This is a genomic window from Flagellimonas eckloniae, from assembly GCF_001413955.1.
In the GTDB taxonomy this organism is placed as follows: Bacteria; Bacteroidota; Bacteroidia; order Flavobacteriales; family Flavobacteriaceae; genus Flagellimonas; species Flagellimonas eckloniae.
In genome coordinates this window covers 979,026-1,036,696 of sequence record NZ_LCTZ01000002.1, presented here as the reverse complement: position 1 = coordinate 1,036,696, position 57,671 = coordinate 979,026, and the positions used below count along the sequence as shown (strand labels likewise).

At 37.0% G+C, this 57,671-nt stretch carries 49 protein-coding genes (2 of these 49 cut by a window edge); 20 read left to right on the top strand and 29 right to left on the bottom strand.

The genetic code is table 11. The features are described 5' to 3' along the window. A protein-coding gene (locus AAY42_RS04595; RefSeq protein WP_055392839.1) for a hypothetical protein crosses the window boundary here: on the top strand, positions 1-365 show its final stretch. The gene continues 523 nt to the left of window position 1, outside the view; only the last 365 of its 888 coding nucleotides appear in the window; its start codon lies beyond the left edge, outside the window; the stop codon is at positions 363-365. Between the two features lie 74 nt (positions 366-439). On the opposite strand, the gene fumC is transcribed toward AAY42_RS04595, so the two are convergent. Then, entirely contained in the window at positions 440-1,837 is a 1,398-nt protein-coding gene (fumC, locus tag AAY42_RS04590) for a class II fumarate hydratase (protein WP_055392837.1), read from the bottom strand. Positions 1,838-2,219: 382 nt separating this feature from the next. Here fumC and AAY42_RS04585 point away from each other — a divergent pair, with 382 nt between their 5' ends. From AAY42_RS04585 to AAY42_RS18240, 4 genes are all read left to right on the top strand, one after another. Then, a complete protein-coding gene (locus tag AAY42_RS04585) occupies positions 2,220-2,909 on the top strand; it encodes a hypothetical protein (RefSeq protein WP_055392836.1) in 690 nt (229 codons plus the stop codon). A 160-nt stretch (positions 2,910-3,069) separates the two neighbouring features. Continuing rightward, entirely contained in the window at positions 3,070-3,726 is a 657-nt protein-coding gene (locus tag AAY42_RS04580; protein WP_055392834.1) for a hypothetical protein, read from the top strand. Between the two features lie 4 nt (positions 3,727-3,730). After that, positions 3,731-4,786, top strand: a complete 1,056-nt coding sequence (locus AAY42_RS04575) for a phosphoadenosine phosphosulfate reductase domain-containing protein (protein WP_055392832.1) — start codon at positions 3,731-3,733, stop codon at positions 4,784-4,786. A gap of 137 nt (positions 4,787-4,923) precedes the next feature. Then, entirely contained in the window at positions 4,924-5,097 is a 174-nt protein-coding gene (locus AAY42_RS18240) for a hypothetical protein (protein WP_175288725.1), read from the top strand. A 28-nt stretch (positions 5,098-5,125) separates the two neighbouring features. On the opposite strand, the gene AAY42_RS04570 is transcribed toward AAY42_RS18240, so the two are convergent. The 7 genes from AAY42_RS04570 to AAY42_RS04540 form a co-directional block, all read right to left on the bottom strand. Next, positions 5,126-7,648, bottom strand: a complete 2,523-nt coding sequence (locus tag AAY42_RS04570) for a TonB-dependent receptor (RefSeq protein WP_055392830.1) — start codon at positions 7,646-7,648, stop codon at positions 5,126-5,128. A gap of 132 nt (positions 7,649-7,780) precedes the next feature. After that, complete coding sequence (locus tag AAY42_RS04565) at positions 7,781-8,257, bottom strand: hypothetical protein (protein WP_055392828.1); 477 nt, start codon at positions 8,255-8,257, stop codon at positions 7,781-7,783. 116 nt (positions 8,258-8,373) lie between these two features. Continuing rightward, a complete protein-coding gene (gene arsC, locus AAY42_RS04560) occupies positions 8,374-8,718 on the bottom strand; it encodes an arsenate reductase (glutaredoxin) (protein ID WP_055392826.1) in 345 nt (114 codons plus the stop codon). Positions 8,719-8,741: 23 nt separating this feature from the next. Further along, positions 8,742-9,837 (bottom strand): peptide chain release factor 2 gene (gene prfB / locus AAY42_RS04555; RefSeq protein ID WP_139063647.1). Its coding sequence is split into 2 segments (ribosomal slippage): positions 8,742-9,773 and positions 9,775-9,837, totalling 1,095 coding nucleotides; the frame shifts between segments, so codons are not numbered across the junction. Positions 9,838-9,892: 55 nt separating this feature from the next. Next, complete coding sequence (locus AAY42_RS04550; protein ID WP_055392822.1) at positions 9,893-10,747, bottom strand: transglutaminase-like domain-containing protein; 855 nt, start codon at positions 10,745-10,747, stop codon at positions 9,893-9,895. Between the two features lie 33 nt (positions 10,748-10,780). Beyond that, positions 10,781-11,728, bottom strand: coding sequence for an alpha-E domain-containing protein (locus tag AAY42_RS04545; protein WP_055392820.1), 948 nt, complete (start codon positions 11,726-11,728; stop codon positions 10,781-10,783). A gap of 9 nt (positions 11,729-11,737) precedes the next feature. After that, positions 11,738-13,204: a circularly permuted type 2 ATP-grasp protein gene (locus AAY42_RS04540; protein WP_055392818.1), complete on the bottom strand. Its 1,467-nt coding sequence runs from the start codon at positions 13,202-13,204 to the stop codon at positions 11,738-11,740. Between the two features lie 189 nt (positions 13,205-13,393). On the opposite strand from AAY42_RS04540, the gene AAY42_RS04535 reads away from it, so the two are divergent. The 3 genes from AAY42_RS04535 (at position 13,394) to AAY42_RS04525 (ending at position 18,102) form a co-directional block, all read left to right on the top strand. Next, a complete protein-coding gene (locus tag AAY42_RS04535; RefSeq protein ID WP_055392816.1) occupies positions 13,394-15,796 on the top strand; it encodes a zinc-dependent metalloprotease in 2,403 nt (800 codons plus the stop codon). A gap of 12 nt (positions 15,797-15,808) precedes the next feature. Continuing rightward, positions 15,809-16,834 (top strand): threonine aldolase family protein, encoded by a 1,026-nt coding sequence (locus tag AAY42_RS04530; protein WP_055392814.1) that lies wholly within the window; start codon positions 15,809-15,811, stop codon positions 16,832-16,834. 167 nt (positions 16,835-17,001) lie between these two features. Next, entirely contained in the window at positions 17,002-18,102 is a 1,101-nt protein-coding gene (locus AAY42_RS04525; RefSeq protein ID WP_055392812.1) for an OmpA family protein, read from the top strand. Between the two features lie 46 nt (positions 18,103-18,148). Here the strand turns inward: AAY42_RS04525 and AAY42_RS04520 are convergent, their stop codons facing one another. Further along, positions 18,149-18,595, bottom strand: a complete 447-nt coding sequence (locus AAY42_RS04520) for a thioredoxin family protein (RefSeq protein ID WP_055392810.1) — start codon at positions 18,593-18,595, stop codon at positions 18,149-18,151. A gap of 10 nt (positions 18,596-18,605) precedes the next feature. Beyond that, complete coding sequence (locus tag AAY42_RS04515; protein ID WP_055392808.1) at positions 18,606-18,932, bottom strand: YbaB/EbfC family nucleoid-associated protein; 327 nt, start codon at positions 18,930-18,932, stop codon at positions 18,606-18,608. 60 nt (positions 18,933-18,992) lie between these two features. On the opposite strand from AAY42_RS04515, the gene AAY42_RS04510 reads away from it, so the two are divergent. From AAY42_RS04510 to AAY42_RS04500, 3 genes are all read left to right on the top strand, one after another. Then, the gene (locus AAY42_RS04510; protein WP_055392807.1) at positions 18,993-21,131 is read left to right on the top strand and encodes a S9 family peptidase; all 2,139 of its coding nucleotides are present in this window, start codon (positions 18,993-18,995) and stop codon (positions 21,129-21,131) included. Between the two features lie 71 nt (positions 21,132-21,202). After that, positions 21,203-22,243: a cysteate synthase gene (locus AAY42_RS04505; RefSeq protein WP_055397722.1), complete on the top strand. Its 1,041-nt coding sequence runs from the start codon at positions 21,203-21,205 to the stop codon at positions 22,241-22,243. Positions 22,244-22,369: 126 nt separating this feature from the next. Further along, positions 22,370-23,629: a cysteate-C-fatty acyltransferase gene (locus AAY42_RS04500; RefSeq protein WP_055392805.1), complete on the top strand. Its 1,260-nt coding sequence runs from the start codon at positions 22,370-22,372 to the stop codon at positions 23,627-23,629. A gap of 24 nt (positions 23,630-23,653) precedes the next feature. Here the strand turns inward: AAY42_RS04500 and AAY42_RS04495 are convergent, their stop codons facing one another. From AAY42_RS04495 to AAY42_RS04480, 4 genes are all read right to left on the bottom strand, one after another. Further along, positions 23,654-24,742, bottom strand: coding sequence for a hypothetical protein (locus AAY42_RS04495; RefSeq protein WP_055392802.1), 1,089 nt, complete (start codon positions 24,740-24,742; stop codon positions 23,654-23,656). 56 nt (positions 24,743-24,798) lie between these two features. Then, positions 24,799-25,590: a helix-turn-helix domain-containing protein gene (locus AAY42_RS04490; protein ID WP_055392800.1), complete on the bottom strand. Its 792-nt coding sequence runs from the start codon at positions 25,588-25,590 to the stop codon at positions 24,799-24,801. 89 nt (positions 25,591-25,679) lie between these two features. After that, a complete protein-coding gene (locus AAY42_RS04485) occupies positions 25,680-26,804 on the bottom strand; it encodes a hypothetical protein (RefSeq protein ID WP_055392799.1) in 1,125 nt (374 codons plus the stop codon). Positions 26,805-26,870: 66 nt separating this feature from the next. Next, on the bottom strand, positions 26,871-27,854 hold the full coding sequence (locus tag AAY42_RS04480) for a transporter (RefSeq protein ID WP_055392798.1): 984 nt from the start codon (positions 27,852-27,854) through the stop codon (positions 26,871-26,873). An 85-nt stretch (positions 27,855-27,939) separates the two neighbouring features. Here AAY42_RS04480 and AAY42_RS04475 point away from each other — a divergent pair, with 85 nt between their 5' ends. The 4 genes from AAY42_RS04475 to AAY42_RS04460 are packed head-to-tail and all read left to right on the top strand — an operon-like array spanning position 27,940 to position 33,397. Continuing rightward, positions 27,940-28,200 carry a DUF4834 family protein gene (locus AAY42_RS04475; RefSeq protein ID WP_055392796.1) on the top strand — a complete coding sequence of 87 codons (261 nt, stop codon included), beginning with the start codon at positions 27,940-27,942 and terminating at the stop codon, positions 28,198-28,200. Positions 28,201-28,224: 24 nt separating this feature from the next. Then, positions 28,225-30,669, top strand: coding sequence for a YfhO family protein (locus tag AAY42_RS04470; protein WP_055392793.1), 2,445 nt, complete (start codon positions 28,225-28,227; stop codon positions 30,667-30,669). Then, positions 30,669-31,952 carry a glycosyltransferase family 4 protein gene (locus AAY42_RS04465; RefSeq protein ID WP_055392791.1) on the top strand — a complete coding sequence of 428 codons (1,284 nt, stop codon included), beginning with the start codon at positions 30,669-30,671 and terminating at the stop codon, positions 31,950-31,952. The genes AAY42_RS04470 and AAY42_RS04465 overlap by 1 nt, the downstream gene beginning before the upstream one ends. Then, entirely contained in the window at positions 31,937-33,397 is a 1,461-nt protein-coding gene (locus AAY42_RS04460) for a lipopolysaccharide biosynthesis protein (protein ID WP_055392790.1), read from the top strand. The genes AAY42_RS04465 and AAY42_RS04460 overlap by 16 nt, the downstream gene beginning before the upstream one ends. Positions 33,398-33,467: 70 nt before the next feature. Here AAY42_RS04460 and AAY42_RS04455 read toward each other — a convergent pair whose 3' ends face one another. From AAY42_RS04455 to uvrA, 5 genes are all read right to left on the bottom strand, one after another. Further along, entirely contained in the window at positions 33,468-34,640 is a 1,173-nt protein-coding gene (locus tag AAY42_RS04455) for a hypothetical protein (protein WP_055392789.1), read from the bottom strand. Positions 34,641-34,753: 113 nt separating this feature from the next. Beyond that, positions 34,754-36,694: an OmpA family protein gene (locus AAY42_RS04450; protein ID WP_055392788.1), complete on the bottom strand. Its 1,941-nt coding sequence runs from the start codon at positions 36,692-36,694 to the stop codon at positions 34,754-34,756. Positions 36,695-36,709: 15 nt separating this feature from the next. Further along, positions 36,710-37,690, bottom strand: coding sequence for a PorP/SprF family type IX secretion system membrane protein (locus AAY42_RS04445; RefSeq protein ID WP_055392787.1), 981 nt, complete (start codon positions 37,688-37,690; stop codon positions 36,710-36,712). A gap of 17 nt (positions 37,691-37,707) precedes the next feature. Further along, positions 37,708-42,540, bottom strand: coding sequence for a gliding motility-associated C-terminal domain-containing protein (locus AAY42_RS04440; RefSeq protein WP_055392786.1), 4,833 nt, complete (start codon positions 42,538-42,540; stop codon positions 37,708-37,710). A 301-nt stretch (positions 42,541-42,841) separates the two neighbouring features. Further along, positions 42,842-45,619 (bottom strand): excinuclease ABC subunit UvrA, encoded by a 2,778-nt coding sequence (uvrA, locus tag AAY42_RS04435; RefSeq protein WP_055392785.1) that lies wholly within the window; start codon positions 45,617-45,619, stop codon positions 42,842-42,844. A gap of 249 nt (positions 45,620-45,868) precedes the next feature. On the opposite strand from uvrA, the gene AAY42_RS04430 reads away from it, so the two are divergent. Then, positions 45,869-46,450 carry an RNA polymerase sigma factor gene (locus AAY42_RS04430; RefSeq protein WP_055392784.1) on the top strand — a complete coding sequence of 194 codons (582 nt, stop codon included), beginning with the start codon at positions 45,869-45,871 and terminating at the stop codon, positions 46,448-46,450. 72 nt (positions 46,451-46,522) lie between these two features. Continuing rightward, on the top strand, positions 46,523-46,666 hold the full coding sequence (locus AAY42_RS18235) for a hypothetical protein (protein ID WP_175288724.1): 144 nt from the start codon (positions 46,523-46,525) through the stop codon (positions 46,664-46,666). 29 nt (positions 46,667-46,695) lie between these two features. Here AAY42_RS18235 and AAY42_RS04425 read toward each other — a convergent pair whose 3' ends face one another. Continuing rightward, positions 46,696-47,358: an endonuclease III domain-containing protein gene (locus AAY42_RS04425; RefSeq protein WP_055392783.1), complete on the bottom strand. Its 663-nt coding sequence runs from the start codon at positions 47,356-47,358 to the stop codon at positions 46,696-46,698. A 57-nt stretch (positions 47,359-47,415) separates the two neighbouring features. On the opposite strand from AAY42_RS04425, the gene bcp reads away from it, so the two are divergent. Then, complete coding sequence (bcp, locus tag AAY42_RS04420; protein ID WP_055392782.1) at positions 47,416-47,868, top strand: thioredoxin-dependent thiol peroxidase; 453 nt, start codon at positions 47,416-47,418, stop codon at positions 47,866-47,868. 63 nt (positions 47,869-47,931) lie between these two features. On the opposite strand, the gene AAY42_RS04415 is transcribed toward bcp, so the two are convergent. Further along, entirely contained in the window at positions 47,932-49,392 is a 1,461-nt protein-coding gene (locus tag AAY42_RS04415; RefSeq protein ID WP_055392781.1) for a hypothetical protein, read from the bottom strand. An 88-nt stretch (positions 49,393-49,480) separates the two neighbouring features. Between AAY42_RS04415 and AAY42_RS04410 the strand changes: the two genes are divergently transcribed. Together AAY42_RS04410 and AAY42_RS04405 are read left to right on the top strand one after the other, a co-directional pair. Continuing rightward, entirely contained in the window at positions 49,481-50,245 is a 765-nt protein-coding gene (locus AAY42_RS04410) for an MBL fold metallo-hydrolase (RefSeq protein WP_055397721.1), read from the top strand. Between the two features lie 5 nt (positions 50,246-50,250). After that, a complete protein-coding gene (locus AAY42_RS04405; protein ID WP_055392780.1) occupies positions 50,251-50,745 on the top strand; it encodes a hypothetical protein in 495 nt (164 codons plus the stop codon). Here AAY42_RS04405 and AAY42_RS04400 read toward each other — a convergent pair. From AAY42_RS04400 to AAY42_RS04365, 8 genes are all read right to left on the bottom strand, one after another. Further along, entirely contained in the window at positions 50,742-51,398 is a 657-nt protein-coding gene (locus AAY42_RS04400) for an alpha/beta hydrolase (RefSeq protein ID WP_055392779.1), read from the bottom strand. The two genes, AAY42_RS04405 and AAY42_RS04400, sit on opposite strands and share 4 nt — an antisense overlap. 9 nt (positions 51,399-51,407) lie before the next feature. After that, a complete protein-coding gene (locus tag AAY42_RS04395; protein ID WP_055392778.1) occupies positions 51,408-51,731 on the bottom strand; it encodes a magnetosome magnetite crystal formation protein family in 324 nt (107 codons plus the stop codon). Between the two features lie 4 nt (positions 51,732-51,735). After that, a complete protein-coding gene (locus AAY42_RS04390; RefSeq protein ID WP_055392777.1) occupies positions 51,736-52,989 on the bottom strand; it encodes a dihydroorotase in 1,254 nt (417 codons plus the stop codon). Continuing rightward, complete coding sequence (locus tag AAY42_RS04385; protein WP_245625588.1) at positions 52,986-54,908, bottom strand: BatA domain-containing protein; 1,923 nt, start codon at positions 54,906-54,908, stop codon at positions 52,986-52,988. The genes AAY42_RS04390 and AAY42_RS04385 overlap by 4 nt, the downstream gene beginning before the upstream one ends. Before the next feature lie 105 nt (positions 54,909-55,013). Then, positions 55,014-56,021, bottom strand: a complete 1,008-nt coding sequence (locus AAY42_RS04380) for a glycosyltransferase family 2 protein (RefSeq protein ID WP_055392775.1) — start codon at positions 56,019-56,021, stop codon at positions 55,014-55,016. A gap of 40 nt (positions 56,022-56,061) precedes the next feature. Then, positions 56,062-56,514, bottom strand: a complete 453-nt coding sequence (locus AAY42_RS04375; RefSeq protein ID WP_055392774.1) for a hypothetical protein — start codon at positions 56,512-56,514, stop codon at positions 56,062-56,064. A gap of 3 nt (positions 56,515-56,517) precedes the next feature. After that, complete coding sequence (locus AAY42_RS04370; protein WP_082433322.1) at positions 56,518-57,450, bottom strand: M43 family zinc metalloprotease; 933 nt, start codon at positions 57,448-57,450, stop codon at positions 56,518-56,520. A 15-nt stretch (positions 57,451-57,465) separates the two neighbouring features. After that, positions 57,466-57,671 carry the 3' end of a sterol desaturase family protein gene (locus AAY42_RS04365; protein WP_055392772.1) on the bottom strand. The gene runs 568 nt beyond the window's last position, so the window shows 206 of its 774 coding nt (coding positions 569-774); the start codon falls outside the window, past its right edge; the stop codon is at positions 57,466-57,468.

Sequence of the window (57,671 nt, the reverse complement as noted above, 5' to 3'; positions counted from 1 at the left end):
ATGCTGTTAAAGAAAGAAGCAGCGGAAAATTGGTTTCTACTTCAAGAGCTAAGTCTACAGATAAATTTAAAGTTTGCTTTACAATTGCTGATAACGTAATTGCTGAAGCTGGTGACAGAGAATTTTTTGTTGAAGTATTAGATCCTCAAGGTAACGTATTGGGAGACAGTTTTTCTAAGTCAAATGACGAAGGAGCCTCTATTACGTATAGCAAAGGAACTAACTTTTACTATGAGAACAGTTCTTTGGATGTTTGTGATTACATCAATAAGCCAGCATCTGATTTCCAAAAAGGAAATTATATGGTAAACGTATATGACAATGGATTAAAATTATTGGGAACTTCCAAGTTCGCATTAAAATAATATACACTATCCACTTTATAAAAAAGCCCGGTTCTATTTGAATCGGGTTTTTTTTATCTCTATTTGATAGAACTCTATTTTAAGCTTCCCACCATATCTTCGGGTTTTACCCACTCATCATATTCTTCAGGGGTAACATAACCCAAATTAACGGCTTCTTCTTTTAACGTAGTTCCATTTTTGTGTGCCGTATTGGCAATCTCGGCCGCTTTGTAATAGCCAATCTTGGTGTTTAAGGCGGTGACCAGCATTAGAGAGTTGTTCAGTAATGTCTTGATGACCTCATGATTGGGTTCAATACCAACAGCACAGTTTACGTCAAAACTTACACAGGCATCACCAATTAATTGCGCTGATTGTAAAATATTGGCGGCCATCATGGGTTTAAAAACATTCAGTTCATAATGTCCCTGGGTTCCACCAACGCTTATGGCAACATCATTACCAATAACCTGGGCACATACCATGGTCAATGCTTCGCATTGGGTTGGATTTACCTTTCCGGGCATAATGGAACTGCCGGGTTCATTGGCAGGAATGATGATTTCCCCAATTCCAGAACGCGGCCCAGAAGCCATCATTCGAATATCATTTGCAATTTTATTCAGGGATACCGCAAGTTGTTTCAAAGCCCCATGACTTTCAACTATGGCATCATGGGATGCGAGAGCCTCAAACTTGTTTTCAGCAGTAATAAAAGGAAGCCCCGTAAATTGTGCAATGTATTTGGCCACAAGCACATCGTACCCTTTTGGAGTGTTTAATCCTGTACCTACAGCGGTTCCACCCAGCGCAAGCTCACTTAGATGCCCTAAAGTATTTTTTAGCGCCTTGAGTCCATGGTTCAGCTGTGCGACATAACCGGAAAACTCTTGCCCCAAGGTTAGGGGAGTGGCATCCATCAAATGCGTACGTCCTATTTTTACAACTTTTTCAAATTCCTTGGATTTTTTATCCAGAGTATCCCGCAATTGTTCAACACCTGGAATAGTAACCTCTACAATCTTTTTATAAGCAGCAATATGCATTCCCGTAGGGAAGGTATCGTTAGAGGATTGACTTTTATTCACATCATCATTGGGTTGAATGGTTTTTTCGCCCTCCCCAATTTTTTTACCGGCAATTTCATGGGCCCGGTTTGCAATGACCTCATTTACGTTCATATTGCTTTGGGTACCTGAACCCGTTTGCCAGATGACCAAGGGAAATTGGTCGTCATGCTTTCCTGTTAGGATTTCATCACAAACCTGGGCGATCAAATCCCGTTTTTCAGGAGCAAGAACACCAAGCTCATGATTGGTATAGGCGGCGGCCTTTTTTAAATAGGCAAACCCGTAAACCACATCCAGTGGCATGGATGCCGGAGCACCAATTTTAAAGTTGTTTCGGGAACGCTCGGTTTGTGCGCCCCAATATTTTTCCGATGGCACTTGTACCTCGCCCATCGTGTCCTTTTCTATTCTAAAGCTCATGTTCTAAGTTTTATCACTACAAAGGTAAGCCTTAGGCGTTTTATCCCCCAACCAATTTTTGGTGGATACCTAACAGTGCCATGGGCACCATGGTATTAGTTGCGGTACTTGTTGATTGATTTTACCCAAAAGGCCAAATAGAACAAAAGCCCCAAAAAAACTAAGGTTTTTCTGTAATGGGTTTTGTTGGAAAAATTATAATTTCACGGTTCTCCCCAAAACTACTTACGAATCTGTTTTTGATGGACCCAATGGCCCTACACTAAGTATGTGTAATTGGTGTGTCAAAAACAACTAGGATTGGAATGGATATATCTTTTGCCTGTATGGGCATTTTGTATACTACCTACTTATTTATGAGTTGTGCATAATTTTAAAAATAATGAATTCTTGGATTGGTAAATACACTCTTAACTGGAAACAAATTTCCGTATTGGGGCAGAATAAGATAGTAAATAGCTCTTACATATATCTATTTATTGTCCCAGTAATTGCCAAATTATTCTCAAGCATTAATTCTCCTGTTGATCTCATACTAGGTGGTTACGAATTCCAATTTGTTCTCACTTTACCCTTCAATTGGAAACTATTCTTTTTTGCTGCACTATTATTTACTATTGGATCATTAGTCTATAACCTAAGGGCTCCCAACATCATAAAAGAAAACGACTCTTACTCCAATTTCACTACCAACAAAAAAAACTTTGGTCATCTAATCGAGTACAAAAATGAACTTGGTATTACTCACAGTTTAATGAATAAAATTGGTTTTATCGAGAATCTTTTTGAAGGTGAAAAACGGATAGGATATCTACAAAAAATCGAAATAAGGGAGCTTGAAGAAAAGTATGTTGAAAAAGCAATGGTTTACACCTTTGTAGAAAACTCATTGGAAAGTTATTATGAATCTGGGAGTAAAAATGAGTCAAAAGTGTTTTGGAGGATATACAAATATGCACTTGCTTGTAGAAAAACTGAATTAGTATTGACTAACATCGCATTTTTATCCGGTTTGATATTAATAGCGATTATAATAATTCAAGGGACAATGAATGTTATAGGAGCAATTTAATTAAAACTATGCACAACATTGGCTAAAATTCATTGCTGCATTTTCGTTAACTTCAAACCTAATAACAATTAACAAGGCTAGATTGCATACGGACAATTTCCGTTGGAAATGTCCGCAACGAAATCTTAGCCGAACCGTTGTAAGGCATTTGAATTAAACTATGGAACAAAATACATTAAAGAAATTACGATTGTTAATACCAGGTATAATAGCAGTTATAATTGGTACTTATTACTACTTCATAATAACAGATAAATCATTTGCAGAAATAGAATTTGAAGAATATTCAATCCCACTTCTTATTGCAATTGCTTTTGGTACGTTATTTTACTTAACAGATATTAGGTTTCTAATTACCAATTTTTCTCATAAAAAAATAGACTTGAATATTAAAAATCATATGATTAAACTACACACTAAAAGTTTAACAGATGAGCAGAAACAATTTTTATATAAAAACAACAGACTGAAAAGTGGTGTATTTTATAATATTATTGATAATGATGAATCTTTAAAGAAAAAACAAATCAATGTTTTTTTCAATGGACTTATCTGGACATCAACTGCTGATTTAGTTTTAATTAGTTTTTTCTTCTCAATCGTATTTTTGGTTTCAATTATGATTTTTAAAGAAGCAGCCAACTCATTATTAATGGGTAGTTTTATTTTAATTTTAATATCTCTTATTTCATTAGTCTCCCACATTTTAGCTTTTCTAAAGCATATTAAATTATCTAACGAACAAATCGAATATATAGAAACACACCACATCAACAGAGTAGATGAGATAATTGATGGTATGGTAAATAATATTTGATTTGATGACCAAAGGAGATAAAAATGCTATGGAAATGATAATTCAGGAATATCAAAAAAATGATATTCCTTGGTTTATTGGCTATAGTGGAGGCAAAGATTCTTCCTCTATGCTATCATTAGTTTTCAATGCTCTAATGAAAATTGATAAATTTCACAAAGATGTTACTGTAATGTATTGTGATACAGGAGTCGAGAACCCGATAGTAACTGATTATGTTTTTGAGACATTTGAGAAATTAAAGAAAGAATGCACCCTACATAATATACCGCTAAAGTTTAAAATACTTAAACCTAAATTAAACGATAGATTTTTTGTTAAAGTAATAGGTCGTGGATATCCTACACCAACTAATATTTTTAGATGGTGTACTGATAAACTGAGAATAAATCCAGTAAAACAATTAATTGAAAAAGATGACAAGGCTATTATTTTACTTGGAATTAGAAATACAGAAAGTGAGCAAAGGGATAGAACTATTAAAAAACACAAAACAGTAAACGAGTATTATCTGAAACAAAATGGTTCATCAAACAAAATTATTTTTAGCCCAATTATTAATCATACATTAGAAGATGTATGGTTGACTTTGAGATATTCCGATTTTCCAAAAAGTATTGATTTCTCTAAAATTAGAGATATTTACCAAGATGCTGAATCCGAATGTCCGGCGTATAAAGAAACAAAAGGTTCATCTTGTGGTAACTCAAGGTTTGGATGTTGGACTTGCACAGTGGTCAGAAAAGACAAATCAATGGGAAATCTAATTGAAAATGGCTATTCGGAATTAAAAGAATTATATGAATTTCGTAACTGGATTTCAGAATTTAGGAATAATGAAAAATATCGCTGTGATTTCAGAAGAAATGGTGTGAAAGGATTAGGTCCAATAACATTGGAAGGTAGAGAGATAATTTTAAATAGGTTATTGGAGACCGAAAAAGAAAGCGGATTAAATTTGATAAGTGATGAAGAAATCGAAAGGATATATGAACTTTGGGAAATTGATAAATCTAATAAAAAATATATAGAAAAAAACGCCTTACAAAATTGGCTATAGGTAATTGCTTGTTCCCATCAATCTCAGAAAAATCAATTACTTAAAGGAGAAAACGTACGGGAAGTAGACATTTTTTAACCAGAGATTTGTTTTTTTATAGCAATTCAAAGTATCTTTGTACAACAAAAGGATAAATCATGTTTGACTTTGACCAATATTTAGGTTTTATAGCTTTTTTAACCATTTTAACCATAGGTTTTTGGTTAATGATTTTCTTATTGACTTTTGTAGTACCCTATTGGTTATTTGGAAACCTGATGGAGATGTATAAAGAAAGACGCGAGGCCAAAAAAGCCCAGCGAAACGAATAAAAAAAGGAGCTTTTAAGCTCCTTTTTTGTTACCCTTCAAAATCAAAATCTTCATCACCACCACCATTTCTGTCGTTGCCTCTTCCGTTTCTTTCATTCTGGGGTTGGTTAAACCGGTATAAAAATGATACCGTGAGCTGTCGTTCCCGTCGCTGAAACTCACTTTCCGTAAAAACAGTTTCCGTTCTCGTTTCTGTTATTCTTTTTCTTGAATTGAACAAATCACTAACACTTAGCGATAACGTGGCTACATCTTTTATAACATCTCGGCTGAACGCGAGGTTAGCATAAAGAATGCCCTTGTTCACATTTTGTGCATCTACTTGTTTGCCACTATAAAAAATATTGGCTTGCGACTCTATTCCCGCAGGAAAAGGTATTTTGGAGCTTAATCGGGTAAACCAAGTAAAATTGTCCGCATCAAAATTTTGTGTTATTTCCTCATTTTGAAAGTTGATGTATGAGAAATCACCTCTCAAGTTTTGTTGAAAAAGATTTAGGTTCCAAGTAAGTCGCCAGTTCTTTTTTGGGGTGTAGGTTGTGGTCAACTCTGCCCCATATCTGGTATCTGTGGCTAAATTTATGGGTGTCCGTACCTGAATGGGCACTAAAATTGGGTCTGCAGGATTGTCAGGATCTTCTATTTCCACAAAACCTCCCGTTTCTTGGGTTATAAATTGAAATACTCCAGTGGAATGATTGTAATAGGCCGAAGTGGTGAAGGTCACTTTTTCACCCCGAACCAAATACCCCAAGTCGAAAGCATTGGTGTAAGTCGGGTCCAAATCAGGATTTCCTTGAAACAGATTGGTGTTACTAGATCTTGAAGGAAATGGATTGATATACCTAGACCTTGGTCTTCTTAATCTTCGGCTATAACTGATTGTGAATTGTTCATACTCGGAAAACTCATATCCAAGAAAAATGGATGGGAACCAGTCCACGTATTTCTTTGTGCTAAGGTCGTTGGTATTGACCAATTCCACGCCAATATCCGATGCTTCCATACGGATACCGCCCAATATGCTGAACTTGTTCATTTTGGTTCCCAATTGGGTATAGGCAGCATTTACATTTTCAGTGTAAATAAGTTCATTGCTAAAATCTGGATCAGGAGTTAAAACTCCTTGGTCCACTATCCCAAATACAAAATCGGTATTGAATGTGTTAAAAGTACCGCGATATCCTACTTCAAACTGGGACTGGTTATCCTTTCCAAAGGGCAAGACATAATCAAATTGCAACAGTTGGTTTGTTTGACTTTCATCATTAATGGTCTGTTCGGTGGGCAAGGTGGTATTTTCACCCAAAACAACTTCTTCAATCAAGGAATCCTCTATTTCAGTCCCCTTTGAATATTGATAGTCTGCCGTTAGGACATGTCCGTCTTTTTTAAACTTTTTTTGATAATTCAATGCGTATTGTACGTCTTCATCCGCCTCATCTTCCATTGTAAACCGATTTCTCTGAATGGTTGGGTCCCTTACTTCATCAAAATTAAAAAAGTCCACGTTTACCGTATTTTCTCCAGATGACTTTCTATAAACAAGGGAATTGGTAATGCTACTTGTTGCATCTTCATCCAAAAACAGCTCAAAACCAATATTGGTGTTGAATCCGTCATCTTCCCGTTGGTAATTCCTGAACTCATCCTGGAAACTTACCGTGTTGCCATCATCGTCAAAGTTTTCCTGTATAAACTGGGCATTTCCCGGGGCGTTTCTATAGCGATAGGAGGTATTTGTGAAAATATTGAATCTATCCCGTCTCAAGTTTAAACTTAAGGCCCCTCCCAAAACATCTGGATTTCCTGCAAAAAGATTTACGGAACCATTTAATCCTGCTGTTTTACTCTGTTTAAGGATGATGTTTAGGATTCCTGCAGTTCCTTCGGCGTCATAACGGGCGGATGGGTTGGTGATGACTTCAACTTTTTCAATTGCTTCTGCCGGAAGTTGTTGCAACGCATCTGGGCTTAAACCTGAAAGGGCAGATGGCTTTCCATTGATAAGGATACGGACACTTTCATTTCCACGAAGGCTTATATTTCCTTCAACATCCACGGTAACCGAGGGTACATTGTCCAGGACGTCGGTCACCGAGCCTCCTTTTACGGTTAGGTCGCTTCCAACATTGTATACCTTTTTATCCAACCGAAGTTCAACCGTAGTGCGTTCTCCAACTACTTCTACTGCCTCAAGTTGTTCAACATCAATGGCCAATTGTATAACGCCCAAGTCCTTTGAGGTTCGTAACTGCTGTTCTTTTAGTTCATAAGTGGAGTAGGAGATGTATTCAACACGTATATTGTAAAGCCCAGGTGTTGTTTCTACTTCAAATTTTCCTGTTTCATCTGAAATTCCGCCTGTTACATTATCAGGTTCTTTGGCCTTCTGTAATACCAAAGTAGCGTATTCCAGAGGTTCTCCAGTGTCCTTATCCACTACTGTTCCGCTTATTTTAATTGGCTGGCCCTGTTGCCCCCTTGGTCTTTTTTGTCCAACGGCGTTGATTGCTAAAAACAACAATACCAGTATAATAAGCTTTTGCATTTTATCGCAGTTTTTTGATTGATTCTACTGCGAAATTTAGAATAGAATTGGAGGTTAAAAAAAATAAACCACAAACAACAAAATTTAACCTGTCATCGACAGAGTTAGGTTGATTGAGAAAAGAAGTTGATGCTAGGACTTGTCCTTATCTTTTTTGGATTTCTTCTTTTTTTTCTTTTTGGTCTTAAACTTGTTCTTTAACAGCTCCAAATAGGCATCGTATTTTTCTTCGGGAAGGCCTGCTTTCATTTCCTCGTTCTGCTCCTTTTCCAATCGTTCCATTTCCTCACGCATTTTTGTAGGCTCGAGTTCCAGGATTCTAAGTTCTTTACGCTGTTGGACATATTTTATTAATGTGGTTCGTACAACGGCTTCTTCAAAAGGATTCAGTTCCAATGTTTCAGTGATAGCGGGCATTTCCTTGTCCACTATTTCTTCTACAGTAAGTGGTTCTTCTTTTTTTGGAGTGTCTTGAACTTGTGGCAATGTACTTCCCCTACCGTTTCTACCTCCATATTGACTTCCATAGCCATATTGGGCAATTAGTGAGTTAAAGGAGAGTAAACCGAATAAGGCAGTGAGTAAAATGTTGGTCTGTATACGTTTCATGACTTTAGTATGTTGTGTGATCTCAAATTTAATTAGGGTTTAATCCAACCAAGTTAAATCCTTATTTAGGCAATTTAACGTTATACTGTTACAATCAAAAGTCTTGCCACTATTATTTAGTTGATTAGCTCATTGATTTTTTCCGAGGGTCTTCCAATTACAGCCTTTTTTCCCTTCACAATTATTGGGCGTTCTATTAGTTTTGGATTTGTAATCATTGCATCAATAATTGCATTTTCACTTAGATCTTTACCCTTGTATTGTTCTTTCCAAACGGTTTCGTTTTTTCGAACCAACTCCATTGGGGGGATTCCAAGTTTTTGAATTAGGGTCTCTAACTCTTCTTTGGAAGGAACCTCATCCAAATAGAGAACAACCTCAAATTCCTTTCCTGATTGTTCCAAAAGTTCCAACCCTTCTCTGGATTTTCTACATCTTGGATTGTGATATATTTTTATCATTTTTTAAATTTTGAGGTATTGACTTATTCTTCTTTTTGTCCCATCATCATCAGAAAGGCTTTTAGAAACTGATTCAGTTCTCCATCCATCACTGCATCAACGTTACCCGTTTCTTCTCCCGTTCTAACATCTTTAACCAATTTGTATGGGTGCATTACATAATTTCGAATTTGCGAGCCCCACTCTATTTTCATTTTGGTAGATTCAATTTCTGCCCTGGCTTCTTGTTTTTTCCGCAGCTCAATTTCATACAACTGGGATTTCAGCATTTTCATGGCTGTGGCCCGATTGTCATGTTGTGAGCGGGAATCGGAACAGGAAATTTGGATTCCGGTAGGTTTGTGCACCAATTGCACTTTGGTTTCAACCTTGTTTACATTTTGTCCACCCGCACCACTAGACCGTGCTGTTGTAATTTCAATATCTGAAGGATTCACATCTATTTCTATGGAATCATCCACAAGCGGATATACATAAACGGAAGCAAAAGAGGTATGCCGTTTTGCATTGCTATCAAACGGAGAAATTCGTACCAATCTATGCACTCCATTCTCTCCTTTCAGCCAACCAAAAGCAAATTCTCCCTCAATTTCTAGGGTAACTGTCTTTATTCCAGCAACATCACCTTCTTGATAATTGAGCTCTTTGACCTTGTAACCACTCTTTTCACTCCACATTAAATACATGCGCATAAGCATTGCGGCCCAGTCACAGCTTTCCGTACCTCCGGCACCAGCCGTTATTTGAAGTACTGCGGTAAGCTCGTCACCTTCATCGGACAACATGTTTTTAAATTCCAAGTCTTCAATTAGAATACGGGACTTATCAAATTGTTGCGTTACTTCGTCTTCAGAAACCTCACCTAATTGTTGGAATTCCATCAATACCTCAAGATCGCCCACCAATGATTTGGCAGAATTGAAATCCTCAACCCATCTTTTCTTGGACTTAAGCGATTTCATTTGAATTTGAGCTTGTTGGGAATTATCCCAAAACCCTGGAGCTAGGGTCTTTTCTTCCTCATTTTCTATTTCAATGAGTTTGGCATCAATGTCAAAGATACCTCCTCAACGCACCAAGGCGCTCAATAAGATCCTTCTGTTGATCTGTGGTAACCATATTTGTAGAAATTTTGGGCAAAAGTACACTTCTTTATTGAAATAATGGATGCTTATTATTGTTGGGATGCCTGCACTTCCACAACATATTTTGTAGTGTTCCGTCCTTTGGAATATACCACCCCTTTTATTGGGGGACAATCATGATAGTCCTTTCCGTGGGCAACTTTTAGATGGTTGTGCTCCACTAAAATATTATTGGTTGGGTCAAATCCCACCCACCCAACATTTGGAACAAATGCTTCTACCCAAGCATGCATTTGGGAATCTCCAAAATAGCCATTGCCTTGATGTAAATACCCGGACACATACCTGACCGGAACATTATTTTCCCTTGCAATGGCGCAGTATAAGTGTACAAAATCCTGACAGACCCCATGTCTTTTTTCAATAATCTCATCCAAGCTTGTATGCACATCCGTAACGCCCACTTTAAAATATAAATGCTCAAAAACCCAGCTGTTCAATTCCAATAAGTTATCGAAAATCAATTTTGTTGAATCAAATAGAAATAGTGATTTGTACTTTTCAGCAAGTTTTGTAAAACGTGTTTTTCTCAAGAAGGGTTCATGATCGGCAATGAACACAATACTGTTAATAGTAGCGTAATCTTCTGAAACTTCATGGTTCAGAATAAAATCATAGGGGTTTATTTCTTTTTTGATGAGCTTAAAACTGGCTTTAAAGGTTATTTTTTTAAAAAGTTGTTTAGGATGGATTCGAACCACTTGAAAACCAAATCCATTTATGGAAACTTCGTTCAACGCTTTTAAACTGTTATCAAAATCCCAGGAAATAAGATCTTGGGTGGTGTTGTTTTCTGGAATAATACAGAACTGCCAAAAGGCTTCGGAAACATCATTCTCATAAGAGTTTTCAGTACAGTAGGTTACTGTATATTCAAGCGACATAGGGGTATAATTGATTAAATATGGAAGGGGAATTTAGTAATTAAAAAACTCTTGCTCCATTCTTTCACTAATTTTAAAAAGATCATCCAAAATCTGGTCTATAAAGCCTTTGATGTCTTTTTCAATCTCTTCGACCTGCATAAAGCTAAATTTAGACCTTAGTTTTCCAACTAAACAGGAGGTAGAATTTTTTACGGGATATTTTGATTGGTCCAAGACCTGGACATGACTGCAAATTTGATTTAGGCTGTTCATTACCGACCGCGGACAATCTGCGTTAAGCACAAGGAACTCAAGGGTAGTCACACTTGCGGGTGTCTTTTTATATAGGCGTCGCATCATGTCATAGGCCTCTGCACATTTCAGAAGCGTAGACCATTCGGAACTGTGGGCAATTTTATTGCCATAGCTTCCTTGAGCGTTTAAGGCATCATTGTATTTGGTATTGATTATTCGTATTATTTGTGTTGCCCTTTCAATGTTTATTCCAAGCATAATGATTGCATAAACCTGATCATGTAACAATGTTCCCCTTATTTTATTTCTTAGAATGGAAGAACTTTCGGTAACGTTTACAGTGAAATCATAAAGACCTCGTTTTACCAAAACATCAGATTCATAATTTAATATGAAATGATAAAACTTATTTATGGCCTCATATAGTTCGGTAGAAATTAAATCCCTAGCGCTATTGGCATTTTCTCGAATTGCTTTAATATTATTTAATATGGAATACGGTTTGTCCGAATTTAGACCCAAATCATATATTACTTGTTCCTCGTTTAGAATCAGTTCATCATTGCTTACCGGTCGCCCAACCATAAAAAGCATGGATTTCAATACAAACTGTCTAGACTGGGATAATGTATTGGGAGCATCCAAGGATGAAAAGTAATTTACGTTCATAAATCTGGCAATGTGCTCGGAACGTTCTATGTAACGACCCATCCAAAAAAGATTATTTGCAACTCTTGCAAGCATATAGGCTGTTTATTTTTTTAGAACCCAAGTATCTTTGGAACCACCACCTTGGGATGAATTAACGATTAAGTTTCCTTCCTGTAATGCAACTCGGGTTAATCCTCCTTTCAATACAAATTCTTTATCCTTTCCCAATAAGGTGAATGTTCTCAAATCAATATGTCGTTGTTCAAAGGAATTTTTGTCCTCAATATATGTGGGGTGTACGGATAATGATAAAATTGGCTGGGCAACATATTTTCTTGGATCTTTGAGTATTCGTTTTTTCACCTCTTCAATTTCATTTTTGGTTAGTTTATTTCCTATTGAAATTCCATAACCTCCGGCTTCATCAACAGGTTTGACCACAAGTTTGTCTACATTTTCCAAAACATACTTTAACTCATTCTGTCTGCTGCAATGGTAGGTTTTTACGTTACTGAGTATGGGTTCTTCATCCAAGTAATATTTTATGATTTCGGGCATATACGTATAGATTGCCTTGTCATCAGCAACTCCTGTTCCAGGTGCATTTGCCAAACAAACATTACCTTTTCTATAGGCTGAAAATAGACCTGGAAGCCCTAGTGTAGAATCTGGGTTGAATTCTAAAGGGTCTATAAAAAGATCATCTATGCGTCTATAAATTACATCTACTTTCTTTGGTCCATTGATGGTTTTCATGTAGACAAAGTCATTCTCCACAAACAAATCCCTGCCTTCAACAAGCTCAACCCCCATAGCTTTGGCCAGATACGAATGTTCGTAATACGCAGAATTATACATACCGGGTGTAATGACCACACAGGTAGGTATATCTACACCTTGTGGTTTGACACTTTCAAGAATCTCCATGAGGTTTTCGGCATAATTGGTAACGGTATGCGCTTGATAATGATTAAAAACCCCAAAAAGTGCTCTTTTAAGTGCTGTACGATTACATATTACGTAGCTTACCCCAGATGGACATCGAATATTATCTTCCAACACATAATAATTTCCATCAGCATGCTTAATAATATCAATTCCGGAAACATGATTGTATATGCCATTGGGAGGATCTACACCAATCATTTGATGGAGATAGTTTGATGATGAGCTCAAAAGCTCTAGAGGTACTATTTTATCCTTGATTATTTTTTTGTCATGGTAAACATCCCATAAAAAAAGATTTAAAGCCCTACTACGTTGAATGGATCCGGCTTCAATGGTGTTCCACTCATCAGCGTCTATTATTCTGGGAAAGAGGTCAAAGGGAAAAATCTTTTCCTTTGCTTCCTTTTCACCATAAACTTGAAATGTGATCCCTTGATTAAAGAATGAAGCCTTTGCCTTGTTGTTCAATTGGACATACTCAGCAACAGAGTGGTCTCCGTATAGGTCAAACAGTTTTTTATAAATGGATTTGGCATCTCCATTGCTGTTAAAAACTTCATCAAAAAAGCCATCTTTTTTATTGTAAGATGAAAATATTTGGTGTTCGGTGTTTGGCTTCATAAATCTTCATAAAAATTATAACATTAAATTCACAATATTGATGGGATTATTGTAAAAATGAACCTTTAAAATGATGAATTTGATAAAAATTATGCCATAATATTACAGAATCATGACTCATAAAAAGCTAAGTGTTATACGTATACTTTAGGTCTTTTTTAACTATTTTTAGATAGAACTAACTCAGACATGAAAAAATATATTTTTTACATTTTGCAAATAGTATTTGCAACAGGATTTCTAAATGCCCAAAGTTTTGATAAGACCAAAAATTACCAAAAATTCAATGGGTACTTTAACTTTTATTACGATGACGCAACGGACAAGATTTTTTTGGAGGTAAATGAACTTGAAAAAGAATTTTTGTATGTGTATTCCCTGAGTAGCGGAATTGGCAGTAATGATATTGGCTTGGATAGAGGTCAATTGGGCAATGAGCAGGTTGTTTTCTTTAGAAAAGCAGGGAACAAGTTATTATTAATACAGCCCAATTTGAAGTTTAGGGCGCTTACCCAAAATGAATTGGAAAAAAAGTCGGTGGAACAAGCGTTTGCCAAATCTGTTCTTCACGGGTTTAAAATTGAAGAAGAGTCCAAAGGAAACTATTTGGTTGATATAACTGATTTCTTAATGCGGGATGCCCATGGTGTCTCCAATAGGTTAAAACAAAGCAAACAAGGCTCCTACAGTCTGGATAAATCCAAGAGTGCGTTGGCTTTTGAGCGAACCAAGGCTTTTCCAAAAAATGTGGAGTTTGATGTAACCCTTACTTTTACCGGTAGTGCAGAGGGTGGTTTTATTCGTTCCGTAACTCCAAACCCTGGTTTGGTAACGGTAGCGCAACACCATTCCCTAATTGAATTGCCAGATGATACGTATGAAAAAAGGGTTTTTGACCCACGCTGTGGTTCTTATCCTTTTTCCTATTATGATTATGCAACTCCCGTACAGGAACCGATTCTTAAGCGTTTTGTTACCCGGCATCGACTTAAAAAAAAGAATCCTGCAGCTGATGTTAGCGAGGCAGAAGAACCCATAATCTATTATTTGGATAATGGAACTCCAGAACCTGTGCGTTCTGCATTATTGGAAGGAGGTAGATGGTGGAATCAAGCTTTTGAAACCATAGGATATAAAGATGCTTTTCAATTAAAAATTCTACCTGATGATGCTGATCCTTTGGATGCCCGGTATAATGTTATCCAATGGGTACATCGTTCAACAAGAGGTTGGAGCTATGGAAGCAGCATTACAGACCCACGCACAGGTGAAATTATAAAAGGACATGTAAGTCTGGGAAGTTTACGAATACGTCAAGATTTTTTGATTGCACAAGCTTTGATGAACCAACCTTTTGCCGAACGTGATGATAACTACGAACCTATGCTAGAAATGGCTTTGGCCAGGATTAGGCAATTATCCGCACATGAAATTGGTCATACGCTTGGCTTTGCACACAATTTTGCTGCAAGTACAAACGGCAGGGCTTCCGTTATGGATTACCCACACCCGCAGTTTGAAGTGGAAGGCAATACAATCAGTTTTTCAAATGCTTATGATATTGGAATAGGGGAATGGGATAAAGTTACCGTGGCTTATTCCTACTCTGATTTCCCAAACAACACTAACGAAAAAGATGGATTGGATGCAATATTGAAACAAGCGCAGGCCGATGGCCTTCGGTATATTTCAGATCAAGATGCACGTCCACAAGGAGGTGCACATGCACTTGCGCATCTGTGGGATAATGGAAAAGATGCTGCCCAGGAATTGGATAAGGTGCTAAACATCAGAAAAACTGCAATCGCTAACTTTTCAATGGATAATATACGTACTGGAGAACCAAACTCTATGTTGGAGGATGTTTTTGCACCACTCTATTTTTTTCACAGATACCAAACGGAAGCTGTTTCTAAACTTGTGGGAGGATTGGATTACAATTATACTATCAAAGGAGATGGACAACGTACGGTTCATATCATAAATTCAACTACACAGGAAAATGCCTTAAAGTCAATTTTAAAAACTCTAAATGCGGAAGAAATTGCTATTCCAAAGGATAAATTGAATCTATTTCCTCCAAGAGCTATTGGCTATGGACGCAGTCGCGAGTCTTTTAAAGGAAGAATGGGGGTTTCTTTTGATGCCCTTTCAGCAGCTGAAACTTCCGCAGATATGACCTTAAGACTTTTATTGCATCCAGAAAGAGCGTCGCGTTTAATTCAGCAGAAAAGTTTGGACAAAAACCAAGTTGGGTTGGCTGACGTTTTAAATACTTTGGTCAAAAGTACTTTGGAAAAATCCCGCAAAGAACCTTATTTGGATGAAGTACAACAGACCATAAATTTTAGGGTACTCAATCATATTATAAATTTAGCCGCGGCAGATGCAGTGCACCCGCAGGTAAATGCAATTTCAATTGAGGCATTAAAAACAATTAGAACTTCACTCCTAAATAATGGGAAGAGCGCAATTTCTGCGGAAATGGTCAGACTCATAGATAGTTTTCTTAAAAACCCTTCAAGTTTTAAAGTAGTTCCATCCCCTAAGATTCCTGATGGTTCGCCCATTGGGATGAATTGTATGGACTAAATCAAATACTTTATGAAAATCAATCTGATTAGTGATACGGTCACCAAACCAACTGTGGGAATGCTGGAAGCCATGATGACCGCTGAGGTGGGTGATGATGTTTTTAAAGCTGATCCAAGTGTGAATGCTTTGGAAGAAAAAGTGGCAAAACTTTTTGGTATGGAAGCCGCACTTTTTTTTCCTAGTGGCACGATGACTAATCAAACAGCAATTAAACTGCATACCCAACCAGGAGAACAGTTGATTTGTGATAAATATGCCCATATCTATAATTATGAAGGGGGCGGTGTAAGTTTTAACAGTGGAGTGTCCTGTAAATTAGTAGATGGTGAGCGGGGAATGATGAAGGCCGAACAAGTTGAACAAGCCATAAACCCTCCAGATTTTTATCATAGTCCCTTAACAAAGCTGGTCTGTATTGAAAATACCACCAATAAAGGAGGAGGAGCCTGTTGGGATTTTGAGGAATTGAAAAGAATCAAAACGGTTTGTGATTCCAATGGACTAAACTACCATTTGGATGGTGCACGTATTTGGAATGCTTTAGTTGCAAAAAATGAGGCTGCAAAGGATTATGGAGCCTTATTTGATTCTATCAGCGTTTGCTTGAGTAAAGGACTGGGTTGTCCTGTAGGTTCGGTTTTGGTTGGAGATAAAAAGTTGATAGATGATGCGCTTCGAGTAAGAAAAGTATTGGGAGGTGGCATGCGTCAAGCAGGATTTTTGGCTGCTGCAGGTATTTATGCGTTGGACAACCATATTGAACGATTGGTTGATGATCACAATCGGGCAAAAGAAATTGGCGAAGTTCTTTCAGGACTGGATTTTATTAAAAAAGTAGAACCCATTGAGACCAATATTATCATTTTTGAGTTGGATGAATCAAAACTTTCTTCTGAACTATTTTTATCCAAACTGGAAGAAAATGGAATTTCAATTATAGGTATGGGACAAGGGAAACTAAGGATTGTCACCCATTTAAATTATACAAAGGATATGCATTCTGTTTTTTTAGAAGTACTTCAAAAAATAGTGTAAACTTCCGAATTCCTAGAGAAATAGCGCTTTTCGCCATTGACAAAATATAGTGGCTAGTTATTGAATATTTAATAATTCTTCAGGTTTTGTGACTTTTTTAAGAAATAGGTTTCTAATAATTATAGAAATGCTAATTCAAATATTAATCACTAACTATTATTATTAAAATGAAAAAACTAGTACTCTGCCTTACAATTTTAGGCACTGCATTCATGAATGCACAAGATTTACCTTCTAACCCAGAACCTGGAAAATGTTATGTACGCTGTACTACACCAGATGTTTATGTAAATGAAACTGTAACAGTGACCGTAAAACCTGCGTATAAAGTTTTAAAAACAATCCCTGCTACTTTCAAAGAAGTAACAGAAAGGGTTCTTATAAAGGAAGAAGGCAAAAAATTGACCATAATTCCAGAGAAATGGGGAACGGAAACGGTAACATTTGTTGCTAAAGAGGGAGGAAATACCCTTAGGATTGTCCCAGCATCGTTTTCCTCAAGTTCAGAAACAATTGAAATTAAACCTGCTTATGCCCTTTGGGAACTTGGGTCACCTGCTCCAGATTGCGCATCTGGAAACCCGGATGATTGTAGATATTGGTGTTATAAAGGATATCCTGCAGAATATTCTACAGTAAGTACTCAACTTCTTTCCAACAATGCAAGCTCCGTTGCTACCCCTATTGGGTCAAAAAGCTCTTCCTATACAAAACGTGTTTTGTTGGAACCTTCAAAGGTTGTTGAAGAGATAATTCCTGCGGAATATGCAACCATTACAAAGACAGTTTTGGATAAAGATGCTTATACCACCGAAGAGACTATTCCGGCAGTAACGAAGACGGTAACTAAAGAGGTTTTAAAGGAAAAAGGTGGATTGACCACTTGGAAAGAGGTGGAATGCTCGCTTGTTGAGTACCAAGCGCTTCCAATTAATTGGAATTTGGGTAGTGCAACCTTAACCAGTGAAGCAAAACGAATAATAGATACACGATTAATGCCCGTTTTGGCTAAAAACCCAGGTGTTAAATTGGAAATAGCATCGCATACGGATGCTAGAGGAACTGCTTCTTCAAATCAGGATTTATCGGATAGAAGAGCAAAATCGGTAGCTGAATATTTGATTTCCAAAGGGATAAATTCAAGTCTCTTGGTAGCTAATGGCTATGGAGAGAAAAGATTAAAAAACAGATGTTCGGATGGAGTTTCTTGTACAGAAAGGGAGCATTCAATAAATAGAAGAACAGAATTCAGGTTGATAAATAACTAAACACTATCTTAAACCTTTGAAAAGCTCCTTTAACCGGGGGCTTTTTTTATTGGTTTTTTCTGAAAAAATCCAAATGATAGCTAACATCACCATTCATACTATATCCGGAGTATTCGTCCACTATCTTTTCACTTGATTTTACAATTTTAAATAATGGAAATACACCCTTTTTATTGAATTGTGAAAGCAACTTTTTGTTGTGTGCCATTTGATCGCCTGAAATCAAATCATGGTTTCTAGGGATATCCACATACAAAAGCGTGAACTTTTTGGAGATTTGTTTAAAATCATTGGTGTCAAACAAATCAGTTTTTAATTTTTTGCAGGGTGAGCACCAATCACTCCCTGTAAAATAAATTAGGATATTCTTTTTTTCTTTTTTTGCTACAGTTTTTGCATCTTCAAAATCAGTATGCCATACTATTTCATTATCAGTGCTTGATGTTTCTACATATGTGAACAGAACAAAGATTATGGATAGAAAAAATTTCATTGATTAATCTTTATTTAAATAACGAATCCATACCTGGAATATTGGGCATCCCATCCTTAGCAACGGCTGCCAACTCTGTTTCATTGACATTGGTTGCCTTTTCAATAGCCTTGTTTAGTGTAAGAACAAGATAGTCTTCAAGCTGTTCTTTGTCCTGCAAAAGAGAATCATCAATCTCTATTGACTTGATTTCTCTATTGGCTGTTAGCGTAACCTTCAATTTTCCATCTGAAGATGTTTCATCAATCAATACGGTATTCAGTCGTTCTTTGGTCGCTTTTACCTTTTCTTGGGTTTCCTTTAATTTCCCCATCATTCCCATAATATCTCCAAACATCTTAGTTCCGGTTATAGTTAAAACATTTCAAAAGTAGTAATTTGCCATAAATCAAAAACTATGAACCACTTAGTTTTAAAAAGTACTTTTTTCATTTTATATCTTACTTTTGCCGCCTCTTGTCAAAATAGTAAAAAAGAACCTATGGGTGCCCAATATCCAATTGCAAAAAAGATTCCCACAAAGCTTGAAAAGCATGGCGATGTTAGAATAGACGATTACTATTGGATGAACAATAGGGAGGATCAAGAAGTGTTGGATCATTTGAATGCGGAGAATACATATTATAACACAATGACCGCGCATACAAAAAATTTCCAAGAAGCGCTTTTTCAAGAAATGAAATCCCGAATAAAAGAAGATGATTCTTCTGTTCCCTATAAATACAATGGCTATTGGTATATCACCAAATATGAAATTGGACAAGAATACCCCATCTATTCACGAAAAAAGGAAACCCAGCAGGCAGACGAGGAAGTCATGTTCAATTGCAATGAATTGGCAAAAGGCCATGACTATTATAATTTAAGAGGAATTTCAATCAGTCCAGATAATATGCTGGCTTCATTTGCCGTGGATACCGTTTCCCGAAGGCAATATGACATTCAAGTTAAAAATTTGATAACAGGGGAAGTGTATCCAGATAAAATTGAGAACACCATGGGCAGTTCCGTTTGGGCAAACGATGGAAAAATATTGTTCTATGCGAAAAAAGACCCCGTCACTCTTCGTTCGGACAAAATTTACAGACATGAATTGGGAACTAATTCCGAAGATGATGTTCTGGTCTTTCATGAAAAGGATTCAACGTTCAATACTTTTGTTTACAAATCCAAATCGAAAAAATATATAATAATAGGGTCTTCAAGTACACTCACTTCAGAATATCAAATTTTGAGTTCTGATGAGCCTAAAGGTGATTTTAAAGTTTTTTCGCCAAGAGAACGAAGTTTGGAGTATTCGATTTTGCATTACAATGGAAGCTTCTATATTCTTACCAATAAGGATGGCGCTACCAATTTTAAATTGATGAAAACTTCTGAAGAAAATACCGCTTCAAAAGATTGGGAAGAGTTTATTCCCCACAGGGAGAACGTTCTATTGGAGGGTGTTGACATATTTAAGAATTACTACGTGCTTTCAGAAAGGGAGAATGGCCTAAACAGGTTGAAAGTTTCCCGTTGGGATAAAACCGCTAGCTATCATTTGCCATTTGAGAGTGAAACCTATGTAGCCGGAACCTCCGTTAATCTTGATTTTGATACCAATATACTTCGATATTATTACAATGAGATGGGCGCGCCTTATGCAATCATTGATTTTAATATGGATGACAAGACTAAAAAGGTCTTAAAAGAACAAGAAGTCTTGGGAGGACATTTTGACAAAACAAACTACCGAACAAAAAGAGTATGGGCCACAGCCCATGATGGTGTAAAAATACCTATCTCACTGGTTTATCATAAAAATATCAAGTTGGACGGATCAAGTCCGCTTTTACAATATGCATATGGATCCTATGGAAGTACAATCGATCCCTATTTCTCATCTGTTAGACTAAGTCTGTTGGACAGAGGGTTTATATACGCCATTGCCCATGTACGGGGAGGGGAGTATTTGGGAAGGCCCTGGTATGAAAATGGGAAACTGCTTCAAAAGAAAAATACGTTTACGGATTTCATTGATTGTTCTAAATTTCTAATTAAAGAAAAGTACACAAGTGTGGAACACTTGTACGCTTCAGGTGGTTCCGCAGGAGGGCTTTTAATGGGAGCAATAGTAAATATGGAGCCAGAACTGTATAATGGGGTAGTTGCAGCCGTACCTTTTGTTGATGTGGTAACAACTATGCTGGATGACACCATTCCCTTGACCACTGGAGAGTACGATGAGTGGGGAAATCCTGGCGATAAGGAATATTATGACTATATGAAATCCTATTCCCCATATGATAATGTAACGGCAATGAACTATCCAAATATGTACGTTTCAACTGGACTGCACGATTCACAGGTGCAATACTGGGAGCCCGCTAAATGGGTGGCAAAGCTAAGGGAATATAAAACTGGTGATAATCTCTTGTTTCTTGATACGAATATGGATGCCGGTCATGGTGGAGCATCAGGGCGTTTTGAATCCCTCAAGGAAACTGCAAAAGAGTATGCCTTTATTCTAGATTTAGAAGGAAAAATCCTTTAAAATAAAAATACTATTTTTGTGCCGGACTAATTTTGATACAAACAAGATTAATTCCTTACCTAAACCCAGTTATGAAGAAACAGATAAATGCGCATAGCAATATTCTTGATTTAATTGGAAATACCCCTTTAGTAAAGCTGAATAAAATTGCAGCTCCCCTTACCGGAAATTTTTACGCTAAAATTGAATCCTTTAATCCTGGACATTCTTCCAAGGATAGAGTGGCCTCATACATTATTGATAATGCAGAGAGCAAGGGCATTCTTAAACCAGGAAGTACAATTATAGAGACTACCTCAGGTAATACGGGTTTTAGTTTGGCAATGGTGAGTATTGTAAAAGGCTATAAGTGTATTCTGGCTGTTAGTTCAAAGTCGTCCCCGGACAAAATAGATATGCTACGGTCCATGGGTGCTAAAGTATACGTTTGCCCAGCTCATGTTAGCGCAGATGATCCCCGATCATACTATGAAGTGGCAAAAAGACTGCATAAAGAGACCAAGGATTCCATATATATCAATCAATATTTTAATGAGTTGAATATAGAGGCTCATTATAAAACCACAGGTCCAGAAATCTGGAATCAAACAGCTGGTTCCATTACACATCTTGTAGCTTGTAGCGGTACGGGAGGCACAATTTCCGGTATTGCACGTTATTTAAAAGAGCAAAATCCAGATGTAAAAATATTGGGTGTTGATGCCTATGGGTCAGTATTGAAAAAATATCATGAAACTGGTGAATTTGACCATAATGAGGTCTACCCTTATAGAATTGAAGGTTTAGGAAAGAATTTAATTCCCACAGCAACAGATTTCAATTGTATAGACCGATATGTAAAGGTTTCTGATGAAGAAAGTGCCCATATGGCTAGAAAGATAGCCCATACCGAAGGTATGTTTGTTGGGTATACCAGTGGCGCTGCAATGCAGGCGCTTTACCACATGAACACAGAAGGTGAGTTTGATGAAGACAGTAATGTTGTTGTAATCTTCCCTGATCACGGTTCTAGGTACATGAGTAAAGTCTACAGTAATGAATGGATGGAAAACCAAGGGTTTTTTGATACAAAAAATGCGGAAACTCCTGAAAAAATAGAATATATAAAGTAGGAAACCACTTTAATTCATAAACAGTTAAACGACAATGGAAACCATTGTCGTTTTTTTATATACTGATTTCGTTATGTGAGGTTGGCAAAAATCTATATTTTTGCACTTGAAACAATTTTAGGGTAGATGAGAGATTTATTTGATAGAATCATTGAAAATAAAGGTCCCTTGGGGAAATGGGCATCACAAGCAGAAGGTTATTTTGTGTTTCCAAAATTAGAAGGGCCTATCTCCAATAGAATGAAATTCCAAGGTAAGGATGTTATTACTTGGAGTATCAATGACTATTTAGGGCTTGCAAATCTACCTGAAGTCAAAAAAATTGATGGCGATGCTGCCCACGAGCATGGTTCAGCTTACCCTATGGGCGCGCGTATGATGAGCGGCCATACAGATTTCCACGAACAATTGGAAAATGAGTTGGCGGAATTTGTACATAAAGAATCTTCCTATTTATTGAATTTTGGCTACCAAGGATTTATGTCTGTTATTGATGCTTTGGTATCGAAAGATGATATAATAGTATATGATGTAGATTGTCACGCCTGTATCATCGATGGGGTTCGTTTGCACATGGGTAAGCGTTTTACCTTCAAACATAATGATGTTGAGAGTTTAGAGAAAAACTTGGAACGTGCCACAAAAATGGCCACAGAAACAGGTGGAGGGATACTTGTAATTTCCGAAGGTGTTTTTGGCATGCGCGGTGAGCAGGGAATCTTAAAAGAAATAGTTGCGTTAAAAAGCAGATTTAAGTTTAGATTACTTGTTGATGATGCCCACGGATTTGGAACACTGGGAAAAACTGGTGCTGGAGCAGGAGAGGAGCAGGGAATTCAAGATGATATAGATGTTTATTTGGCCACATTTGCAAAATCTATGGCAAGTATTGGAGCTTTTGTAGCTGCCGATAAGGAGATTATAGAATATTTAAAATATAATCTCAGGTCACAGATGTTTGCCAAATCATTGCCCATGGTTTACGTAAAGGGAGCGTTAAAACGATTGGATATGCTCCGTACCATGCCTGAATTGAAGGCAAAGCTATGGGAAAACGTGGACGCTTTACAAAATGGTTTAAAGGATCGTGGTTTTGATATTGGAACCACTTCGAGCTGTGTTACCCCAGTATATTTAAATGGTAGTATTCCGGAAGCTATGGCTTTGGTAAAAGACCTTCGCGAAAACCATGGAATATTCTGTTCAATAGTGGTGTATCCTGTAATACCTAAAGGATTAATTTTATTACGTTTAATACCGACAGCCACGCACACCATGCAGGATATCGTGGAAACTTTGGATGCTTTCTCTTCAATACGGGAACGCCTGGAGAATGGAACTTACAAAAGACTTTCTGCTGCAGTTGCAGCGGCAATGGGCGAGTAATCGAAAAACTGATAAGGCTCAATTTTATTGTGTTCTAATACTTGGTTCTTTTATTCCATAATTTTTAAACAAACGTGTGTTTTGCTTTAACAGTTTATAGGCTTTTCTATTGATTTTTTTTCTATTGATTTTTTTCCATTCGGATAAATCTTTTTCAAAATCATTATCAAACAAAACTTCTGAAAGATTTTTGATTACATGATAGCTCGCCAATGGATGTGGATTTTCACTTTGTCCATTACCATTAGAAATAAAATCATCAATTAACTTGTAGAGCGTTGTTTTTGCTAAACTCAATTCAGAAAGTTTGGACCGATACTCCAAATCAGCATTATCCAATCCCGGAAACATTTTATTATCTAAAAAATGCCTTCCTTCATGCGCTAAATAGCTGATTTTAAAATCTTCACTGGTTATGTCATAAGCACCTTCGACACAGTAAATAGTGTCTTCTGTAGCCCATCCACCAGGATAATACTTTCCAAAAGTTGCATATTCCTCCCAGCCTAGAGTCACAAAATCATTCATAAAGACAACCTGCGTTTTTATTTTTTCTTTCTTCAATCTGAAAGAGTAGGTAGTGTCTTTTTGCGACTGCCATATCAATAGATCATAAATGCCGCCCGTTTTGTTTACCGATGCTGTTGTAAAATATCCTTTACTTTTTATGTATTCGCTCAAAAAGAAGCCAAGACTATCCCTTGTAATCTTTTTATCCCTAACCTCAGGAAAATGTTTTTTTAAGTATTCAATGGCATTCATTCCAAGTGATCGTTCATGTTTTGAATCTGGATTTAAAAGGTATTGTCTCCAATAATCCCTGAAAATCAGTTGCAGTTCATGTATTTTTGATTCTTTTTTTTTCAAATACTCCGAACTATCAATCGCTGATTTAAATCGTTTTTCAAAATTCCTTTTAAACTGTTGGTCTTTTTTATTCAAATCGGAAAAAGGCATGTCCAAAAGAGGCAGTGCAGCTTTAACATTACCATCCAAACAATGCGCATAAATTTTTGTGTAGTCCAAATTAGATGGTGTTTGTGCCCAAACAATCGTTTGAAAAACGAATAGCATTAGCGAAAATAAATGCTTGTTATACGAAATTTTGTACATGAGTCTAGTTTATAAACCAAAAGTATACCCTTGCCGGTAGATAAAATTGTACAGGATTAACCTCTCAGAATATTTCTAAACCTATGCGGTGGAACCCCATATACTGATTTGAAAGAGCGAATAAAATGTGAGTCATCATAAAATCCCGTTTCGAACGAGATTGCGCTAATACATTTTGATGAATTTAATAGAAGATCAAGTGCTCTATCTATTTTGAGACGAAGTTGAAACTCTCCAACGGTACAACCTTGTTGGATTTTAAAGGCTCTTGATAAATAAACAGGGTGAACATTCACATTGTGAGCCAAGCTTTCCAAGGAATGAAATTCTCCTATCTCATCATTTAGCGCAGCTATAACTTCATTGACCCATTGCTTACTCCCTGTAATCTGTTTTGATGTTGTAAAATCTGAATACCAATCATAAACATGTTCAAAAACTGTATTGGTATCCTCACCATATTTTACATTCAACAAGAGTTTATAAAGGGCTGGATATTTAGAAGCTTTGAACTTGCGCAACCTTACATCATCTTGCTTATGGTGCTGTAGGTTGAACCATTTTGGTTTAAACTCTATGTTAAAACAAATGCCCTGAGTTTCTATGAAAGAGTTCTTGTGTTCATAACCCTTGGGTCTAAACAGCGCATCCCCAGCAGATATGCATTGGGTTACGCCATCTCCATCCTCTATATAGCTTCCAGAAAACAAAACACTCAAATAGGTATTTTCGTGATGGTGTTTTTCAATGCTGGTTTCCTTGCCATGTTTGGTAATACATAGCTTAAGAAGTTCATTTTCAACAGCATTTAAACTATTTCCAAAATACTGTCCTGAAGCTAAATTCACAATGGTTGTATTAAAGCTGTTTACTATTTAGTCTGGCAAGTTTGTTTTTGTTACAACGGAATAGCTTTTCAAATTAAATCAATTGAATTTCACACACTCAAATCTTTACGATATGTCCGCCGTCTTTTGTGTGTGACCGGGTCAAAATGCCGCCACATTTGTCGTATCGCCGTATTTTCTTCCAATTCTGGAGTACGAATACAATTTACAATACCTTTTAACTGGAACGTTTTATGGTATTCGTTGAAAATAATAGCTGTTACACCCCTGTTTTGGTAGTCTGGATGTATGCCAATAAGATAAAAGATTACATCCTTACTTTCTTTTTTGGCCTTCAACAAATGAAAAACGCCAGTGGGAAACAACTTTCCCTTCGCTTTTTGTAATGCTTTTGAAAAGGAAGGCATCACAATGGCAAAGGCAATCAGTTCATCATCTGCATCAACCACAAATTTTATATACTCTGGATTAATAAAACTGATATATTTCTTTTTAAAGTACGCTTTCTGCTCATCTGTAATCCTTACAAAGGAAGCCAAACTGGAATACGTATCGTTAAACAGGTCGAACATTTTATCTACCCAGGGCATAATTTCCTTACTCTCTGTAAAATTGAGTTCCCTTAGATTGTAGCGCTTCTTAATTAAAAGATTGGCCTTATAAAAGTGTTTGGGATCTGCATTGGCCGCCAAAAACTTATTTTCCAAGTATTCTTTTTCCTTTACAAAGCCATGTTTTTCATAATGCGATTGGTAATAGGCGTGGTTGTACCACGTAATCATGTTGCCAATATGGTCAAAACCTTCAGTAAGCACCCCAACTTTATCTAAATTGGAAAAACCTACAGGACCTTCCATGTATTCCAATTCCATTTGTTGTCCAATTTTTGCTACTTGATCTATAAGTGCCTTTGAAACTTCAAAATCATCCACAAAATCAAACCAACCAAACCTCATTTTTCGGATTCCCTGCTCATTTACTTCCAACCAATTTATTATTGCGGCCACCCTACCAACAATTTTATTGTTTTTATAGGCCAAAAAATAAGATGCTTCGGCACTTTTAAAAACAGGGTTTTTTTTTGGGTCAAAAGATTCCAGTTCATCTTTTATAATGGGTGGAACCCAATAAGGCGAGTTTTTGTATAGGGAAAACGGAAACTTTACAAACTTTTTTAAATCACTCTTAGATTGCACCTGTTTTATAGTGACCATACATCATTTTTTGTAAGGTCAATATTAGGAATATTCTGGATGGAAGAAAAATGATACTGTTAAAACTTAGAAGTCAATTTTATCTTTCTTTTTTTTCCGACCTTTCTTTGGTTTTTTCTTCGAGGCATTCTTTTTGATTTTTCCATTTACCCCTCCCTTTTGATCTTCTATAGCGACCAATTTATCTTTATGAAGGTCCAATCGATATGAAAAACCTAAAACAGCAAAGATTCTAGATGGCGTATTTTTAAAACCGGAACCCAAATGAAAATCTGCCTGAAAGTTTGGACTAATTAAATAAGCAACACCGGTACGAAGCAACATATCAGAATACCGATCACTTTTAATACCTTGATTTTCAACAAAAATACTCCATTTAGGATCTCTGAAAGAATGGGAGAGTGACACTGCATAGCTCCATTCTGGAAAATCGGTTCCAATTCTGTCATAGGCAATATTTGAAATCAATACAAACCTTGGTGATAGTCTACTCTGCGTGGCAATTGCCGCCCTTGGTGATGCTATTGGGTCTCCTACGTAAAATGGGTTATCTCCAAGATTAAATGTGGCTCCAGCATAAACGGAAACTGCTGGAATCAAATTTTTCAATTGAAATACATTGTTGGCACGCCAGCTATATAGATTGGGTTTGTTGTTTTCAGGATTTTTAAATGGATCAAAAACCAAAAACTTTAACCCTAATCGATTTCGGGAAAAATCCGTCCTGGTTTCATCAGTACCTAAATCGGTGTACGTTATGTTTTGATTTATGAAAGACCCTTCATACTTAATTTCCAAAGTTTCAAAAAGTAACCCATATCTAAGAGAGATATCCGTGCCGAAAATATTTGAATCAGAATTTAAAGTAGCATCATCCTGTTGTTCATACACAAGTCCAACTTCGGCCTGTATTACATTTCTTCCTACTGCATATGCGCTAACAGCTCTACCGGGTCTATTGGAATTAATGACATCCGTATATTGCGCAAGTGCTAAAAGCGGAAAAAATAGAAGAAGTACAAGGGGTTTGCTAATACGAGAACGATCCATATAACTTATTTTAATACTTTTTTAAGATACTTTAACGCCTTTTGAAGGACTAACAGTGTAATTTTGATTCAATAGCTGTTGTTATATGGTTTTATTACAAACGATTTTAGTTATCATCTTAGTATACTATGCCCTTAAATTGCTGGCAAAATGGTTGGCACCTAGGGTAATCAACTATGCCATGCGCAAGACCCAAGAGCGTTTTGGACAACAATTTGGAAATTATCAGGATTTTGGAGGTAAATCGAATAGTAATGATAAGACCACAACTACCAAGAAACCTTTCAAAAAATCCAATCCGTCAAAAAAAGTTGGAGAATATATAGATTTTGAAGAAATTGACTAATATTTGTCTTTTCAAAATCAATCCATGAATCTTTCTCTAAAAGCTATTATTACCCATATTAGTGTAATTGCTTTCTTCATTTTTGCTTCCCTTATTTACTTTTATCCGGTGCTACAGGGAAAAGCTATTTTCCAATCAGACATTGCCCAGTACAAAGGTATGTCCAAGGAGCGGAATGACTATAAGGAATTGACGGGGGAGGAATCCTATTGGACCAATAGTGCTTTTGGTGGGATGCCTACATATCAACTTGGGGCCAATTATCCACATGATTATATCAAGAAATTAGATAGACTGATTCGGTTTTTACCAAGACCGGCCGACTATCTTTTTCTATACTTTTTGGGATTTTACGTTTTAATGCTCTGCCTTAAAGTGGAGTATCGTTTGGCCATTTTAGGAGCATTGGCCTTTGGTTTTTCAACCTATTTGATCATAATACTTGGTGTGGGGCATAATGCAAAGGCTCACGCTCTGGGATATATCCCGATGGTTTTGGGCGGAATAGTGCTGGTGTTTCGAAAAAAATATCTGTTCGGATTTATATTGACTGCCTTGGCAATGGCCTTGGAAATAAATGCCAATCACTACCAAATGACGTATTATTTTATGCTACTGGTACTGGTATTGGGATTGGTACATTTAATTTATGCCATTAAGGATAAGAAATTAAAGCATTTTTTTGCATCTATCGGTATTTTGATTGGTGCAGTTATCCTCTCTATAGCTACCAATGCAACAAACTTGATGGCTACCAAGGAATATGCAGATTGGAGCACGCGTGGAAAATCAGAATTAACCATAAACCCTGATGGTAGTCCTAAAGAAGTTCAAAATGGGTTGGACAAAGATTATATAACCCAATATAGTTACGGCATAGCAGAGTCGTTGAATATATTTTCACCTCGTTTGTTCGGAGGTTCTGGAAATGAGGATTTAGGTAAAGAGTCCAAAGCCTATGAATATTTGACCAGTCAAGGGCTTTCACCAACAAAAGCCTTGGAATTTTCAAGCGGAATGCCTTTATATTGGGGAAATCAGCCCATTGTGGCCGGACCTGCCTATATTGGGGCCATAATATTCTTCTTATTCATTCTTGGCCTATGTTTGGTGAAGGGCAAAAAGAAATGGTGGCTGTTGACAGGTGCTATCTTGGCCTTGTTGTTGTCTTGGGGAAAAAACTTTCCCGCTTTGACCAATTTCATGATTGATTATTTCCCATTGTATAATAAGTTTCGCGCTGTATCTTCCATTCAAATCATTCTAGAATTATGTTTGCCTATTTTAGCTGTTTTGGGTGTTCGGGAGTTGTTCAAGTCCAATGATAAAATTTCAAAAAAAATAGCTGCCTTGAAGTTGAGTTTTTTCATAACCTTAGGCTTGGGAATATTTATTTTTATCTTAAAAGCGTTCTTTGATTTTGTTGGATTGAGAGATGATACCTATCGTGGTTATTTTGGAGATGAACTAATGACCATGATTCAACGGGATAGGGAAGCAGTTTATGTGAGTGATACCATTAGGTCGTTAATTTTTGTTTTGTTAACAGCTGTTACCCTTTGGTTGTTTATCAAAAACAAAATAGGGAAGAACCTGATTGCAATTGTTCTTGGAGCACTTATTTTATTTGATTTAATTGGAGTGAACCTCCGGTATGTAAATGAGGATGATTTTGTTCGTCAGAGAAATGTGAACACACCCTTTCAAGCCTCTCAAATAGATGAGCTGATTCAACAGGATGATTCTGTATATAGGGTTTTTGACCCACAAGAAGGATTGAATGGTGCAAGAACCTCATATTTTCATAAATCTATTGGGGGATATCATGCGGCCAAACCCAGACAACTTCAAAATTTATTTGAATACCACCTATATCAAAATAATATAGAGGTTTTGAATATGTTGAATGTAAAATATATCATTCAGCAAGATGAAGAGGGGAATAGTTTTCCCGCGGTTAACGATAATGCAAATGGTAATGCATGGTTTGTTGAGGATTTGATTTCAGTGTATTCAGTAAATGATGAAATTAATGCCCTAAGCAATTTGGATACTAAAAAAGCTGCAGTAATTAACCTTATAAAGAACCATAATAATTCTGATTTTACTAGACATAAACTTACAATAGATTCATTAGCTAATATTGATTTGGTTGATTACCTACCAAACTATATTAAATATCAGTCTAATAACTCAAATGATGGGTTTGCTGTGTTTTCGGAAATGCATTACCCCAAAGGATGGAATGCTTTTATTGATGGAAAAGCTGAACCGCATTACAAAGTAAATTACGCGTTACGAGGAATGAAAGTCCCCGCCGGACAGCATGAAATTGAATTCAAATTTGAACCAACGGTTGTAAAGATGGGTAGCCAGGTCACATTGGCAAGCTGCATTTTGCTTGGTTTGATTGTAATTGGAGGATTAGGATTTTCACTTCGCCCTAAAAAATCAAAAACCAAAACATAATGCACAAAGTTTTGGTCATAGCCTATTATTGGCCACCAGCAGGTGGACCAGGAGTGCAGCGGTGGCTGAAATTTGTAAAGTATTTGAGAAATTTTGATATTGAACCTGTAGTTTACATTCCCCAAAATCCCAATTATCCAATCCTGGATAAGGACCTCGTCAAAGAGATTCCAGAGGGTATTCAAATTCTTGAGCATCCCATACGGGAACCCTATGCATTGGCATCAATCGTATCTAAAAAGAAGACCAAAACGATAAGCTCTGGTGTTATCCCAGAAAAGAAACCATCTTTTGTTGAGAAAATATTGCTTTGGGTAAGAGGAAACTTCTTTATTCCAGATGCCCGGAAATTTTGGGTAAGACCATCCATTAAATATCTTTCTAAAATTATTGAACTGGAGGGTATTAAAACCGTTATTACAACTGGCCCACCCCATAGTGTACATTTGATTGGACTTGGTTTGAAAAAGTTGCATCAAATTCAGTGGGTGGCAGATTTTAGAGACCCTTGGACTTCTATTGGTTATCACTCTAAATTAAAATTATCTAAAGCATCACAAAGAAAGCATAAGGTCTTAGAAAAAAACGTACTCAATGCTGCGGATAAACTAATAGTGACTAGTAGAACAACCAAAACTGAGTTTGAACAGATAACAAAGAAGCCCATTAAAGTAATCACAAATGGTTTTGATGATGTAAAGCAAGAAACTGAGTTGGATGATAATTTCACCATCTCCCATATTGGTTCTTTGCTTACAAGGCGTAATCCAACACACTTTTGGGAAGCGATAAAAATAGCGATAAATGAAAATGAAGATTTCAAAAAACAACTTAAAATCCAATTGATTGGGGTAGCGGGAGAGGAAGTGTTGGAAACTGTCAAAGAAAATGGGTTACAATCCTATGTGGAGCAATTGGGTTATCTTTCGCACAGCGATGTATTGAAAGCTCAGCAAAAATCACAAGTACTTTTATTGTTGGAAATTGATTCGGCTGAAACCAAAGGCATAATTCCGGGAAAGCTATTTGAATATTTAAATGCAGGGCGACCAATTTTGGCAATTGGACCATCAGAATGGGAAGCAGGTGAGATTGTTCAAGAAACAAATGCTGGTGCTGTTTTTAGTCATACGGATACAACTGCTTTAAAAGATTTACTTTTAACTTGGTTTAAAACCTATCAAAAAGGGAAATTGACTTTAAACTCAAAAGGGATTCAACAATTCCATAGGAGAGAATTGACAAAAGCATTGGCAAATTACATCGAATGGGAATCGTCTTAAAGCAATCACTAAAAAACATTACAATAACCTATTTGGGGTTTGCTTTTGGAGCGATAAACACACTTTTTTTATACACCCAAATATTACCGGATGAATACTATGGGCTGGTCACTTTTATATTGGCTTCAGGTACCATTCTGATGCCCCTGCTGGCTTTTGGAGTCCATAATACCATGGTCAAGTTTTATAGTAATTATAAGGACACCGAAAAGGACGGATTTCTAACTTTAATGTTGATTACACCGTTACTTGGCATTTTACCAGTGGCAATACTAACTTTTCTATTTTATGAACAGATAGGTGATTTGGTTTCTACGGTTAACCCCATGGTCAAGGAATATGTTTGGTACGTCTTTTTGGTAGGATTGTCCATGGCCTATTTTGAAGTATTTTATGCATGGTGTAAAGTGCATTTAAAATCAGTTTTCGGAAATTTTATGAAAGAGGTTTTTGGACGTGTTGGGGTTTCCATTTTATTGCTTCTATTATATTTTGAAGTGATTACGTTAGATGTATTCTTTAAATTCTTGGTAGGGCTTTACCTTTTGCGAACAGTCATTGTAAAAATATATGCCTATAGCATCCGGTTTCCTAAAGTAGATTTTAAGTTTCCATCAAATACCAAAGAAATACTAGGTTATAGTTTTTTAATCATCCTTGGAGGTTCCGCGGCGATAATTCTCTTGGAAATAGATAAAGTGATGATTAATCAATTCATAAAAATTGAGAATGTGGCATATTATGGAGTTGCCACTTACATTGCTATGGTCATCATAGTTCCATCTAGGGCAATGCATCAAATTACATATCCATTAACTGCGGAATTGCTGAATTCTGGGAACCATTTTGAATTGGAAACGCTGTACAGAAAGACATCACTTACACTTTTTATCGCTTCTGGAATTCTGTTCGTGTTGATTATTCTGAATATAGACGATTTATACTTATTGCTTCCAGAATCGTATAGAGATGGATTTCCCATTATTTTCCTTATAGGTTTGGCCAAGGTGTTTGATTCTCTTTTGGGAAATAATAACTCCATTTTGTACAATTCACAATACTATAAAACTGTACTTGTTTTTGGGATATGTCTGGCTTTGTTGACAATACTGCTGAACTTTTTTCTTATCCCACAGTTTGGATTGGAAGGTGCTGCTTTGGCCAGTTTTATTTCCATATTCATTTTTAATCTTGCAAAGCTGGTCTTTGTAAAATTAAAGTTTGGTTTTTTGCCCTTTTCAAAAGCAACAATAAAGGTTTTGGTCACTTTAATTTTGGTAAGTGTACTGTTTCACCTTTTACAGTTTTCATTTCATCCCATTATCAACATTGTTTTGAAATCGATATTTATTGTGGTCATGTATTTAGGGATTTTATATCGCTTTGAAATATCTGAAGATATTACAGGAGTACTTTCTAAATGGTTGAAAAAGAGAGAAGAATAATCTAAAGAAAAACCCCGTAGCGGATAAATCCAACTACGGGGTAAACAACTAACCAACCTAAAAACTATCTTTATTGTACTCTTGAACTTCTCGTTCTGGTACCTGTGTTACTGTTTCTTCTAGAACTTGTGTTTCCTGTACTTCTTTTGACAGTTGCTGAAGAACTTCTGGAAACTGTTCTTTTTGCTGTATTATTTCTACTTGCAACTGATCTATTTGTACTTTTTTGCGCCACAGGCCTTTTGTACGTATTTGTTGTACTTCTTGTGACAGTTCGTTGTGGTGTCCTAGTCACCTGTCTTTTAGTAACAGAAGTACTTCTTGGTGTACGGGTAACAGCTCTTTGTGTAACCGTATTCCCCCTGTTAGATCTTTGTACAGTAGTATTACCTCTTTTTACAGTACTTTGTCTAACAGTTTTGTTTCTGTTTACAGACGTTCTATCACCAGAGTTTCTAAAACCATTGTTATTAGATCGCGCAACTGTTCTAGAGCTTACCTCCCTGTTACTTCTACCATAGTCTGCACCTCTTCTTACATTGGTATTACGAACTACAGCTCTTTTGTCATTGCGATACACATTACTTCGTCTATTGTTCCTATTGAACCTGTATTCTCTTCCTCTCTGTACATAAGCACGTCTTACATTATTTCTATAAGGACTGTGAAATGAATATCGTAGTGGGTTATAATACCTTCTATATGGAGTGTTCCATACTGTACAGAAACCTATTGCAGGTCTTGCAAAATATCTGTGAAATGGTCTATAAACATAACCTCTGTTATAGATATTGATAAAACCGGTGTGGTGACTAAAAACTCCACCGTTATAAAAAACATTCAATCCACCAACTCTGCGTACACGGCCATTTCTATACCAAACATCTACACTTCCTATTTGAGAAACACGACCGTAATAATCATAATAAACAGGTATGTTTTCTACTTGGATTATAGCCCCATAATCGTCATATTGTACGAATGGGTTGTAATTGAATCCTGAGTTAAAGGTTACTCCAACATTTCCTATTCGTGCACCAACGCCAACATTGACACGGTTATCAATATAAAAATCAAATTCTCCATCGGGATATACAGAAAATGTAACTCCATTTTCTACAAAAATGAATGAGTTTCCATATCTATAAGAATTGCTTGTGGCAACCTTATCTTCCATGGTGGTTGCAAAGATACTTGGAGTACCTAAAAGAACCGCTGCTATAATGAGTACTAACTTTTTCATACTATAAGGTTTTAAATTCCGAATGCAACTATTTACATCCCGACTAGTTATTACCAAACAGCGTGCCAAAAAATAATTTAAGTTATAAATTATTGATAATCATAAAGTTATAATTATTTTTGAATTATAAACATTGATCTTCTATTCAACTGATGTTGTTCATCTGAACATCTTACCCCATTCGAGCATTCATTCAACAACTGGGTTTCCCCATAGCCTTTATATGTAAGTCTGCCGCCATCTATACCCTTGTTTATTAACCACTGCATTGTGGTCCAAGCTCTTTTTTCTGATAGATTCAGATTAAAACTATAGCTGGACTTGGAATCTGTGTGAGACTCGATATGAATTTTCAGTTGTGGATATTCTTTCATGGCTTGAAAAATCTTAGCTAATTCAATCTCTGCATCTGGACGTATTTTGTATTTACCATAGTCAAAATAAATAGGTTGCAGATTTAATCTACACCCAAGGTCTTCAACAGGACAATCTGGTGGAACCAATTCAATGTTTATGGTTAGATTATGTGATCCACGAGGAGTGGTAATTGTTTTTTCCGTGGGATTGTATTCTTCACTGTTATTTTCACCCCTAATAGCGTATTGTTTGCCACAATCCACAAGTCCTTCAAATTTGTATTGACCAATAGAATCCGTATCTACCTGGGATACTATAGTATTGTTTTCATCTAGTAGGGTGACCAAAGACCTATTTATTGGGTTACCGGTTTTAGCATCGGCAATCACCCCTTCAATATTAATTATCCCACATTTTTCCCAAATTCGATAAATATCATCGGAAACACTACCGGCATTTCCATCACGATTCGAAGAAAGATATCCAATTTGCTTTTCTTCGTTTATAATAAATCCAAAATCATCCTTATTTGTGTTTATTGGCTGTTTTAAATTAGTAACCTGTTTAAAATCGCCGTTTTCCTCCAAGGAAATTGCAAAAATGTCCAGCCCCCCTAAACTAAGGTGACCATCACTGGAAAAATAGAGGTTGTTGTTTTTACTGATGTAGGGAAAAGTTTCTCGTGCCTCTGTATTAATTTTGGCCCCCATATTTATTGGGGTGCTATACAAGAAATTCCCAGTAAGGTTTACATACCAGATGTCCGATTCGCCATAAGAACCTGGCATATCTGATGAGAAATATAGGCGTTCTTCATCTGGACTTAAGGCTGGATGGGCAACGGAATACGAATCACTGTTGAAGGGTAACTCTTTAATGTCTCCCCAAGAACCATCCTCTTGTTTTATCGCTTTATATATTTTAAGGCTTATGAATTTTTCCTTAGTCTTTTTTTTCTTTCCGTTGATATAGTTGTTTCTAGTAAAATACATGATCCTGCCATCATTGGTAAATACTGCAGAAGACTCGTGTAAGGGAGAATTAATAGCTCCTTTTAATGGTGTAGGTTTGGATAATTTCCCTTCTTCATCAATTGTGGCCTCATATAAATTTAAATAAGGGATTCCGTTCCATTCATGAATTTTATCTCCTTGGGTACTTTCAGATGAGGAAGCATAGACAAGTTTATCTCCAAAAAAGGATGGCCCAAAATCTGAACTGTACAAATCATTTGTCACGTTTTCTATCTCAAATGTTTTAGACTCAAAATCAACAAGACTGTCCAAGGCGGGATAATCCCGCACAAAATTCCTGGCCAAGTTTGTATTGGCTGATCGGGAGGAAAACTCACCCATTAATTTCTTTGACAGATAATATTCGCCAATACTTTTAAAGCTTTGCGCTGCCCGGTAGTAATATATAGGTTCCATGGTTTTTGAATATTTTTCCATTAAGTTTTTATACCATTTCACAGCTTCTCCGTACTCACCGTTAAAATAGTAGGTATCTCCTAATTTTTTGAATACTTGAGCCGATTCATAGCCAGCATCTACTACCTTAAGGTATATTTTCCGGGCATCGATATAGGCATATTCATCAAATTCTTCATTGGCTTTTTTTACCTTACTTTTTTGACCCTGCATTGCATAGACTATCAGGAACACTACTGCAGCTATCAATATTTTATACTTACTCATTTTATAAAAATTGCCTTAAAAGAATCTAGGAATCATAATCCTGTCTGATTTGTGAAAGATGTCGAATCGTAAAAAAACCTCATATGATCCATCACTATATGCTTCAATATCCGTTGATTGGTAATCATATGCCAATCCAGCAAAAATTGAATTTGAAAATTGGAAACCTAACATGGCACTGATAGAGGCATCCCATCTATAGGATGCTCCAAAGACAAACTTTTCCTTAAACATAAAGTTAGCTGAGAGATCCAATTGCAGTGGAGCGCCACTAACAGTTTTGACCAAGGTTGCGGGTTTAAACTTTAGATTCCTATTTAAATCAAAAACATGTCCAAGAATAAGAAAATAGTGAAGCCTTTCTACTGCTATACTATTGGTGTCTCCATTTTGAAATCCACTTTCATCAAAATGTTTGGAGTTTAAAAAGTTGGGAACTGACATTCCAGCATAAAATCTTTCAGTCTTAAAATATAGACCCGCTCCAACTTGGGGTTGTAATTTTTGATCTATGTTATTTTGGAAATTGGGGTCGTTGGGATCAAATACACTTAATTTATTAAAATTAACATCCAATAAATCAACTCCACCTTTTAAACCAAAAGATAATTTACCGGTTTGGGAAACGTCAATGGTGTACGAGTAGTCAACTGTTATATTTGACTCTACAGCTGGACCAATTTCATCGTGGACAATGGACAACCCTAACCCCATGCTATTGTACAAACCTATGGGAGCATTTGCTGTAAAAGTCAGTGTACGTGGAGAACCCTCAAGCCCTACCCACTGGCTACGTGCCAACATTCCGAGACTAAGCGTTTCCCTAGACCCAGCATAGGCTGGATTTATCACCTGGGTATTGTACATATATTGGGTATACTGGGAGTCTTGTTGACCAATACAATATAAGCCTGCAAAAACATGCATTATCATGATTACCGCTTTCTTTTTCTGCATATATGGTTTTCTCTTGGCCAGGTCTTGTAGGTTGCTCATGGTGGTAAGGTTGACTGCTAATCCCTGTTAATATATAGATAGCCGGAATAACTTTCTTTACCCGGATTGTTTGATGAAAATGTTAAAATATAGAAATAGGTACCAGTAGGTAATGATCTGTCTTCAGCAACGGTTGCCCTACCAAAAGAATTACCTGAAAAAAGATTATTGGCACTTCCATACTCTTCAGCTTCATATACCAACACTCCCCATCTATTATAGATTTTCAAGCTATTATCTGGAAAGTTTTCTATACTTCTAATTCTGAAAAAATCATTGACACCATCACCATTTGGAGTTATTCCGGTAAAGATTTTAAAATCAGAATCACCAATGGTGCCTCCTAAGCAAGCTTCTATGACTGATACCCTAGTAAGATTATCTCTGGTAAATAAATCACTGTCGGAAATGTCGTTGACAATAAAATTTTCTTGCTCTACTACATTTGCGGTTATTGTGGCCTGATTTTCAACGAACCCTATATTTAAGTCTTCTTGGGTTATTCCATAAACAACGGTGTATGTCCATTCTTCATCGACCTCCAGGATGTCGTTGTCATTGTCATCACCGGAAAGAGGCCCCTCTATCGGGTTTTCAAAAAGATCATCACGCAGGAGTAACCCGGTCAAGGGCTGATTTCCTAAATTGGCTATTCTAAATGTATATCGAATACTCTCCAGGCAACCATCTTCATTTGAATCAAAAAGTACTCCTGCTTTCACCAACCCTATTCCGGCGGAAGTATTGATACAAGCTCCAATAACGGATATGCGTGTTGGGTCATCCATGGTATATGTACTTTGATGTGAAAAATCCGTAATAAAAGTATCTGGCAAATCGGTACGGTAGGCAGTGACCATGGCCTGATTTTCTACAAAGGTCCTATCAATATCTTCTTGGACTATGGGACGCACCAGATTATAATTCCATTGTTCTCCAATATCCAAAATTTCATCTTCATTGGGGTTACGGCTATTAGGTTCCGTAAGGGTAATGCCAAAAAAGAAATCCTCTAAAAGAATATTTTCAAGAGCAATGTTCCCTAAGTTCTCAACAGTGAAGAAATAAAGGACTGAATCGTTGCAATTGTCATCATCAGAATCAAATAGACTAGCCGTTTTTATCAATCCTATAGAAGCCGTGTCATTGAGGCATGCGCTTGATACATCTGTGTTGGTAGTGTTAGAATCGGAAGTCACATCAGTAGTGCTCCCAATGGGTTCCGCTAAAACACTTGCTTGATTGATTCGATGTTGGGGAGAGTTATCAATATCAGTCTGGGTTATAAAGTAGGTGGCAGTAAAAACCCAATCTTCCATCTGGTCTATTTCGTTGTCGTTATCAAGATCACCCGGGTTAGGAGTAGGGGCAGTAATAGTATTGCCCAAATCGTCTGTCAGCAAAATCTGACCCAAATCTGCACTGCCAATGTTGCTAACCGTATAGGTGTAAATTATCCTATCATCGCATCCATCATTGTTGCTATCTGAAAAGGAATCTAAAAGAGTTACGGATACAGCCGCAGAAAAACTAGCACAGGCACTGGAGAGGTCTATGTTATTTTGATCATTGTCTGAAACCTGGAAGGTACTGCCCAAAGGTTCCGCAATAACCGTTGCATCACTAATCAAGGGGGTATTGGCGATATTCTCTGGTGTAATATTGTAGGAACCGGTATAGGTCCATTCTTCACCTACCTCTAAAATACCATTGGTATTGATGCTTTCGTCGTTTGGCCCGATCACTGGGCTTGGCAATTGGTCGTCCGTGAGTACAACGGTGTCCAGACCTACTTGTCCAGTGTTGGTGACTACGATTGTGAAGTCGATGGTATCCGGGCAGTTGTCCGTATCGCTGTCCGAGAGACTGTGGGTCCTGGTCAAGGTGATTTCGGCAGTGTCCGCACAGGCCCCAGAGACATCATTATCGTTGTCCTGATCTAAGTTAGGAGAGGAGGGGTGCGAATCATCCACTACTTGAAAGGTGCTACCTATATGTTGTGCCCTGACATCAGCTCCGCTAATCACATTTATTCCATCAATATCTGCTTGGTCAAGATTATAACTCCCAGTATACTCCCAAGTTTCACCGCTGTCCAGAATAGTATCTCCGTTTCCATTTGAAAAAAGGGCAGGAGGGTTGATTAACAGATCATCATTAACCACAACATTGTCCAGAGGCGCATTTCCTGTGTTGGTCACTTCAATGGTTATGGCTATGCGATCCATGCAAGTGTCGCCACCACCATCTTCTAAAGTGGTACTTCTTACTATCGAAACACCTACGGTATCGTCACAGGCACCTGAAAAAAGAATTTCATTGTCAGCATCATCTGCTGGGTCTGTTGGATGGGAAAAATCCTGTACTGGAAAGTTCCCCACAACGGACAGTGCATCTACAACAGCCTTGCTAAAAACATCGCCACCATCAATATCTGTTTGGCTTATGTCATAGGAACTGGTATAGGTCCATTCTTCACCCACCTCTAAGATGCCATTAGTGTTGATGCTTTCGGTATCCGGCCCAACTACTGGGCTGGGCAATTGGTCATCCGTGAGTACCACCGAATTCAAATCCAAACCTCCAGGATTCGATACTCGTATAGTGAAATCGATTTGGTCGTTGCAGCCATCCGTATCGGTGTCCATCATTTGCAGGACTCGAGTTACCGCGATGGATGGACCATCGGCACAGGCCCCTGGAATATTGACAACGGTGTCGCCGACATCGGTTTCGTCAATGGGATGGGATTCATCCATGATAAAAACTGCTATACCAACAGGTTGTGCCGTGACCCTTGCTCGCCCTGTTACACTTCCAAGTGTTGCGTCCGGTTCAGTGATGTTATAAATACCAATTCCATCATATTGCCAAGTTTCACCAATGTCCAAAACACCATTTACATTTATGCTTTCATTAAATGGTCCAGCAGTAATATCATTAAGTTGATCATCATGCAGATTCGTAATGTTAAGATCCATACCTCCAAGATTATGTATGGTGAATGTATATTCTATTTGATCGTCACAGCCGTTTGCATCGAAATCAATGGTTTGAACAAAAGATTTGGTGACTCCAACTTCAACAGTATCATAGCAAGTTCCTGAAACATTCGTTACGGTGTCAGCGTCATCATCAAAAAGGGTATGGTGGGAAAAATCCGTGATGGTAACCCCAGGAGCAGGATCTGCAAATACCTGTGCTTGTCCTGTTACATTAACTCCAATAACATCCATTTCGGTGATATCATAGATGGCTCTGTATTCCCAAACTTCGTTTACTTGTAATATACCATCGGTACTTATACTTTCTGAGAATGGCCCCGGAACATTATTGCCCAATTGTTGTAGATCATCGTTAAGCACTATATTATTCAGGTCAATATTACCCTCATTCGACACTCTAAAGGTGTACTGTATAGCATCATTACAACCATCTCCATCATCATCTATTAGACTTGTGTCCTCCTTAGTAAGCCCAATAGCAGCAGTATCTGCACAGGTCCCGGAGACATCCACAGAAGTTAGTCCTGCCGAGGTGAAATCTGTTTCATGGGACAGTTCGTCAGGAACCTGCGTAAGTGATCCAACAATTTCACTGGTAAGGGTAGCTTGGTTTTCCAAGGGAGAGTTGTCAATATCAGTTTGGTCAATATCATATCTGGCTGTGTAAATCCATTCTTCCCCAATATCAAGCTGGTTATCACTATCAGCATCGCCATTATTCGGGTTGGGTAAGCTTATCACATTGTTAAGATCATCGATTAAAGATGTTATGTTCACATCTACATTTCCTGAATTGAGAACGGTATAGATGTAATCAATTGCATCAGGACAAGTGTCTGCGTCGGTATCTACGGGTAGGGCCGCCGCGTTCAATAGCATTTCAACCACAGGATTTTGACATGAAGCTATGTCAATTATGGTAAAATCATCGGATTGGGAATCGCTTGGATGTGAAAAATCAGTAATGATATCTCCTGTCGCATCGATTTCCACCTCTATTTCAGCTTGGTTCTGTACTTCTCCTTGTTGTAGATCATCTTGCTGGATGGTATAAAGTGCGGTGAATTCCCAAGCTTCCCCAGGACTAAGTTTACCATCACCTCCATTATCAAAGATGGGCCCATTAATGGAACCGGGACCCAGTATTGGGTCATCAATTTGTATGTTTTGAAATTCCTCTGGTCCCAAACTTTCATTGGCGACAGAAAAAGAATATTCGATGGTAGTACAAGGCACAAAACCTGCGGGGTCCAATAGCCCGGTCTTGATAAGTGAAACCCTGGGTTGACATTCACTAATATCAATTATTTCGTCTCCATCTCCAAGAGGATTGCTTGGGTGCGAATCGTCAGTTATGCCTCCAATATTTGAGCTTGCACTTACGGTTGCTTGTTCTGCTCTCACTTCACCGGCAACTCTTTCCTCTGACGTAATGGTATAAGAAATAGTGAATATCCATACCTCACCATCATCCAGAAAATTATCGGTGTTGATGTCACCAATATTATTATTTAAATTGATATTAAAAATTCCCACTGATGGATCACTCAAGGTGACAGCTTCAAAAGATTCCCCGTTTGTACTTTCGTTGGTTACGTAATAGGTATAATCAATAGTTGTGCAGGGTTGGATTCCGGCTCCACCAGGATTTAACACTCCTTGCTTAACCAAACCAATTATTGGGGCATAAAAAGCTGTAGAATTGTTACTTGATTCCTTTATGGATGCACGATGTATCGATGTAGTTTTGGGATTGTTATTATTGAACACAGGCTTAAAACTTGTAGCAACTAAAAAAAACGGGACAAGCAAAAATGTAATGGGATATTTTTTTATTTGCGCCATATGGGAAGAGTAGAAGAACATAAGATTAAGGCATTGATTTTAACAGCTATAATTTCACACCATACTTTTCTGGTTTTAACTAAAGAGCAAAGCATTAAAGAGTTCAATCAATGAAAATAGGGTAATGGAAAAAGGGTAGCAGCTACAAATTCACAAAGACTGGTTGGTATTTGACAAAAGCGAGGTTTGGATTGACGCCATTTTTAGATGGAAATAGCACAGCGCAGATAATTAGGCCTTAAAGAATAAGTGCTAGACATTGATTATTGAAACCTTAGCGTATAGGATTTACGCCTTAATATTATATCTTGGATTGTAGATATTTAGCGGTAATTGATTCCGGATTTTGAACCAGCTCTTCTGGAGTACCGTCAGCAACTAAATGTCCACCGTTTTCTCCACCTTCAGGTCCAAGATCAATGATGTAATCTGCACATTTGATCAATTCAATATTATGTTCGATTACGATTACTGAATGTCCCTTTCCAATTAATTCATCAAAGGATTTAAGCAGTTTTTTAATGTCGTGAAAATGTAAGCCTGTGGTAGGTTCATCAAAGATGAACAAGGCTTTTTCTTTGGTATTTCCTTTCACCAAAAATGAAGCTAATTTTATACGCTGGGCTTCACCACCTGAGAGGGTAGAGGAGGACTGTCCCAAAGTAACATACCCTAAACCAACATCTTGAAGCGGTTGAAGTTTGTTTACAACTTTTGCTTGGGAATGAGTTTTAAAATGGTCAATAGCTTCATCTATTGTAAGATTTAGAATGTCGTCAATACTTTTACCTTCGAATTTAACTTCAAGAATTTCTTTTTTAAAGCGTTTTCCAGAGCAAACATCACATTCCAAATGCACATCGGCCATAAACTGCATTTCTACTGTGATTTCTCCTTCTCCCTTACATTTTTCACATCGACCTCCGTCAACATTAAAAGAAAAATGTTTGGGCTGATACCCTCTTAGTTTACTTAACTTTTGCGACGAGAACAGCGTGCGGATATCATCATAGGCCTTAATATAGGTAACGGGGTTGGAACGTGAGGAACGCCCAATGGGGTTCTGATCTACAAACTCCACATGTTTAATATGGGAATATTTGCCTTCCATTTTAGTGAATTGTCCCGCTTTTTCACCATAACCTCCAATTTCTTTTAGAATTGAGGGATATACTATTTTCTTTACCAAGGTGCTCTTGCCACTTCCAGATACTCCCGTAACCACGGTCAGTACATTTAAAGGAAAGGTTACATCAATATTTTTAAGGTTATTTTCCCGGGCTCCTTTTATTTGAAGGTATTGTTTGGAATTTCTACGTTCCTTTGGCACTTCAATTTCTTTGGTGCCATTTAAATAATCCGCAGTCAAGGAATTTGATTTCAAAACGGCATCCAAACTTCCAGTGGCCACTACTTCGCCACCCAAGGTTCCTGCTTCTGGACCTATATCTATAACTTCATCGGCCGCTTTCATAATATCTTCATCATGTTCCACTACAATAACGGTATTCCCCAAATCCCGAAGGGATAATAATACTTCAATCAGGTTTTCGGTATCTTTTGGGTGTAAACCAATGCTTGGCTCATCCAAAATATACATGGAACCCACCAAACTACTTCCCAATGAAGTTGCCAAGTTGATGCGTTGACTTTCACCTCCTGAAAGCGTGTTGGATTTTCGATTAAGGGTCAGGTAACTTAGGCCCACTTTACTTAAAAAGTCTAATCGCGTAGTTATTTCTTTGAGTAAACGCTTGGCAATTGTAGTATCGTGTTCCGATAATTCCAATGCTTCAAAAAATGGTGTCAACTTTTTGATGGGCAATTCAATCAAATCAGAAATGGAATACCCTCCAACTTTTACATAATTGGCTTCTTCCCTAAGCCGCTTGCCTTTACAAACCGAACATTTGGTTTTGCCTCGATAACGGGAAAGCATCACTCGGTTTTGAATTTTATAACTTTTTTCTTCCAGCTGTTGAAAAAAGGCATGTATTCCTGTAAAGTGTTCATTGCCATCCCAGACCAATTGTTTTTGTTCTTCGGTAAGTTCAAACCAAGGTTTATGTATTGGAAAATCAAATTTATAGGCAGTATTGACCAATTCATCCCTGTACCAACCCATACTTTCACCACGCCAAGGGAAAATTGCTTTTTCAAAAATAGATAAGGCCGTATTGGGAATGACCAAATCTTCATCTATTCCAATGACGTCTCCATAGCCTTCACACTTAGGACAAGCTCCATAGGGATTATTAAAACTGAAGAGATGCACATTAGGTTCTAAAAACTTTAAACCATCCAATTCAAACTGATTGCTAAAAGTTTTTGTTTCATTGCTTTCCAGATTTTCAATGGCACATCTCCCTTTACCTTCAAAAAAGGCATTGTCCACTGCATTTGCCAAGCGATTGTAAAAGTCTTCATCATCTTTTACAATAACTCTGTCTACAACTAAATCAAAATTTCTACCAATATCCGTTGGAGCTTTGTCTATTCGAATAACTTCTCCCTTATATTTAATTCTGGCATAGCCTTGTTTGGAAAATAACTCAAGGGACTTTAGGGGTTCACGTTCTTTAGTTATGGTTATGGGCGCAAGCAATAACAACTTGGTTCCCTCTTCTAATGGTTTTATATAATTGATTACATCGGTAACGGTGTCCTTTTTTACCTCATTCCCGGATACGGGGGACAAGGTTTTACCAATGCGTGCGTATAGTAACTTTAGGTAATCATAAATTTCAGTAGTAGTACCAACAGTGGATCTAGGGTTTGTGGAATTCACTTTTTGCTCAATCGCAATGGCGGGAGCTATACCTTTTATATAATCAACTTTTGGCTTATCCAGTTTTCCCAAAAATTGTCGTGCATACGAAGAAAGACTCTCCACATAGCGACGTTGTCCTTCGGCATAAAGTGTATCAAAAGCTAAACTAGACTTTCCAGAACCCGACAATCCTGTAATGACCACAAGCTTATTTCTAGGTATAACTACATCTATGTTCTTTAAGTTATGCAGTTTGGCACCTTTTATGATTATATTTTGCTTTGGATTCACACTATTGATAGTCGCCATATGTTAAAATTAGGGTACCAAAGATACAATACCCCCCACTTAATACGTATATTGTATCAGTTAACATCTAAAAATGCCCAAATCACAACATTGTTTTTTCATGGGTATACTGTTTTTCTATATTTGATGTGTAATTAAAAAACTGATAGGCCTATACAGAAATAATTACTTTTTTAAAATTAAGCTAAAAACTAAAGTCTTTCTTAACACAAGGAGGGGCTACTAATTTTAACCAAAAAAGTAATTTGTATGGAACTACAGATTGATGACTCGATATTAGTAAAAAACTACATTGCCGGAGAGGAAAACGCACTTGAAGTCCTCATTAACAGGCACAATCAAAGAATTTCTAGTTTTATTTATTCAAAAGTGATGGATAGAGATGTTGCAGAGGACATCTTCCAGGACACTTTTATTAAAGTAATCAAAACACTTAAGAAAGGTAGATATAGTGAAGAAGGTAAGTTTTTACCTTGGGTAATGAGAATAGCCCATAACCTTATTATCGACCATTTTCGTAAGAATAAGAGAATGCCCAAGTTTGAAGGGAGCGATGACTTTAATATCTTTTCCGTTATTAAGGACGATAAACTAAACGCTGAAAAGCAGATTATCAAAAATCAAATAGATAGTGACCTTACACTTTTAATTGATGAATTACCTGAAGACCAGAAGGAAGTTTTGTTAATGCGTATCTATAAGGATATGAGTTTTAAGGAGATATCTGAAAACACCGGGGTAAGCATAAACACTGCTCTAGGTAGAATGCGCTATGCCTTGATCAACCTTAGAAAGATTGTTGAACGCAATAATATCGTTTTAACGAATTAATCTGCATTCCAACGAACACAGCAATATTTCAATTCTAGCGGCGTTATCTAATTGTAACATTAATGCTAGAATATGGAAAACATTTACTCTGAAGAACAAGAAACTGTAAAATCAGTTAAGGCAAGACGAGAAACCATTGATTTCTTGTTGAGCTACTCTAAATCGATTCAAGTAGTTGATTACAAAAGCCACAAATTTGAAGTGACATTGAATTAACAGCTTTAAAAAACAAAAAAGAGCCGCAATTAGCGGCTCTTTTTTGTTTTATAGTAGTCGTTCAACACTGTTTTTCTTCCAATTGTTTTGGTAATGATGTCTTTTTCAATATCCCAACCTCTAGCCGGAGAGTATTCACGACCGTACCAAATTATTTGAAGGTGTAGCTTATTCCATGTTTCTTCTGGGAATAATCGTTTTGCATCTTTTTCCGTTTGCACAACATTTTTTCCGTTACTAAACCCCCATCGGTACATAAGTCTATGGATATGTGTATCTACTGGAAAGGCAGGAATACCAAATGCCTGTGAAACAACTACACTTGCAGTTTTATGGCCAACGGCCGGTAATTCTTCCAATAATTCAATGTCTTTGGGAACTTCACCCTTATATTTTTCAATCAATATTTTTGACAATCCATGAATTCCTTTGGATTTCATAGGGGAAAGCCCGACAGGTTTTATGATTTCCCTGATTTCATCCACCGTGAGTTTTACCATATCATAAGGATTATCTGCTTCCGAAAACAATAATGGAGTAATTTTATTTACTCTTACATCTGTACTTTGCGCTGATAACAAAACTGCAATTAACAATGTATATGGGTCCTTATGGTCCAATGGAATTGGAATTGTGGGATATAGTCTATCCAAAGTAGCGGTCGCAAAATTTACCTTGTCTTGTTTAGTCATTTTTGTTTAACTTTGAATAAAATATATTAAACAATAAAATTAAAAATCATATTGCATATGAATACCTTAAAAGTAGGGGATAAAGTACCTGAATTTTCTTCGAAAGACCAAGATGGAAATACAATAAGTCTTAATGATTATAAAGGAGAAAAATTGGTTGTTTTTTTCTACCCCCGAGCAAATACACCCACATGTACTGTTGAAGCCTGTAATATAAACGACAACTATGCAAAGTTGCAGAGTGAAGGGTACAAAATACTTGGCGTAAGCGAGGATACAGAAAAAAAACAATCAAACTTTAGCAAAAAATTTGGGTTTCAATATCCACTATTAGCTGATGTTGACCATACAGTAATTGATGCGTTTGGCGTTTGGGGTCCAAAAAAATTTATGGGCAGGGAATTTGACGGAATCCACAGAATGACCTTTATTATTGATGAAAATGGAGTTGTAGAAAAGGTAATTGACAAAGTGAAAGCAAAGGAGCACACTTCGCAAATTTTAAATTAGCAATTATAAAAGCATATCCAACGGCATTTTTCTTTTAAGATAAATGCCGTTTTCTAATAAACGCTATACTTCTTCCTTCTTAGGAAATGGTTGTTTTCTGGTGAAAAGTTGTTTATCCTTGATCATTTCTGCAATTCCCTCAGGTAACATTTCCTCCCAACCTTCTTCACCGTTTGTAATACGTTTTAGAACATCTCTTGAGAATATGTGCATGATATCAGGATCATAATCAATAATATCCATCACCTTACTGTTATATTTAAAGAATTTATACAATTCTTTCATTCTTGGATGCACCTTTATATTATTGCTGGTCATAACCTGACCGGTAGCAGCATCCTTCATAGGGTATAGATAGACTTTAAGATCCTTAAAGAACAATTTACCAAATGCTTCCAAAATCCCTCCACTTAGGTGTCGATAGTATTTTTCATCAAAAATGTCGACCAAATTGTTTACCCCCATGGTCAATCCAATCTTTGATTTAGTATAATTATTAAAATACTCTACCAACTTGTAATATTCTTGGAATTTGGAAATCATTACAGAATGTCCAAGAGAACATAGAAGTTCTGCCCGGTCCATAAAATCTTGCTCGTCAATTTCCCCGGAGGCTTTAAGATTGGAAAGGGTAATTTCAAAAATAACAATGGTATTTTCATACTCAACCGTCGGTTCGCGCACAAAAATATCATAGGATTTTTGGAACATATCCAGGTTCACCTTGGTAACAGGTCGAAAACTACCACGCAGCGCCAAGATATTTTTCTTGTACAATACTGAAGCTGGCAATAAATTATGGCCATCGGGTCCAAACATAACCGCATCGGTCATATCATTTCGAATAAGTTGCAGACTCATGAGCCTATTGTCAACCTCTTTGAAATTTGGTCCGGTAAAGTTTATCATATCAATTTCTATAGTATCACTGTCAATGTGATCGTATAGATATTTTAAAAGTTTTTTTGGTTTATGATATTTAAAAAATGCACCATAAATAAGATTCACCCCAAGAGTTCCTAATGTTTCTTGTTGCAGCCTTGCTTCAGTTTGTTTAAAACGAATATGTAATACAATTTCATCATACTCCTTTTGTTTGGGATCTAACTGGAAACGTATACCTATCCACCCGTGACCTTTATAGCGCTTTGAAAAATCAATGGTTGCCACAGTGTTCGCAAAAGAAAAGAAAAGGTAGTCAGGATTGTTCTCCCTACTAATTCGTTCTTCCACCAAACGCATTTCGTGCGCCAACATTTTCTTTAATCGCGATTGGGTAACATACCTTCCATCTTCCTCGGTACCATAAATGGCATCACTAAAAGATTTATCATAAGCACTCATTGCCTTTGCAATGGTTCCTGAGGCTCCACCCGCCCTAAAAAACTGACGTGCCGTCTCTTGTCCTGCGCCAATTTCGGCAAAGGTTCCGTAAATGTTTGGATTAAGGTTTATTCTAAGGGTTTTCGCCTTTATAGATGGAATATTTTCAAAAGAATTAATCGTATTGGAAGCAGTGGACATATCCAGTAGTTTTGTATGAACAAAGTTACACTCTTAATCAAATCTATTAAATAAATAAGTTATAATTTTGGATTTAATGGATGATATGATGACCATTACTTTTTTGGGGACGGGAACTTCACAAGGAATCCCTGTTATTGGTAGTAATCATCCAGTTTGCCTAAGTAAGGATCCACGGGATAAAAGGCTCCGGGTTTCTGTCCTAATTTCTTGGAAGGATTTCAATTATGTGATTGATTGCGGCCCCGATTTTAGACAACAAATGTTGACCCATTCGGTTGGTAGGTTGGACGGCATTCTATTTACACATGAACATGCAGACCATACTGCTGGAATAGACGATATTCGGCCTTTTTTCTTTAGACAGGGAGATATCCCCATCTATGCCGATGAACGAGTTATAGAAGCTTTGAATATAAGGTTCGATTATATTTTTGCTGATGAAAATAGGTATCCCGGAGCACCTGCGGTTAAGGTGAATACGGTAGAAAAAAACAACCCTTTTTATTTAGAAGATGTTAAAGTAACACCAATTGAAGCGTATCACAATAGACTTAAGGTGTTTGGCTATAAAATAGGCGGATTTGTGTATCTAACTGATGTGAAAAGTATGGAAGACGACCAACTCCACAAGATAATGGGTACGGAAATTATGGTTGTCAATGCGCTTAGGGAAGAACCGCACCATTCTCATTTTAATTTAGAGGAAGCTCTTGAGTTTGCGAAAAAAGTAGGTGCAAAAAAAACCTATTTTACACATATCAGTCACCTAATGGGCTTTCATGAAGAAGTGGAGAAAAAACTTCCAGAAAACGTTTTTTTGGCTTATGATAACCTACAATTGAAGATTTAATTACCATGAAAAACAAGATATTTCTTTATCTATTTGTATTTGCCGCATTGATTGTATTATATCAGTTTGTAAGTACCAACAACCTTCAGAAAGCGCTAAACTCTAAAATTGACAAGCTTTCCACAGAGGTTACGGATTTGAAGGATTCCCTACAACAATCACAACTTAAAATATTGGATATTCAATATTTTTCCTTGGAAAACAACGATGATGCATTGGCGTATTACGACCATCTGGAATTGAAAAACCCAGCGCGCTATATTGAGGATAAACTTTTGGAAACCAACGAAAAAAAAGGGAACAATCCTTTGGTGCCCTATGATGGTATGGAAAGTGATTTTAAAATCAACAAAATAAAAGTGCTAAATCACAAATGGTTGTTGGCAGATTTTTCAGATGGAAAATATTGGGGGGACCTCGTTATCAAATATGAACTTAAAGATGATTTAAGTGTGGATTTCACTTTAGTGGACCACTTGCTGTACACACGGAGCAATTAAATATTTTTCACCAACCATTCTTTAAAAGAATAAAAGTTCTGTTGGGATACCCCATGACCTATGGGAAATTCCTCATAGGTATGGTTAATATTCATTTGCTTTAGAAAGTCTGGTGTTTTTTGCGCCCACTCCAATGGAATTACTTGGTCTACCTGACCGTGAGAGGCATAAATATTAAGTTGGTTATGATTCTTGTCCTCATAATTTTCCAGCAAAATATTTTCATTGATATATCCGCTTAACGCGATTACATTCTTTATTTTTTCTGGAAAGGATAGCGCTACGCCATAACTCAAAATAGTACCTTGACTAAAACCCAAAAGAGTTATGTTATCCGCGTCTAAATTATAGGCTTCAATGGCTTCATCAATAAATGTGACTATTTTGTCCCTAGATTGTTTCGCTTGTTCATCATCACTCCATTTTCCTTGTTCAGCATCAAAATTTATAGCGTACCAAGCATGGCCAAAAGGGTCTAGGTCATAAGGGGCTTTAAGGGAAAATATGGTTAACTCTTCAGGTAGTTCAGAAGCAAATGAAAACAAATCCTCTTCATTACTCCCATATCCATGAAGCATAAAAACAGAAGGTGATTTATCTGATTTGACAGAAGGACGTAACAAATATTCTAAAGATAATGGGGTGGGGGACATTTCTTATTTTTACGGAATAAAGGTAAACCATTTTTGAAAATATTGCCCAAGTACCGGAAGCAATTGTTGCCTATTTTTTAGGGCTGCCAGTAATCCATATACCCAACAAAAAATATAGATTGCCCAAAGAAGAAACCATCCAGAATCTATTCCGGAATAGTTCAAGAAAATGGAAAATGAATGATATAGTAAATGAATACCGAATGCCTGGCGAATATGAAACCGGGCAAAGCTATTTTTTGGTTCCATATTCATGGTCATTGCAATCAATGCTCCAACTATGGTAATGTATGAAATTATGGCTGTGGTATGCCCAGGGGTTGAGTTGCCCAAAATTTTATATTGAGAGTTGATTATTGTTGATTATTCCGTAGATTTTTCCTTTTAGTTTAGATTCAAGAAACATACTGTTCTTGGAAGTGGATTTAATGTCATCCAAATTAAATACTGCCTCCAAGTCTGGGTCAAAAAGAGTAAGACATGCTTTTTCACCTTCCTTGAAAACAGGAGAGGCAATGCCAAAGCGTTCACGACCTTTGGTTAAAAGGGATATGGCCATCTCTAACCCGCAAATTTGATTCAAGCTGCCAAACGCCGACTCCAATCCAATGGTTCCGTTGGTAGCATTATCAAACTCCACTCTCTTCTCTTCAATATCAATAGGGATATGGTCCGAAGTCACAAAATCAATTACGCCATCTTTTAAACCCTTAATGAGTGCCTTACAATCCGATTTACTGCGTAGGGGAGGAGAAACTTTATAGTTGGTGTCGAATTCCTCCAAATTTTCATCTGTAAAAACGAGATTGTGGATGGCTACACTACAGCTTATATCCAAACCTTTCTTTTTGGCGTTGGCAATAAGTTTCACCGAATTGGCTGTTGAAATTGTTGGAATATGAAGTTTTCCACCAGTATATTCCAAAATGAACAAATCTCGGGATACCTGAAGTTCCTCTGCTAAATCCGGTATTCCTTTAAGCCCAAGTTTGGTAGAGACTTCTCCCTCATGCACCATGCCCTTGCCTTTTATCTGTCCATCCTGAGGAAAAGAAAATACAAGGCCATCAAAATTTTGCGCATACAAAAGTGCAATCTTCAAGAGGTTTGGATTGGGGATTTGCTTTTTGAAATCATAAAAAGCAACTGCTCCTGCATTCTTCATGTCAAAGAGTTCCGCCAATTCTTTTCCTTCAGATTTTTTGGTCAAACTACCTAATGGATATAGGTTGGTACTATTCGCTTTTGCCCTTTCTTTTATAAAAACAATATCTGAACTAGTATCTGGTATAGGATTGGTATTAGGATTCAACAAAATATCGGTAAACCCACTGGTACCGGCTACATGAATTCCATTATCAATGGTTTCCCGCTCTTCAAAGCCAGGCTCCCCAAAACTTACGCTACTATCAAACCAGCCCAAAGAGACATGGAGATTCTTATAATTGATTGTTTTACTGTTTGAAGGTGAATCTATAGAAACGGCAATCTTTTCAATGACTCCTTTTTGAATTAGAATGTCCCGCTTTTTTAAATGCAAAGCCTTGTTTTCCGGGCATACTATTTTTGCAGATTTCAGCAGAATGTTCATGTAACAAATTTTTGAATGATTACTTCTACAAGCACAAGAAGCAGCGCTAAAATAACAAACCATTTCCAATATGCGGTAATGCTATTTTCTGCTTTTAAGAATTGGAACAGGGAAGCTATGGAATCTTGAGCGGTCACGTCCTGCATGGAATCTATATCCAGGTAATCAAGTCTGCTCTCTTCTCTTGGGAAATTAAAACTAATGTTTTGAACAGGTTCACCTTGGTTTGTAATAGTAAATATTCCATCCTCAGTTGGATTTTCACTAAAAGTCAGACGAACCTTGTTGGGAAATGTTTGTTGGAGTGGAATAAACTCGTATGTATTTTTTGATACCTGGATTATATTATCATTCCCAATAGTTACCGGAATATCTAAAGTATTTGGATTGGCCAATATATAATATGAGCGAGGTGTTTTAAGACTATATGCCGCCATATTATAAAAAGTAGGCACTATTAAAGGTGAATTCTTGAAATTTGAATTACCAGCTTCCAACGAAGAAGAAAAAATGTAAAACCCATCAATTCCAGATAGAAAAGCATCGTTCCCTTCCAAAGCAAGTATTTTGGGTGCTCTAGATTGTATTTTATAATATTGTTCGGTGTATGGATATTGAAAATTTGTCACCGTTTTTTCAAAAACATTTTTATACAGCGGATGCTCAAAAGAAATTGAGGTTATCTTTTTATTGATGTGATTATTTTCAACAAACCGGGTTGCCATAAACCCTGATAAAAACTGATTATAGGAGTCAAGATTTATATCTGGAGCAGGAACTATAATTAAGGTGCCCCCATTTTCCTTGAATGTACGAAACACCTTTTGTAAGCTATTGGGTATGGTTTTTTGACTATCTAAGATGACTACATGTTGCTCATCCAAAGCACTGTAATCCAATTGATTTAGAGCATATTTCTTAAAACTAAACTCATCTGAGGTAAATAAACGCTCTAAATAATCGTCATTACTCTCGCTTATGCCCATTACTTTTATGAGCTCTTTTTTATTTATATTGAAAAAGAATTGATTGTCATACGACAGGCTATTGTCAACAATTCGTAATTGTCCATTTATTTCTTGGTTTCCTGGAATTGAAAAAACAACCTCAGACTTACCGTTCTGTTCAAATTCTGCTGCAGTTTTGGCAATAAGTTGTTCTCCATTGTAAACAGATACCGGAACATTCTCATTAGAATTTCCTCCAGAGAGATAGACATTTAGCGTAGATTGTCTACTTAAATTATCTTCAATAAATAAAGAATCTATTGAAATGTTCCTAGTTTCTTTAGGTTGAGCTGGAACCACATAAGTATTGATTTCCGAATTAGAATTGGTATTTGCCATTTCCATTCGAGTCTGAAAATCAGAAATCAAAATCAGGTTTTTATTGGAGTTGTTCTGTTTTGAAAATAGCGTGTTAGCCTTTAACTGAATTTCATCCCGTTTCAATTGCTTATGGGAATAGGAAAGCGATAATAAATTATTCTGGATGTCCTTGATCGTAACGTCTTTATAGGTCCTTTCATTGGTGAAAAGGCTAAAAACACTTTCTGGATCAATGTTTCTAACTAAATCTTGCACGGCTTTTTCTAAAAGTGAAAAACTATTTGTTTTGGCCTGCATGCTAAACGAATTATCCAAATACACAACCGTTTCCTTTTCTTGTAAGGCAGTTTCCTTGGAAGAAAAAGGTTGGGCAAATGCCAAAACTAGTGCAGCCAAAACCAGCATTCTTGTAAGGAGCAATAACCACTTTTTAAGGGTATTGCTTTTTCGGGATTCAGAAACCACTTTTTGCAGCATGGCTACATTGGTAAAAGGGGTCTTTTTAAAGCGCCGTAATTGAAAAAGATGGATTAAAATGGGAATTAAGAGGAGTAATAAGGCCCAAAGAATTTCTGGATGTTTTAACTGCATTCCCAACTTAGATTGGACAAATATAGGGATTAAAACAATTTTGATGCGAAATATGTACTGTTAAGACTTTTGTAATTTAATTGAACCAATTGCCAAACGGTACTGTTAACAAAAAAAGAAGTAATCCTTACCGGATTTTTGCGCTATACTTGAGAAGAAGTTCACTATTTCCACTTGTGCCTTTTCATTGGCTACAGTAATGATGCTTTGTGGGTTTTTCAGCCTTTCCAAAGCCTTAAAATGGACTAGTTCTTTCCCGTAAATTTTCTTTCCTATTTTCTTTGGATTATCACATAGCCAAACAAAGTCAACACTATTGTTTAATAATCCTTTGGCAATGGATTTTCCTTTATATCCAGCTCCCCATAGGACCAACGGCTTTTTAGTGTTATGGTCAAGCTTTAAAAAATAATGCAACTTAATTTCCAAAAAATAGTTTTGGGCATAGTGCTCATGAGTTCTGGAGGTTCGTGTGTCATAGTCCCGCCAAAGATGCAAAACCCGATCACAAGGAATAATTTTCATTCTTTTTTCATAAAATCGAAAAGTAAGGTCGTAATCTTCTGGGTATCTATTAGGTTTAAAAGCCCCACAAGTTTCAAAATCTTCCTTAAAAACCATCCAGCAGGGAGAGGGAATTACACATTCTTTATAAATTTCCGAATAGTTTTCCCCGGCAGCTGTCAACCTATTCAGCCATTTTTCATATCTATCATATCCATCGCTAATTCCTTTGTCAGAAAAATAGGTTACTTGGCCAACCGCTATATATCCATTCCCTTCTTGTAACAAGGATTTCACCATTATTTGAAGCCGGTTTGGTTTCATAATGTCATCAGAATCCATTCTTGTAATAAAACCTCCAGAACTGTTCATGTAGGCAGTTCGAAGAGCAGGGATTATACCATTCCCATTACTTTTTAAAACTTTTATCCTCTTATCTTTTTTGCTATACTTGGCAAGCAACTCAAAACTTTTATCCTTGGAGTTGTCATCAACAGCAATTACTTCCCATTTTTTATAGGTTTGATTTAGAATCGAATCCAAACACTCACGAAGAAAAATTTCTGTATCCTTAAAAGGTATAAGAATACTAACAAGAGGTATCTGCATGCTTGCAAATTACATAAAATCGAAAGTTTATGGGCTGAGTTTAACCGAAGGGGAGTAAATCTGGCGGTACAAAACCAGTTTTGGCTTTTTTGGAAAAAATGAGATTCGAGCTATAATGTTTCAACAGCAATTCCTTAAATGAAGTTAGTAGCCTTGGAAATTCAAGAAGAAAGTCTTCAAAACGGTTTGATTTTGACTTTAAGATATAATGACGCATTATTTTTATTGAAGATACTGTAATGCTATGATGAAATTTATCTCCTGCTCCATGGATTTCGTCAAAATCTTTAATCTGTTTACAGATTATTTCAATTGCCACTTCCTCTTCATATAAATTAATATGTATCCATGCCAAACGTAAGTGGGCCTCATGGGTAAAAAGTTGGGGAGAAAGGGCTGTGGTTTTAAATAACTCTTTAAACTCCCCATCATTTAATTGGGAGTGATTGGTTATATTCCTAGTTCGATTAAAATTTGGATAAGCACAGGACATATACTATAGATTTTGTGGCGGTTGTAACCCCTTACTTGTTAAAAGAGAATTGCGTCCAGGGTCATTTTCAAGCACATAATGCATTCTAGCTATTTGGTCTTTGGTAAAAACGTTCATCACATCATCTTCGCTCCAGTTCATATAGTTTTCTATCATAACCATTTCCCCTTGGCAGCCCATAAATGAGGTGTCACCATGAACAACCCTGTCCACAGCTGGTGTGTCGTCACAAAAATCATTGAATTCACAGTTATTACCTGCCCAAGGGTGCAAAAGTCCTAAGTAATGTCCCATTTCATGGGTTACCGTTCTCCCGTACCTTGCATGGCAGGCAATTTCGGATTCTCCAAAGTGCATCCAATTGATTAACATTCCTTCAGCGTCATTCGGACCGGGTACTGCCAATAGATCATTACCTGGAAGATCTGTATTGGGGCCGGAAGAAATACCTAAGCTAAGGCACATCACCTCTTCCGGAAGTGGCGTTACCCAGATATTAATGTATTGGTCCGGTGGCCAGTAGTCGTATTGTGCGTAGTGGGTTTGGCTATACCCCATATCTGGAACGGTAACCGTTGTGGCATCTATTCTATTGATCCCGTTTGAGGACTTACCATCAACGGTTTGTTTGGCCAGCACAAATTCAATCATAGAGTCGGCACTTTCTGGATGATTGTTAAAACCCCTAGTCCCTTCCTTCCTCCTAAAATCTTCATTCAGTATTTCTATTTGACGTAGAATTCTTTTTTCTGAAAGGTTAGGACCTTCTCCAACGGCTTCACCATTATGGATTATGTGGACCACAACCGGAAGGAAAGCCACTTCCGGGTTGGATTCTGGTTCTTCCGGAGGCATTCCTTCATCAGTCTTGGAACAAGCAAGTGCCATGCATAGCAAAAGAGTCAAGGCTAACTTTGGGTTTTTTTTCTTTTTCATTATAATTTTTTAATTCTATGATTCCTTAGAAACATCTTTGAAAGTTAACATATCCCATATTTTGGTAGAAGCTCCATGATAAAAACCGGTTTCATTCTCATAGCCCTTCGGATTTTTAAAGGTTCCGAAGATGATGTCGAATAAGGGAATATCCGAATAATTATAGGCATGTATTCCCTTTGCATGATGAACGGTATGCGCTTCGGGTCTTTGAATGATAT

Excerpts from the sequence above, each read along its gene's own strand:
- AAY42_RS04585 (WP_055392836.1), top strand. The coding sequence starts at position 2,220 with ATGAATTCTTGGATTGGTAAATACACTCTTAACTGGAAACAAATTTCC.
- AAY42_RS04465 (WP_055392791.1), top strand. The coding sequence starts at position 30,669 with ATGCACAAAGTTTTGGTCATAGCCTATTATTGGCCACCAGCAGGTGGA.
- AAY42_RS04515 (WP_055392808.1), bottom strand. The coding sequence starts at position 18,932 with ATGTTTGGAGATATTATGGGAATGATGGGGAAATTAAAGGAAACCCAA.
- AAY42_RS04455 (WP_055392789.1), bottom strand. The coding sequence starts at position 34,640 with ATGAAAAAGTTAGTACTCATTATAGCAGCGGTTCTTTTAGGTACTCCA.
- AAY42_RS04480 (WP_055392798.1), bottom strand. The coding sequence starts at position 27,854 with ATGGATCGTTCTCGTATTAGCAAACCCCTTGTACTTCTTCTATTTTTT.
- uvrA (WP_055392785.1), bottom strand. The coding sequence starts at position 45,619 with ATGGCGACTATCAATAGTGTGAATCCAAAGCAAAATATAATCATAAAA.
- AAY42_RS04580 (WP_055392834.1), top strand. The coding sequence starts at position 3,070 with ATGGAACAAAATACATTAAAGAAATTACGATTGTTAATACCAGGTATA.
- AAY42_RS04385 (WP_245625588.1), bottom strand. The coding sequence starts at position 54,908 with ATGCAGTTAAAACATCCAGAAATTCTTTGGGCCTTATTACTCCTCTTA.
- AAY42_RS04495 (WP_055392802.1), bottom strand. The coding sequence starts at position 24,742 with ATGTACAAAATTTCGTATAACAAGCATTTATTTTCGCTAATGCTATTC.
- AAY42_RS04565 (WP_055392828.1), bottom strand. The coding sequence starts at position 8,257 with ATGAAACGTATACAGACCAACATTTTACTCACTGCCTTATTCGGTTTA.
- AAY42_RS04370 (WP_082433322.1), bottom strand. The coding sequence starts at position 57,450 with ATGAAAAAGAAAAAAAACCCAAAGTTAGCCTTGACTCTTTTGCTATGC.
- AAY42_RS04540 (WP_055392818.1), bottom strand. The coding sequence starts at position 13,204 with ATGAAGCCAAACACCGAACACCAAATATTTTCATCTTACAATAAAAAA.
- AAY42_RS04440 (WP_055392786.1), bottom strand. The coding sequence starts at position 42,540 with ATGGCGCAAATAAAAAAATATCCCATTACATTTTTGCTTGTCCCGTTT.
- AAY42_RS04535 (WP_055392816.1), top strand. The coding sequence starts at position 13,394 with ATGAAAAAATATATTTTTTACATTTTGCAAATAGTATTTGCAACAGGA.
- AAY42_RS04450 (WP_055392788.1), bottom strand. The coding sequence starts at position 36,694 with ATGAGTAAGTATAAAATATTGATAGCTGCAGTAGTGTTCCTGATAGTC.
- AAY42_RS04375 (WP_055392774.1), bottom strand. The coding sequence starts at position 56,514 with ATGTCCTGTGCTTATCCAAATTTTAATCGAACTAGGAATATAACCAAT.
- AAY42_RS04505 (WP_055397722.1), top strand. The coding sequence starts at position 21,203 with ATGAAGAAACAGATAAATGCGCATAGCAATATTCTTGATTTAATTGGA.
- AAY42_RS04470 (WP_055392793.1), top strand. The coding sequence starts at position 28,225 with ATGAATCTTTCTCTAAAAGCTATTATTACCCATATTAGTGTAATTGCT.
- AAY42_RS04445 (WP_055392787.1), bottom strand. The coding sequence starts at position 37,690 with ATGAGCAACCTACAAGACCTGGCCAAGAGAAAACCATATATGCAGAAA.
- AAY42_RS04550 (WP_055392822.1), bottom strand. The coding sequence starts at position 10,747 with ATGTCGCTTGAATATACAGTAACCTACTGTACTGAAAACTCTTATGAG.
- arsC (WP_055392826.1), bottom strand. The coding sequence starts at position 8,718 with ATGATAAAAATATATCACAATCCAAGATGTAGAAAATCCAGAGAAGGG.
- AAY42_RS04510 (WP_055392807.1), top strand. The coding sequence starts at position 18,993 with ATGAACCACTTAGTTTTAAAAAGTACTTTTTTCATTTTATATCTTACT.
- AAY42_RS04520 (WP_055392810.1), bottom strand. The coding sequence starts at position 18,595 with ATGAAATTTTTTCTATCCATAATCTTTGTTCTGTTCACATATGTAGAA.
- AAY42_RS04380 (WP_055392775.1), bottom strand. The coding sequence starts at position 56,021 with ATGCAGATACCTCTTGTTAGTATTCTTATACCTTTTAAGGATACAGAA.
- AAY42_RS04485 (WP_055392799.1), bottom strand. The coding sequence starts at position 26,804 with ATGGTCACTATAAAACAGGTGCAATCTAAGAGTGATTTAAAAAAGTTT.
- AAY42_RS04500 (WP_055392805.1), top strand. The coding sequence starts at position 22,370 with ATGAGAGATTTATTTGATAGAATCATTGAAAATAAAGGTCCCTTGGGG.
- AAY42_RS18240 (WP_175288725.1), top strand. The coding sequence starts at position 4,924 with ATGTTTGACTTTGACCAATATTTAGGTTTTATAGCTTTTTTAACCATT.
- AAY42_RS04545 (WP_055392820.1), bottom strand. The coding sequence starts at position 11,728 with ATGCTTGCAAGAGTTGCAAATAATCTTTTTTGGATGGGTCGTTACATA.
- fumC (WP_055392837.1), bottom strand. The coding sequence starts at position 1,837 with ATGAGCTTTAGAATAGAAAAGGACACGATGGGCGAGGTACAAGTGCCA.
- AAY42_RS04475 (WP_055392796.1), top strand. The coding sequence starts at position 27,940 with ATGGTTTTATTACAAACGATTTTAGTTATCATCTTAGTATACTATGCC.
- AAY42_RS04425 (WP_055392783.1), bottom strand. The coding sequence starts at position 47,358 with ATGACTAAACAAGACAAGGTAAATTTTGCGACCGCTACTTTGGATAGA.
- AAY42_RS04530 (WP_055392814.1), top strand. The coding sequence starts at position 15,809 with ATGAAAATCAATCTGATTAGTGATACGGTCACCAAACCAACTGTGGGA.
- AAY42_RS04525 (WP_055392812.1), top strand. The coding sequence starts at position 17,002 with ATGAAAAAACTAGTACTCTGCCTTACAATTTTAGGCACTGCATTCATG.
- AAY42_RS04405 (WP_055392780.1), top strand. The coding sequence starts at position 50,251 with ATGAAAAACAAGATATTTCTTTATCTATTTGTATTTGCCGCATTGATT.
- AAY42_RS04390 (WP_055392777.1), bottom strand. The coding sequence starts at position 52,989 with ATGAACATTCTGCTGAAATCTGCAAAAATAGTATGCCCGGAAAACAAG.
- AAY42_RS04410 (WP_055397721.1), top strand. The coding sequence starts at position 49,481 with ATGACCATTACTTTTTTGGGGACGGGAACTTCACAAGGAATCCCTGTT.
- AAY42_RS04460 (WP_055392790.1), top strand. The coding sequence starts at position 31,937 with ATGGGAATCGTCTTAAAGCAATCACTAAAAAACATTACAATAACCTAT.
- AAY42_RS04575 (WP_055392832.1), top strand. The coding sequence starts at position 3,731 with ATGACCAAAGGAGATAAAAATGCTATGGAAATGATAATTCAGGAATAT.
- AAY42_RS04400 (WP_055392779.1), bottom strand. The coding sequence starts at position 51,398 with ATGTCCCCCACCCCATTATCTTTAGAATATTTGTTACGTCCTTCTGTC.
- AAY42_RS04430 (WP_055392784.1), top strand. The coding sequence starts at position 45,869 with ATGGAACTACAGATTGATGACTCGATATTAGTAAAAAACTACATTGCC.
- AAY42_RS04570 (WP_055392830.1), bottom strand. The coding sequence starts at position 7,648 with ATGCAAAAGCTTATTATACTGGTATTGTTGTTTTTAGCAATCAACGCC.
- AAY42_RS04415 (WP_055392781.1), bottom strand. The coding sequence starts at position 49,392 with ATGTCCACTGCTTCCAATACGATTAATTCTTTTGAAAATATTCCATCT.
- AAY42_RS18235 (WP_175288724.1), top strand. The coding sequence starts at position 46,523 with ATGGAAAACATTTACTCTGAAGAACAAGAAACTGTAAAATCAGTTAAG.
- bcp (WP_055392782.1), top strand. The coding sequence starts at position 47,416 with ATGAATACCTTAAAAGTAGGGGATAAAGTACCTGAATTTTCTTCGAAA.